The sequence below is a fragment of the Mycobacterium sp. 48b genome (genome assembly GCF_048282725.1).
Classification (GTDB): domain Bacteria; phylum Actinomycetota; class Actinomycetes; order Mycobacteriales; family Mycobacteriaceae; genus Mycobacterium.
In genome coordinates this window covers 1-56,498 of record NZ_JBLVUL010000001.1, presented here as the reverse complement: position 1 = coordinate 56,498, position 56,498 = coordinate 1, and the positions used below count along the sequence as shown (strand labels likewise).

The 56,498-nt window shown below is 64.0% G+C and carries 53 protein-coding genes and 7 pseudogenes (1 of these 60 running past the window's edge); 27 read left to right on the top strand and 33 right to left on the bottom strand.

The genetic code is table 11. From position 1 onward, the window contains the following. The 6 genes from ACNQR1_RS00300 to ACNQR1_RS00275 all read left to right on the top strand — a co-directional run. On the top strand, window positions 1-128 hold the 3' end of the coding sequence (locus ACNQR1_RS00300; RefSeq protein ID WP_418043180.1) for a hypothetical protein. 334 nt of this gene lie to the left of the window's left edge; only the last 128 of its 462 coding nucleotides appear in the window; the start codon falls outside the window, past its left edge; the stop codon is at window positions 126-128. Window positions 129-248: 120 nt separating this feature from the next. Continuing rightward, entirely contained in the window at window positions 249-1,592 is a 1,344-nt protein-coding gene (locus ACNQR1_RS00295; RefSeq protein WP_418043179.1) for a hypothetical protein, read from the top strand. Continuing rightward, window positions 1,589-3,019: an acyl-CoA reductase gene (locus tag ACNQR1_RS00290; RefSeq protein WP_418043178.1), complete on the top strand. Its 1,431-nt coding sequence runs from the start codon at window positions 1,589-1,591 to the stop codon at window positions 3,017-3,019. Before ACNQR1_RS00295 ends, ACNQR1_RS00290 begins: the two co-directional genes overlap by 4 nt. A 36-nt stretch (window positions 3,020-3,055) precedes the next feature. After that, the gene (locus ACNQR1_RS00285; RefSeq protein WP_418043177.1) at window positions 3,056-3,895 is read left to right on the top strand and encodes an SDR family oxidoreductase; all 840 of its coding nucleotides are present in this window, start codon (window positions 3,056-3,058) and stop codon (window positions 3,893-3,895) included. Between the two features lie 120 nt (window positions 3,896-4,015). Next, window positions 4,016-5,419: an IS1380 family transposase gene (locus ACNQR1_RS00280; RefSeq protein ID WP_025997282.1), complete on the top strand. Its 1,404-nt coding sequence runs from the start codon at window positions 4,016-4,018 to the stop codon at window positions 5,417-5,419. 212 nt (window positions 5,420-5,631) lie between these two features. Further along, entirely contained in the window at window positions 5,632-6,252 is a 621-nt protein-coding gene (locus tag ACNQR1_RS00275) for a TetR/AcrR family transcriptional regulator (RefSeq protein ID WP_418043176.1), read from the top strand. Window positions 6,253-6,277: 25 nt separating this feature from the next. On the opposite strand, the gene ACNQR1_RS00270 is transcribed toward ACNQR1_RS00275, so the two are convergent. The 4 genes from ACNQR1_RS00270 to ACNQR1_RS00255 form a co-directional block, all read right to left on the bottom strand. Further along, a complete protein-coding gene (locus tag ACNQR1_RS00270) occupies window positions 6,278-6,874 on the bottom strand; it encodes a carboxymuconolactone decarboxylase family protein (RefSeq protein ID WP_418043175.1) in 597 nt (198 codons plus the stop codon). A gap of 43 nt (window positions 6,875-6,917) precedes the next feature. Further along, on the bottom strand, window positions 6,918-8,375 hold the full coding sequence (locus ACNQR1_RS00265) for an aldehyde dehydrogenase (protein WP_418043174.1): 1,458 nt from the start codon (window positions 8,373-8,375) through the stop codon (window positions 6,918-6,920). Between the two features lie 123 nt (window positions 8,376-8,498). After that, window positions 8,499-8,846: a hypothetical protein gene (locus ACNQR1_RS00260; protein WP_418043173.1), complete on the bottom strand. Its 348-nt coding sequence runs from the start codon at window positions 8,844-8,846 to the stop codon at window positions 8,499-8,501. Further along, a complete protein-coding gene (locus ACNQR1_RS00255; protein ID WP_418043172.1) occupies window positions 8,821-10,107 on the bottom strand; it encodes an aromatic ring-hydroxylating oxygenase subunit alpha in 1,287 nt (428 codons plus the stop codon). The genes ACNQR1_RS00260 and ACNQR1_RS00255 overlap by 26 nt, the downstream gene beginning before the upstream one ends. Before the next feature lie 168 nt (window positions 10,108-10,275). Between ACNQR1_RS00255 and ACNQR1_RS00250 the strand changes: the two genes are divergently transcribed. Further along, window positions 10,276-10,866 carry a hypothetical protein gene (locus ACNQR1_RS00250; RefSeq protein WP_418043171.1) on the top strand — a complete coding sequence of 197 codons (591 nt, stop codon included), beginning with the start codon at window positions 10,276-10,278 and terminating at the stop codon, window positions 10,864-10,866. Between the two features lie 131 nt (window positions 10,867-10,997). Here the strand turns inward: ACNQR1_RS00250 and ACNQR1_RS00245 are convergent, their stop codons facing one another. Then, the gene (locus ACNQR1_RS00245) at window positions 10,998-11,753 is read right to left on the bottom strand and encodes an alpha/beta fold hydrolase (RefSeq protein WP_418043170.1); all 756 of its coding nucleotides are present in this window, start codon (window positions 11,751-11,753) and stop codon (window positions 10,998-11,000) included. 70 nt (window positions 11,754-11,823) lie between these two features. Here ACNQR1_RS00245 and ACNQR1_RS00240 point away from each other — a divergent pair, with 70 nt between their 5' ends. Together ACNQR1_RS00240 and ACNQR1_RS00235 are read left to right on the top strand one after the other, a co-directional pair. Beyond that, window positions 11,824-12,738, top strand: a complete 915-nt coding sequence (locus tag ACNQR1_RS00240) for an SDR family NAD(P)-dependent oxidoreductase (protein WP_418043169.1) — start codon at window positions 11,824-11,826, stop codon at window positions 12,736-12,738. A 53-nt stretch (window positions 12,739-12,791) separates the two neighbouring features. Beyond that, window positions 12,792-13,418 (top strand): TetR/AcrR family transcriptional regulator, encoded by a 627-nt coding sequence (locus ACNQR1_RS00235; RefSeq protein ID WP_418043168.1) that lies wholly within the window; start codon window positions 12,792-12,794, stop codon window positions 13,416-13,418. A gap of 2 nt (window positions 13,419-13,420) precedes the next feature. Here ACNQR1_RS00235 and ACNQR1_RS00230 read toward each other — a convergent pair whose 3' ends face one another. The 6 genes from ACNQR1_RS00230 to ACNQR1_RS00205 all read right to left on the bottom strand — a co-directional run bounded on the left by ACNQR1_RS00230 (window position 13,421) and on the right by ACNQR1_RS00205 (window position 18,692). Further along, on the bottom strand, window positions 13,421-14,317 hold the full coding sequence (locus tag ACNQR1_RS00230; protein WP_418050217.1) for an NAD(P)-dependent oxidoreductase: 897 nt from the start codon (window positions 14,315-14,317) through the stop codon (window positions 13,421-13,423). Between the two features lie 13 nt (window positions 14,318-14,330). Further along, window positions 14,331-14,711, bottom strand: coding sequence for a carboxymuconolactone decarboxylase family protein (locus ACNQR1_RS00225; RefSeq protein WP_418043167.1), 381 nt, complete (start codon window positions 14,709-14,711; stop codon window positions 14,331-14,333). 23 nt (window positions 14,712-14,734) lie between these two features. Then, window positions 14,735-15,439 carry an SDR family NAD(P)-dependent oxidoreductase gene (locus ACNQR1_RS00220; protein ID WP_418043166.1) on the bottom strand — a complete coding sequence of 235 codons (705 nt, stop codon included), beginning with the start codon at window positions 15,437-15,439 and terminating at the stop codon, window positions 14,735-14,737. Further along, window positions 15,436-16,242 carry a TauD/TfdA dioxygenase family protein gene (locus ACNQR1_RS00215; protein WP_418043165.1) on the bottom strand — a complete coding sequence of 269 codons (807 nt, stop codon included), beginning with the start codon at window positions 16,240-16,242 and terminating at the stop codon, window positions 15,436-15,438. The genes ACNQR1_RS00220 and ACNQR1_RS00215 overlap by 4 nt, the downstream gene beginning before the upstream one ends. An 87-nt stretch (window positions 16,243-16,329) precedes the next feature. Beyond that, window positions 16,330-17,754, bottom strand: a complete 1,425-nt coding sequence (locus tag ACNQR1_RS00210; RefSeq protein WP_418043164.1) for an aldehyde dehydrogenase family protein — start codon at window positions 17,752-17,754, stop codon at window positions 16,330-16,332. Window positions 17,755-17,945: 191 nt separating this feature from the next. Then, the gene (locus tag ACNQR1_RS00205) at window positions 17,946-18,692 is read right to left on the bottom strand and encodes a TetR/AcrR family transcriptional regulator (protein WP_418043163.1); all 747 of its coding nucleotides are present in this window, start codon (window positions 18,690-18,692) and stop codon (window positions 17,946-17,948) included. Between the two features lie 222 nt (window positions 18,693-18,914). Here ACNQR1_RS00205 and ACNQR1_RS00200 point away from each other — a divergent pair, with 222 nt between their 5' ends. The 4 genes from ACNQR1_RS00200 (at window position 18,915) to ACNQR1_RS00185 (ending at window position 23,337) form a co-directional block, all read left to right on the top strand. Next, window positions 18,915-20,270, top strand: coding sequence for a hypothetical protein (locus ACNQR1_RS00200; protein ID WP_418043162.1), 1,356 nt, complete (start codon window positions 18,915-18,917; stop codon window positions 20,268-20,270). 31 nt (window positions 20,271-20,301) lie between these two features. Continuing rightward, entirely contained in the window at window positions 20,302-21,771 is a 1,470-nt protein-coding gene (locus tag ACNQR1_RS00195) for an acyl-CoA reductase (RefSeq protein WP_418043161.1), read from the top strand. Window positions 21,772-21,839: 68 nt separating this feature from the next. After that, window positions 21,840-22,796, top strand: coding sequence for an aldo/keto reductase (locus ACNQR1_RS00190; RefSeq protein ID WP_418043160.1), 957 nt, complete (start codon window positions 21,840-21,842; stop codon window positions 22,794-22,796). Next, window positions 22,789-23,337: an SDR family NAD(P)-dependent oxidoreductase gene (locus ACNQR1_RS00185; RefSeq protein ID WP_418043159.1), complete on the top strand. Its 549-nt coding sequence runs from the start codon at window positions 22,789-22,791 to the stop codon at window positions 23,335-23,337. The genes ACNQR1_RS00190 and ACNQR1_RS00185 overlap by 8 nt, the downstream gene beginning before the upstream one ends. Before the next feature lie 115 nt (window positions 23,338-23,452). Here ACNQR1_RS00185 and ACNQR1_RS00180 read toward each other — a convergent pair whose 3' ends face one another. The 12 genes and pseudogenes from ACNQR1_RS00180 to ACNQR1_RS00125 all read right to left on the bottom strand — a co-directional run bounded on the left by ACNQR1_RS00180 (window position 23,453) and on the right by ACNQR1_RS00125 (window position 34,140). Then, on the bottom strand, window positions 23,453-24,856 hold the full coding sequence (locus tag ACNQR1_RS00180) for an IS1380 family transposase (protein WP_011768002.1): 1,404 nt from the start codon (window positions 24,854-24,856) through the stop codon (window positions 23,453-23,455). 103 nt (window positions 24,857-24,959) lie between these two features. Then, window positions 24,960-25,310 carry a hypothetical protein gene (locus ACNQR1_RS00175; protein WP_330221145.1) on the bottom strand — a complete coding sequence of 117 codons (351 nt, stop codon included), beginning with the start codon at window positions 25,308-25,310 and terminating at the stop codon, window positions 24,960-24,962. 20 nt (window positions 25,311-25,330) lie between these two features. Next, entirely contained in the window at window positions 25,331-25,708 is a 378-nt protein-coding gene (locus ACNQR1_RS00170) for a hypothetical protein (protein ID WP_074328210.1), read from the bottom strand. A 625-nt stretch (window positions 25,709-26,333) separates the two neighbouring features. After that, window positions 26,334-27,059 (bottom strand): hypothetical protein, encoded by a 726-nt coding sequence (locus ACNQR1_RS00165; RefSeq protein ID WP_047041163.1) that lies wholly within the window; start codon window positions 27,057-27,059, stop codon window positions 26,334-26,336. Window positions 27,060-27,077: 18 nt separating this feature from the next. Continuing rightward, window positions 27,078-27,950, bottom strand: coding sequence for a ParA family protein (locus ACNQR1_RS00160; protein WP_224863914.1), 873 nt, complete (start codon window positions 27,948-27,950; stop codon window positions 27,078-27,080). Between the two features lie 818 nt (window positions 27,951-28,768). Continuing rightward, window positions 28,769-29,071, bottom strand: coding sequence for a hypothetical protein (locus tag ACNQR1_RS00155; protein WP_224865614.1), 303 nt, complete (start codon window positions 29,069-29,071; stop codon window positions 28,769-28,771). Window positions 29,072-29,182: 111 nt separating this feature from the next. Further along, on the bottom strand, window positions 29,183-29,461 hold the full coding sequence (locus tag ACNQR1_RS00150) for an immunity 63 family protein (protein ID WP_224863913.1): 279 nt from the start codon (window positions 29,459-29,461) through the stop codon (window positions 29,183-29,185). A 404-nt stretch (window positions 29,462-29,865) separates the two neighbouring features. Continuing rightward, a pseudogene (locus ACNQR1_RS00145) lies at window positions 29,866-30,645 on the bottom strand (transposase); the annotation flags it as partial. 928 nt (window positions 30,646-31,573) lie between these two features. Beyond that, window positions 31,574-31,939, bottom strand: a complete 366-nt coding sequence (locus ACNQR1_RS00140) for a hypothetical protein (protein ID WP_234713725.1) — start codon at window positions 31,937-31,939, stop codon at window positions 31,574-31,576. A 352-nt stretch (window positions 31,940-32,291) separates the two neighbouring features. Then, window positions 32,292-32,816, bottom strand: coding sequence for a hypothetical protein (locus ACNQR1_RS00135; protein ID WP_043416444.1), 525 nt, complete (start codon window positions 32,814-32,816; stop codon window positions 32,292-32,294). 107 nt (window positions 32,817-32,923) lie between these two features. Beyond that, on the bottom strand, window positions 32,924-33,337 hold the full coding sequence (locus ACNQR1_RS00130; protein ID WP_043416443.1) for a hypothetical protein: 414 nt from the start codon (window positions 33,335-33,337) through the stop codon (window positions 32,924-32,926). Continuing rightward, on the bottom strand, window positions 33,334-34,140 hold the full coding sequence (locus tag ACNQR1_RS00125; protein ID WP_047041181.1) for a ParA family protein: 807 nt from the start codon (window positions 34,138-34,140) through the stop codon (window positions 33,334-33,336). Before ACNQR1_RS00125 ends, ACNQR1_RS00130 begins: the two co-directional genes overlap by 4 nt. 350 nt (window positions 34,141-34,490) lie before the next feature. Here ACNQR1_RS00125 and ACNQR1_RS00120 point away from each other — a divergent pair, with 350 nt between their 5' ends. Beyond that, window positions 34,491-35,894: an IS1380 family transposase gene (locus ACNQR1_RS00120; protein WP_025997282.1), complete on the top strand. Its 1,404-nt coding sequence runs from the start codon at window positions 34,491-34,493 to the stop codon at window positions 35,892-35,894. 114 nt (window positions 35,895-36,008) lie between these two features. Here the strand turns inward: ACNQR1_RS00120 and ACNQR1_RS00115 are convergent, their stop codons facing one another. Continuing rightward, entirely contained in the window at window positions 36,009-36,848 is an 840-nt protein-coding gene (locus ACNQR1_RS00115) for a DUF5677 domain-containing protein (protein WP_047041003.1), read from the bottom strand. Further along, window positions 36,845-37,417 (bottom strand): recombinase family protein, encoded by a 573-nt coding sequence (locus ACNQR1_RS00110; RefSeq protein WP_043416436.1) that lies wholly within the window; start codon window positions 37,415-37,417, stop codon window positions 36,845-36,847. Before ACNQR1_RS00110 ends, ACNQR1_RS00115 begins: the two co-directional genes overlap by 4 nt. Window positions 37,418-37,742: 325 nt before the next feature. On the opposite strand from ACNQR1_RS00110, the gene ACNQR1_RS00105 reads away from it, so the two are divergent. The 4 genes and pseudogenes from ACNQR1_RS00105 (at window position 37,743) to ACNQR1_RS00090 (ending at window position 43,299) form a co-directional block, all read left to right on the top strand. After that, the gene (locus tag ACNQR1_RS00105) at window positions 37,743-38,537 is read left to right on the top strand and encodes a cupin domain-containing protein (protein WP_157894412.1); all 795 of its coding nucleotides are present in this window, start codon (window positions 37,743-37,745) and stop codon (window positions 38,535-38,537) included. 88 nt (window positions 38,538-38,625) lie between these two features. Then, window positions 38,626-39,033: a transposase gene (locus tag ACNQR1_RS00100; protein ID WP_236737452.1), complete on the top strand. Its 408-nt coding sequence runs from the start codon at window positions 38,626-38,628 to the stop codon at window positions 39,031-39,033. A 315-nt stretch (window positions 39,034-39,348) separates the two neighbouring features. Continuing rightward, entirely contained in the window at window positions 39,349-41,961 is a 2,613-nt protein-coding gene (locus tag ACNQR1_RS00095) for an excinuclease ABC subunit UvrA (protein WP_047041000.1), read from the top strand. Window positions 41,962-42,106: 145 nt separating this feature from the next. After that, a pseudogene (locus ACNQR1_RS00090) lies at window positions 42,107-43,299 on the top strand (alcohol dehydrogenase catalytic domain-containing protein). A 147-nt stretch (window positions 43,300-43,446) separates the two neighbouring features. Here ACNQR1_RS00090 and ACNQR1_RS00085 read toward each other — a convergent pair. After that, window positions 43,447-44,079 carry an ImmA/IrrE family metallo-endopeptidase gene (locus ACNQR1_RS00085; protein WP_048896588.1) on the bottom strand — a complete coding sequence of 211 codons (633 nt, stop codon included), beginning with the start codon at window positions 44,077-44,079 and terminating at the stop codon, window positions 43,447-43,449. A 63-nt stretch (window positions 44,080-44,142) separates the two neighbouring features. Here ACNQR1_RS00085 and ACNQR1_RS00080 point away from each other — a divergent pair, with 63 nt between their 5' ends. From ACNQR1_RS00080 to ACNQR1_RS00070, 3 genes and pseudogenes are all read left to right on the top strand, one after another. Beyond that, a complete protein-coding gene (locus ACNQR1_RS00080) occupies window positions 44,143-44,544 on the top strand; it encodes a hypothetical protein (protein ID WP_131811434.1) in 402 nt (133 codons plus the stop codon). Continuing rightward, window positions 44,541-44,741 carry a hypothetical protein gene (locus ACNQR1_RS00075; RefSeq protein ID WP_047040998.1) on the top strand — a complete coding sequence of 67 codons (201 nt, stop codon included), beginning with the start codon at window positions 44,541-44,543 and terminating at the stop codon, window positions 44,739-44,741. Before ACNQR1_RS00080 ends, ACNQR1_RS00075 begins: the two co-directional genes overlap by 4 nt. A 65-nt stretch (window positions 44,742-44,806) precedes the next feature. Beyond that, window positions 44,807-45,865 (top strand): annotated as a pseudogene (locus tag ACNQR1_RS00070) (IS256 family transposase); the annotation flags it as partial. A gap of 7 nt (window positions 45,866-45,872) precedes the next feature. On the opposite strand, the gene ACNQR1_RS00065 reads toward ACNQR1_RS00070, so the two are convergent. Together ACNQR1_RS00065 and ACNQR1_RS00060 are read right to left on the bottom strand one after the other, a co-directional pair. Continuing rightward, window positions 45,873-47,828, bottom strand: a complete 1,956-nt coding sequence (locus ACNQR1_RS00065) for a tyrosine-type recombinase/integrase (RefSeq protein WP_047040994.1) — start codon at window positions 47,826-47,828, stop codon at window positions 45,873-45,875. Then, window positions 47,825-48,880, bottom strand: a complete 1,056-nt coding sequence (locus ACNQR1_RS00060; RefSeq protein WP_024637592.1) for a tyrosine-type recombinase/integrase — start codon at window positions 48,878-48,880, stop codon at window positions 47,825-47,827. Before ACNQR1_RS00060 ends, ACNQR1_RS00065 begins: the two co-directional genes overlap by 4 nt. Before the next feature lie 82 nt (window positions 48,881-48,962). Between ACNQR1_RS00060 and ACNQR1_RS00055 the strand changes: the two are divergent. The 3 genes and pseudogenes from ACNQR1_RS00055 to ACNQR1_RS00045 form a co-directional block, all read left to right on the top strand. Next, window positions 48,963-49,199 (top strand): annotated as a pseudogene (locus tag ACNQR1_RS00055) (transposase); the annotation flags it as partial. Beyond that, window positions 49,091-49,396: pseudogene (locus ACNQR1_RS00050) on the top strand (DUF6527 family protein); the annotation flags it as partial. The pseudogenes ACNQR1_RS00055 and ACNQR1_RS00050, both read left to right, overlap by 109 nt. Window positions 49,397-49,405: 9 nt before the next feature. Next, on the top strand, window positions 49,406-49,612 hold the full coding sequence (locus tag ACNQR1_RS00045) for a hypothetical protein (RefSeq protein WP_047040985.1): 207 nt from the start codon (window positions 49,406-49,408) through the stop codon (window positions 49,610-49,612). A 46-nt stretch (window positions 49,613-49,658) separates the two neighbouring features. On the opposite strand, the gene ACNQR1_RS00040 is transcribed toward ACNQR1_RS00045, so the two are convergent. Beyond that, on the bottom strand, window positions 49,659-50,375 hold the full coding sequence (locus ACNQR1_RS00040) for a hypothetical protein (RefSeq protein WP_052773283.1): 717 nt from the start codon (window positions 50,373-50,375) through the stop codon (window positions 49,659-49,661). A 360-nt stretch (window positions 50,376-50,735) separates the two neighbouring features. Between ACNQR1_RS00040 and ACNQR1_RS00035 the strand changes: the two genes are divergently transcribed. Beyond that, window positions 50,736-51,281, top strand: coding sequence for a hypothetical protein (locus ACNQR1_RS00035; RefSeq protein WP_048896585.1), 546 nt, complete (start codon window positions 50,736-50,738; stop codon window positions 51,279-51,281). A gap of 212 nt (window positions 51,282-51,493) precedes the next feature. After that, the gene (locus tag ACNQR1_RS00030) at window positions 51,494-52,720 is read left to right on the top strand and encodes an IS110 family transposase (protein WP_043416428.1); all 1,227 of its coding nucleotides are present in this window, start codon (window positions 51,494-51,496) and stop codon (window positions 52,718-52,720) included. A gap of 112 nt (window positions 52,721-52,832) precedes the next feature. On the opposite strand, the gene ACNQR1_RS00025 is transcribed toward ACNQR1_RS00030, so the two are convergent. After that, window positions 52,833-54,074: an IS256 family transposase gene (locus ACNQR1_RS00025; protein WP_394329132.1), complete on the bottom strand. Its 1,242-nt coding sequence runs from the start codon at window positions 54,072-54,074 to the stop codon at window positions 52,833-52,835. 397 nt (window positions 54,075-54,471) lie between these two features. Between ACNQR1_RS00025 and ACNQR1_RS00020 the strand changes: the two genes are divergently transcribed. Beyond that, on the top strand, window positions 54,472-54,639 hold the full coding sequence (locus ACNQR1_RS00020; RefSeq protein WP_165588945.1) for a hypothetical protein: 168 nt from the start codon (window positions 54,472-54,474) through the stop codon (window positions 54,637-54,639). A gap of 512 nt (window positions 54,640-55,151) precedes the next feature. On the opposite strand, the pseudogene ACNQR1_RS00015 reads toward ACNQR1_RS00020, so the two are convergent. The 3 genes and pseudogenes from ACNQR1_RS00015 to ACNQR1_RS00005 all read right to left on the bottom strand — a co-directional run. After that, window positions 55,152-55,784, bottom strand: a pseudogene (locus ACNQR1_RS00015) (IS1380 family transposase); the annotation flags it as partial. Window positions 55,785-55,863: 79 nt separating this feature from the next. After that, the gene (locus tag ACNQR1_RS00010; RefSeq protein WP_225330063.1) at window positions 55,864-56,250 is read right to left on the bottom strand and encodes a hypothetical protein; all 387 of its coding nucleotides are present in this window, start codon (window positions 56,248-56,250) and stop codon (window positions 55,864-55,866) included. A 45-nt stretch (window positions 56,251-56,295) separates the two neighbouring features. Further along, window positions 56,296-56,498, bottom strand: a pseudogene (locus ACNQR1_RS00005) (XRE family transcriptional regulator); the annotation flags it as partial.

Sequence of the window (56,498 nt, the reverse complement as noted above, 5' to 3'; positions counted from 1 at the left end):
TCGACGAGTGGGGCGTTCAGCCCAAGCCGATGTACCCGCGGATCGGATTCCGTGAATTGGTCCGTATCCACGACGAGCGGATCGCACGGCAAGCGGCCGAACAGGGCGCAGTACACCAACGTCCGTGAGTGCGGGGGCGGCCGCAGAGCAAGGTGACGGGCGCCCGCACTTGCGCCTAAATATACTTAGACGTTTACTTATATGAGGCTGGCGCCGAGGCGGCATCGCGCCAGCACCAAGGGAGAACAATGACATCAGCGACCGAACGTCTCATGGCTCTCATGGGCACCGACGACTGCTACCACCACGCCCCAGGAGACCTGCTCGCCGATCAACTCGCGGCGGCCAACGAACGCTTCGAAAGCCAGATCGGCTCCATAGGCCTGCTGCGCAACCGCGCCGAGTCCGGTGGAATTGCTGGGATCGGCACGCTGGCCGACCTCGTTCCATTGCTATTGGCCCACACCACCTACAAAAGCTACTCCGAAGGCTGGCTCACCGAAGGTCAATGGGACCGGATGGGTCGCTGGCTCAACACCGTGTCCGCCCGACCGGTCGAGAACGTGAGCTACGAGGGTGTCTCCACTCTCGACGAGTGGATTAATCGCATGGAGAGCATCGGACACTATCTATCCTGCTCGAGCGGGACCACCGGCAAGCCCGCCATCCTCAGCGGGACCGAAGGCGATATCGATTTCTCTGCGCGAGGTAACGCTGACGGCATCGTGTGGGCGATGGGCCTCAAACCCGATCCGACGCGCAAGTTCTTCGGCATCGGACCGCAGTTCGCCGCGCCACGCGAAAACGCGATCAAGAATGCGATGATTGCCGCGATCGCCCCCGATGTCGAGCCCTACCAGTTCGGCTCCGAACCCATCACCGTCGGCGGCATGGTCGAGATGATCGTGTTGCGCCGCAAGATCGCCGACGGTACCGCGCTGCCTTCCGAGATCGCCGAGTTCGAACAGATCGCCCACAAACGCGGCACCGAAATGACCGAATCGGCCGACAAGACTGTCGAGGCGCTCATCGAAGCGCGTGGCCATCCGATCATGGTCAGCGGCATGTACGGCCAGCTGTATCCGATCGCCGAAGCTGTCCGCGCAAAAGGCTTCAGCGGCACAGATTTTCACCCCGACAATTCGATGTTTGTCGCTGGCGGTCTCAAGGGCGCCGTGTTACCTGAGAACTTCCACGAATACATCCTGGAGACCTTCAATGTCGCCGAAAACCGGATGTATCACATGTACAGCATGCGTGAGATCAACTCGACATTCCCGTTGTGTGAGGCTAAGCGCTACCACATCGCACCCTGGGTGATCGCCCTGCCGCTGGACGTCAGTGGCGAGCAGTTGCTCGATGCTGGCGACGGCGAGATCGAGGCCCGCGCGGCGTTCATGGATCTGTCGATCGAGGGCCGCTGGGGCGGCATCATCAGCGGCGACAAGGTCGCGATCAGCTTCGGCAAGTGTGCCTGCGGGCACCAGGGCCCGACGGTGGCACGCGAGATTCTGCGCTTCGCCGATCTGCCTGACGGCGACAAGATCAGCTGCGCGGGCAGTATCGATGCCTACGTGCGGGGTGTGTCGTGAGTTCAGTCACCGGACAGGTGCTATCTGCACCTCACTTCGTCCAGGGGCGTGTCGTCGAAGGCGCCGACGTGCAGCACCGTTCCCGTGATCTTGGCGCTGACTTTTCCACACCGGCAATTGATCTCGATGCGATCGTGACGCCGCGGTCCCAGCTGCCACCGCTGCTGGACACCCCATTGTCGGAGATCATCGACTTCCTGGTTGAGGTGGGCCAACAGCTGCAGTTGGACCGCAATCCGTACCTGCAGGAATGTTTGGAGTACATCGCAGCGACCAATCCGTTGCCGCGTCGGGTGGTGGAAAACCTCTATCGGGAGGCGCCGCTGTATCTGAGCCGACCACTGCTGGAGAGCATGGTCGAATCGAACTTTGCCCAGCCCGAGGCTCTCGACGGCTGGGTAGAGAAGACCGACCCGTTTGGCAGCAAGCTGGCGCTGCGGGCCTTCCCGCCACGGATCGTGCACATGCTCGCCGGCAACGCTCCAGCCGGCTGCGTGGCCTCGATTGCTCAAGGCGCGATCGTCAAGGCGATCAGCCTGTTCAAGATGCCGTCGAGTGATCCGTTCACCACCGTCGCGGTGCTGCGCACGATGGCCGACATCGACGCAACCCATCCGGTGGTGCGCTCAATGAACGCGGTGTACTGGCAGGGCGGCGACGAAACGATCGAACGGACGTTGTACCGGCCCCAGTACTTCGACAAGATTGTCGCCTGGGGCGGAGGGCCGGCAATCAACAACGTCATCCGCTACCTCGGCCCAGGCATCCAACTGGTGTCTTTCGACCCGAAGTCCTCAATCTCGATGATCGGCCGTGAAGCATTCGAGTCCGAGGAGGCCATGGATGACGTCGCTGAGCGGCTTGCCCTTGACACCACAGTGTTCAACCAGGAGGCCTGCCTGGCAAGCCGATTCGTGTTCGCCGAAGGCGACCCGGCGCAAGTCGAAAAGTTCTGCGCCAAGCTTCTCAGCCGGCTCGGCGTGGACCGAACCTACGCCTCAGCACAAGCAATGCCGTTGCCCACCGAGGTTCGCGAAGAAGTCGAGATCATGACGGCGATGGGCGATCTGAAGACCTGGGGCGGATTCGATGGCCGCGGTTTGGTGATCCTCTCGGACGCTCCGGTGAACTTCCATCCCTCCAACAAGACATCGAACGTCGTCCTCGTCGAGGCTCTCGATGACGCTGTGAAGTATGTCAACGTTGCCACCCAGACGATCGGCGTCTATCCCTACGCGCGCAAACAACAGCTACGGGACCGACTGGCTGCCGCGGGCGCCCAACGTCTGTGCCGACTGGGAACAGCCAATGCCCACGCCCTGGGCAGCCCACACGATGCGATGTATCCGCTGCAGCGCCTGGTGCACTGGATGGCCGACGACGATGTCGACCTCGCCCACATCAGCTCGATCGGAGAATTCGAATGACAGTTCACAGGCACTGGGTCGCCCAAGGTCACTGACATGGACGTCTCTGGCATCAACAATGACGCCGTCGTGGTGATCGGCGCCGGGACTGTGGGCGCGACCATCGCGCGGCGTCAGGGGCCCGGCAAGACAATCGTGCTGGCTGACCGCGACGAGGCAACGTTGCATGCGCTGGCTGGTGCGCTGGCCGACGAGGGGCATGAGGTCGTCGCCCGGGTCGTCGACATCTCGGTGCGTGACTCGGTGTGCGATCTGGCCCGTGTGGCCGCTGCCGCCGGGCGCATCAGCCAGGTCGCCATCGCCGTCCATGTGAGCCCGACGCATGCGCCCCCGGCAGAGATCCTCGCCGTGAACTTGCAGGGAGTCGGCGTCGCGCTGGAGGTGTTGAGCACCGTCGTATCGCGCGGCACCTCAGGTGTGGTCGTGTCTAGCATGGCCGGCTATCTCGCCGAGCCGTTGACAGCCGAACAAGAGCAGACGCTCGCCGCGGTGTGGGCCGATGAATTGCTGCTACTTGACTTCACTGATCCCGCCGAATTCAGCGACTCTGCCTCGGCGTATGCACTCGCCCATCAGTGCGTGCGCACGCTGGTTCAAGCAGCCGCGGTCCGGTGGGGCTGGCGGGGGGCGCGGGTCAACTCCATCAGCCGCGGTGCCATCGGACGTATGCCCGCCCGGCGTGACCCCGACGACATTAGCTCAGCCCTGCCCGGAACTGCTGGCCTGGCACGTTCGGCGACCCCGGATGACATCGCCGCGGCAGCAGCGTTCCTGTTGGGCTCAGAGTCAAGCTTCGTCACGGGTATCGACGTGTTTGTCGACGGTGGGGTAGTGGCCGCACTGCGCACCGACCAACTGACCCTCTTGGACGTCTAAGCCTCGATCCACCGATGTATCGGCTGGTCGCAGGGTGTCGGAATGAGGAAAGTGCCCTTTGAACTGGGAAGATTGGTGTTCTCGACGCACTAATCAGTCCAGGTCAGAAAGGCACTTCCGGTGAAAGTGTCCCATAGTTTCGCTGTGTCGTCGGCGGTCTTCGATGATGACCATCTCGTGTCCTGTGCTGGATTGGTCCCGGTGATGACCCTGGCGGCCCAGACTGCCTTGCCGCAGCTATTACGTGACAAGGTGGTCATTGCCGAGCCGAGGATCAAGTCCGGGGCGGCCAACCCGGCACCGAAGCTGAGCACAGTCATCGCGGGCATGTGTGCCGGTGCGGACTGCATTGACGATCTCGACCTGGTGCGGGCAGGTGGGATGAAGACACTGTTCGGCGGCGTGTATGCACCCTCGACCATCGGAACTTTGTTGCGCGAGTTTACTTTCGGACACGCCCGCCAGCTCGAATCGGTTTTGCGCGAGCACCTGGCCGGACTCTGCGCGCGGGTCGATCTGTTGCCTGGCGCCGACGAGCGCGCGTTCCTCGACATCGACTCACTGCTGCGTCCGGTCTATGGCCACGCCAAACAAGGTGCTTCCTACGGACACACCAAAATCGCGGGCAAGCAGATCCTGCGCAAGGGCCTGTCGCCGTTGGTCACCACGATCAGCACCGCCACGAGTGCGCCGGTGATCACCGGCGCCCGGTTGCGAGCCGGGAAGGCCAACTCCGGCAAGGGTGCGGCCCGGATGATCGCCCAAGCCGTCGCCACCGCCCGCACCGCCGGGGTCACCGGCCAGATTGTGGTGCGCGGCGATTCGGCCTACGGCAACAGCACCGTGGCCACAGCCTGCCGCCGCGCCGGTGCCCAGTTCTCGTTGGTGCTGACCAAGACCCGCGCCGTCGCTGCAGCCATCGAGTCCATCGACGAGAGCGCCTGGATTGCAGTGGAATACCCCGGAGCGGTCCGTGATCCCGACACGGGAGCCTGGATCTCCGATGCCGAAGTCGCCGAGACCACCTACACCGCCTTCACCTCCACCGACAACCCGATGACCGCCCGGTTGATCGTGCGTCGGGTCAAAGATGCCCGCTTTCCTGATGCGCTGTTTCCGGTGTGGCGGTATCACCCGTTCTTCACCGACACCGACGAACCCACCGTTGCGGCCGACATCACCCACCGCCGCCACGCGATCATCGAAACCGTGTTCGCCGACCTGATCGATGGACCCCTGGCTCACATGCCTTCGGGACGTTTCGGAGCGAACTCGGCGTGGATCCTGTGCGCCGCTATTGCCCACAACCTGCTGCGCGCCGCCGGCGTCCTGGCCGGTGGAGCCCACGCAGTCGCCCGGGGCGCCACACTGCGCCGCAAGCTCATCACCGTCCCCGCACGCCTGGTCCGACCGCAACGCCGACCCCTTCTGCACCTACCGAGCCACTGGCCCTGGGCTGACCACTGGCTTACGCTGTGGCGCAACACCATCGGCCACAGCCCACCACTCACCGCCACCACCTGACCACCTGGCCGAATAGGCCCCTACCGGAGCGCACAGGGAAAAGCTGGGCAGACCAGCGGTTACGTCACGCTCACAAGCCCACCAAACGACAACCAGCCACGGCAGACACATCAATCACTCAAGTCCACGGATCGAGGCTAAGCCGGCCCAATGGCACGCCGATACCCGACCAAGTCCAGACAAAGTAGCCGATCGAGTATATTTTGTTCTTTGTGACGACCCGCCGAGGTCGGCCGACACAGGCCGAAGCCAAAGAACTCGACGTCGCCGTCCGCAAGGCAGCGGTCGCGACGTTCGTCGAGTGCGGCTATGACGGCGCCACAATGGAATCGATCGCCAAGGCCGCCGGCGTCACCAAACGGTCCCTGTATGCGCGGTATCCGGACAAGCGCGCGGTATTCGTCGACGTCATCCCCTGGGCATTGTCACGTTTCGAGGCTCGTGCTGCCGAGATCGACAGCGGCGAGAACCTGGAAGGCGCACTGTTCGCCGTCGGCCGGGTCGCGCTGGAGCGGGCCGTTGACCCGCAGAACGTGCGCCTGGCACGCATTGCGATGAACGAGATCGGTCGCTTCCCTGAGTTTTCGGTGACAGCGGAGTCGATGATGTGGTCTGGTCGCCAGCGGGTGGTGACCGAACTGCTGCGCCGGTATCAGGCCGAAGGGGTGCTCAAAGTCGATGACATCGAACTGGCCGCCGAGCATTTCTTGGCCATGGTCGAAGCACTTCCGGGACGGTTTGCCGACTTCGGGATATTCCGGACCGCTGAGCAGAATGAGCGGCACCTGCAACAAGCGGTGAGCTTGTTTCTGAATGGGATACTCATCCATTGAGCCGCAACGGGATCTGCCATATTTGTCACGATGGCGACTCACGAACTCCGATCGCCTTACGGATGTCTTCGTCGAGTTCGACTTCAAAGCTCTGCAGCATCCAACCCAGAGTCTCGTAGGCCCCGACAGTGAAGATGACATCCAGGATCTGCCGAACGTCTAGGTGCTGTGACAGCGTCGAGAGGGTGTCGCTGTCTATCGCCCCGGCGCTGATCAGTTCATCGGTTGCTCTCAGCAGGGCGGCGTCGGACTCGGTCCAGATCGAGGCATCTGGACCCCAAGCGATCCAAGGGATTTCTTCGGCGCTAACACCGGCGTCCTGCCCGAGAACCAAGTGCTGAGCGAACTCGTATTCGGCACCGCGAACTGCCGCAGCGCGCAGGATCAACAGCTCACGTTGGCGCTCGCTCAACGTTGTGGCGCGCAGCAGGTGACCATTGAACGTGAAGAATGCCTTGGCCAGCGCAGGGTGGTGGGCGAGCATCCCCAGAATGTTTAGCGCTTTGGGTCCGTCTGGCCTGCGCGAGACGACGTAGCGTGGATTGGGTGGGGTCATCGCTGACATGGCGTCGCGCATTTCGACCGGCCATTGGTCGAGGGGCAACGGAGAGAAATGTGTCATCGCTGGCAATATCCGTTTCAGGTGCGCGCAGGGTAAATGGGGATCACTGGCTGGGCCGGGCGACCGAAGTCGACTGACTGTAGAGGTATCCGGCCAAGCCTTCGGGCCCAAGTTCGCGTCCGTAGCCGCTGGCTTTGACACCACCGAACGGCGCCAGCGGGTCCATGATGTAGCCCTGATTGATGCCGAAAGATCCGCTGCGCACGCGTGAGGCGACGCTGCGGGCATGGTCGATATCGGTGGTGAAGACCGCGCCGGCAAGCCCGTAGTCGGAGTCGTTGGCGATATCGACGCCCTCATCCTCGTCGCGATAGCCAATGACAGTCAGCACGGGACCGAAGATCTCTTCGCGGGCAATACGCATCTGATTGTGGGCCTGACTGAACAAGGTGGGCCGCACATACCAGCCGTGTGTCAGGTTGGCGGGCATATCCGGGCCGCCGGTCACCAGCCGCGCACCTTCGCGGGTCCCTTCGTCGATGTAGTGGCGGACACGGGCTTGCTGGCGGGCACTCACCAGCGGCCCGATCTGCGTCGCCGCATCGGCGGGATCGCCCACAACCAGCGAATCCATTTCGGTGACAAACGCTTCCACGTACTCGGCTTCGCGCTCGGCGGGCACGAGAATCCGAGTGAGTGCATTGCAGACCTGTCCGCTGTTGGCCAGGCTGGCTTGCACGATGGCTTTGGCCGTAGTCGTGGGATCGGCGTCATCTAGGATCAGCGCCGCCGATTTACCCCCCAGCTCAAGGCTGGCAGGGGTCAGATGCGATGCGCAGGCCTGGGCGACGTGGCGGCCGGCATCAGTGGAGCCAGTGAACGACACTTTGTCGACACCAGGGTGACCCACAAGTCGGGCGCCTACTTCGCTGTCACCGGGCAGGAAGCTGACGACGCCTGCAGGCAGGTCGGCAGCCTCGATGATCTCGGCCAGAAGTCGTGCGTCCAGCGGTGATTCCGGGGCCGGCTTGACGATCACGGTGCAGCCCGCCAGCAATGCCGGAATAATCTTGCCCACGGTGAGGAACTGCGGCATGTTCCAGGGGACGACCGCGGCCACGACACCGACCGGGTGGCGGGTGATCGAGATGTCACCGCCGTAAAAGCCGGGACGCGACTCGTGCCACGGGTAGGTGGAGGCAACGTTGTTGAACGCCGCCATCAGCATCAACGGCAGCTGGACTTGTGCTCGTTTGGAGAAAGTGATCGGGGCGCCGATCTCGGCAGTGATCTGTTCGGCCATCTCGGCTCGGCGGTCTTTGTAGAGCCCGGCGACTCGCTGGATGGCTTCGATGCGTTCCTGGGGGGTCAGCCGCGGCCACGGCCCATTGTCAAACGCGGCGCGTGCAGCATTGACCGCGCTGTCCACATCGGCGGGCCCGGCGGCGGCCACCGATGCGATCGGGGCTCCTGTGTGCGGAGAGATGACTGAGATGCTGTTCGGCGTGCTCGGGGCGGTCCACTTTCCCGCGATGAACAGCTTGTCTTGAAGAGTCTGCACGCAATGTCCTTTGGTCTGATGTCCCCACAGTGGAGTTGTTCCGCAACACAGGTTTTCGACTATCGCCCAGCGAATCGGCCGGCTGGGCGCCGTTGACCGGCGGCCGATTCGATAGGTGCGCTGCTAGATCACCGGTTCCTGCAGGCAAGTCAGTGATGCCGCCCCGCTGTCGGGCACACGGGGTTGCTTCCATACTTCCACCGGAAAGGACACCGTGATCAATGACTGCATCAGATGCATGACGGTGCGGGCGGGATCGGGAAGCGCGGCAAGGTCGTAGCGGTCGATGAAGTCGAGTGCCTCACGCAGCCGGGGGAAGGCGGCTTCATAAAAGGCCTCCATTTCTGGCATCGACGATGCCAGACGTTTGGCGTACCGTTCCCCCTCGGTGGCCAGGTCCCAGTGCAGGAATGGTTCGAGCTCGGCGAATTGCTCGGGTAGGCGGCTAGTGAGTGTTTGTGGCGCAGCCATTTTCGTACTCCTTGACGTAGTCGTGTGCTGACTTGTGAAGCGCCCGTAGCAAGATTTCCTGGTCGCACAGGGGGAACTCGGCGATCACGCGGGATTGCAGCATTTTTTGGGTCGCCTCTAAGGTGTTGGCGTCCTGCAGTGCGAACTCCTTGAATGTCGCTACCGCCAGTTCCTGGGCAAGGCGCTGTTGGGCATTCTTCGGAGGGGCGAAGTAGAGGGTTCCTTCGAAGACGTGGCGATTCACTGCGGTGGGCCAGAAGTGATACGTCATGTACCAACCGGGTTCCCAAAACAGCAGCATGAAGTTGGGGAAGAAGTGGAACGAGTCGGTACCCCAGTGCTTGTAGCGGCCCGGGTTCAAACCGGGCGGCAATGGGTCCAGGCCGTCTACATCGGGCTTGTCCCAGGGGCCGAACAGCCCACTTCGCAAGATCTGGTCGATCGGCTTGACCATGTCCAGGTTCTTGGGTGGCGACTGGCCACCACCGGAGGACACCATGCCGTGCGGATGCGCCAGGTCGTAGTGGACCGCTTCGTACCCGTGCGCCATGATCTTGGCGGCTTCGTCCTTCGTGTATTGCTTGTTGTGCAGAACGGGCGCGTGATAAAACTCGGCGAATGCGTCGATGAAAAGCTTCCAGTTGCTACCGATTTCGGCGCTGTAACGGTAAACCTCGGTCATCTCGTGGTAGGGATAGCCCTCGATGCCCTTGGCTAAGGGCCCCAGGTAGTCAGCCAGCGGCGCGGCGTCCTGGTCGAGATTGATGAAGATGAACCCCTCCCACACTTCGCAGCGCACTGCCCGGAGGCCGAACTTCTCCTTGTCGAGGTCGAAGAACTCGCCTTCCTGCTGAACGAAGGCGAGGTCACCGTCGAGGCTGTAGCGCCAGGCGTGGTACTTGCAGGTGAACTGGCGGCAGGATCCCTTGACCTCTTCGTTGGGGAAGTCCTGCCACACCAACTTGTTTCCGCGATGCCGGCAGATGTTGTGAAACGCGCGGATGCCGCCCTCTCCGCTGTTGACGATCACCAGTGAGGTTTCCAGAACTGCGATCTCGCGAGTGAAGTAGCTGCCCTTCTTGGCGACCTGCTCTAGGCGGCCGACGTTGAGCCACGTTCGCTTGAAGATCGCCTCGCGTTCCTTCTCGAAATGTGCAGGGTCGATGGAGTCGGTGTAGTCGACCGGTGCGGTACCCAGTTCTGGATAGTTCTGGGTCCAGCTACCCGCGCCTGGTTTTGCAAAGTACTGCGCCGTTTTCATGGATAGGCACCTCTCATACCGATGGGGCCGGGTTGCTGCGGCTCCCAATGGCCGATGGGACTGACAGCAGACGCTTGTCAAATATACGAATACGTGTACTTAGGGGTACGTTACGGGTACATTTTTGTCAAGACAGCGAGCGCTTGGTGTCAATTGGATTGGAGTGTCATGTCAGTTCACGTTCTCGGTCTCGACCGCCCGGTGGGTCTGGCGCCTGTGGCCGATGCGCGAGTCCATGCCAGACATCGAGACCTCCGGTTCCGCTTAGCGGTGCTGGCGCATTCGGTGCAGGAGGCGGTGGAGTCTGCCGGTGGATTGATCTGCGATCGGGCGATGAACGGCTGGCATGTGACTGTTGTGGCCACCGATCTGCGTCACGCCAATTCGATGCAGATCCTGGGTGCCGACGTCGTCGACTTCAATGAAGCACTGAGCGTCCGCGGACGCGGCCCGCAGCCACACGCGCTGGCCTTATCGGTCGGGTTGTTGCGAGAGCAACCGCAGGTGCGCAACGAATTGATGGACACCATCAAGCAGGGTCGCACTGAAGTGGCCATGTGGGGCAGCGAATGGCCCTCTGAGATGGAGGGCCTCGTCACTTCCGTCGAACATCGCCTCACAGCCGCCGCACTCGCATTCAAAGCCCAGGCCTTGCTGGCTGGAGCAAACTCGACCGTGGCATCCCGAAATGAAGTGTTTCGCATGGGCCGAGTGTGTAGCAGCTCGCCCTGGCCGCAAGATTTGGCGCCCGCTATCTGATCATCGATGTCACCCCTACGTTCGGTCATCCCGTTCGGTCGTCCGCATCGCCATGGATGACCTCGACGAGCGAAAGCCGCCAGAACCGAAAAGTCCACCGGCTGACTTGGACGTTCTGAGGCCAATGCTGGCTAATCGCTGGCCTCGATGCTGAGCCGCCATCGGTGCAGCAGGATCGCCGCCAATTCGCCGGGCCGGCTGATCATTGCGTCGTGACAAGTGTCGATCTCCACGACGTTGTCGACGCCGCCGAGTGCGGTCATGGCTCTCTGCTGTCGCCGCACCGACAACGCGCGGTCACGTCGCGTGAGTATCCAGGTGATCGGGACACCTTTGGGAACATCGATATCGGCGGCCGGTTCGACCAGGACTCGCAATGCTTCCAAGTGCAGCCGGGATTGTGCGAATCGCCTTTGCGTCCTGGTCATTCCGTTCCAGAACGCGATACGCGCGAACGGGTAGGGCAGCGGAAAAGGACGTCCCAGGGCCACTGCGACCCGGGCCAGCCAGCCCAGCGGGCCGCCCATCGTTTCGGCAACCGAGGACCCCGGTGCCGGGACAAACGCGGCAATGCAGATCAGCTCGCGTACAAACGGATAGCCAAGTCGTGCGGTGACCCGGGGCGCCGTGAGGCCACCCATCGAATGCGCGACGATCACGACACTGACGAATCCCATCTCGCCTACGTCAGCCACGACGGAGTCGACGAAGTCCTCGACTCCCAGTTGCGTCAGTTCGCCGGGTTTGGCGCCTCGCCCGGGAAGGTCAACGGCCAGTACCGGCAATTCCGGCGCCTGACGACGCAACTCGGCAATCGTCAGATCCCAGCAGTCCGCAGCGTGGGCACCGCCATGAATGAGCACCAGCGCGGGTAGGGAGCGGTTCACAGATCAAAAAATACACCCATAGGTATATTTATCTCGTTGGATCAACCACTCACAGGGAGTCTTGAGTCTCATGAGCAGATGGGCGGCAGCCGATATCCCCAGCCAGCACGGCAGGGTCGCGATCGTCACCGGCGCCAATACCGGCATTGGCTTCGAGACGGCGGCGATTCTTGCCTCCCACGGCGCCCGTGTCGCACTTGCGGTACGCAACAGTGACAAAGGAACCGATGCACGGCGAAGGATCCAGCAGCGTCATCCGCAGGCCGACATCGCCGTCATCGCACTGGACCTGACATCTTTGGCCTCGGTCCGCGGAGCAGCCGACGACATCAACTGCCGGTATCCGAAGATTGATCTGCTGATCAACAATGCGGGCGTCATGTTGACTCCCGCGGCGAGGACCGCCGACGGTTTCGAACTGCAATTCGGCACCAACCATCTCGGGCACTTTGCCCTGACCGGACTGCTACTGGGCCGCATGACTACGGTGCCGGGCTCTCGGGTTGTCACCGTGAGCAGTCTGGGCCACCGAGTCAAGGCCGATATCGACTTTTCCGATTTGCACAGCCAACGTTCCTACGACCGGATGACCGCCTACGGTCGCTCCAAACTCGCCAATCTGCTGTTCACCTACGAACTGCAGCGAAGGTTGCATCGAGCCGAGGCATCGACGGTCGCAACGGCAGCGCACCCGGGTAGCGCGCGCACCGAACTGGTCCGCCATTCGCCGCGCTGGATCAAGCTCGGTCTAAAGGCCGTAGAACCAGTGATGTACCAATCGGCAGCGATGGGGGCATTACCCACCCTGCGAGCGGCAACCGACCCGACCGCCGACGGCGGTGAGCTGTTCGGACCCCGCGGGTGGGCCCAGCAACGTGGCTACCCGAAGGCCGTCACCTCCTCCGCGCAGTCCTACGACTTGGATACCGCGCGGCGGCTATGGGAGGCGTCCGAAGAATTGACCGGGGTGCACTACGCACTCTGAATCGAAGTCCCAACAAACATGGGCGAAAGTACACCGGGCAGTACATTAAAAATATGGCGACAACACGGCGGGGCCGGCCCACACAGGCCGAAGCCAAAAAACTCGACCAGACAGTCCGCGAGGCGGCCGTCGCGAGCTTCCTGGAGTCCGGCTACGACGGGACGACAATGGAGGCCATCGCCAAAGCTGCGGGTATCACCAAGCGCTCGCTGTACGCGCGCTACGCCGACAAACGCGCCGTGTTCGCTGATGTGATTCCCTGGGCGCTCTCGCGCTACGAGGCAAGCGGTGACGATACGGTTCCCGACGACGAGGACCTGGAAACCGCGTTGGTCAAAATCGGGCGCATTGCACTGAAGCGGGCAATCGATCCGCAGAACGTCCGACTGACGCGCATCGCAATGAACGAATCTGCACGCTTTCCCGAGTTCGAGATCACTGCTGATTCGATGAGCTGGTCAGGTCGTCATCGCGCTGTCGTGGAGATCCTGCGTCGCGCCGAAGCAAAAGGCGCGGCCAAAACCGACGATATCGAACTCGCGGCGGAGCACTTCCTGGCGATGGTCGAACTTGTTCCTGGCCGATTGGCGGACTTCGGCTTCTATCGATCTAAACGTCAGGAGGAGCGCCACCTCAAAGCGGCGGTGAAGCTGTTCCTGCGCGGCATCGAACCTCGGTAGGTCTACGGTTGCCCTCGCCCGTCAACGATCACACCGGCAGCGGCTTCGATCGGCTTCACGATCGCGGTGAAGTCGGACGCGGCACCCTCTTGATCGAGGGTGTTTTCCCATTGTCGCGCAACCACATCGGCGAGTTCAGCCGGCGCCCCCAGCGCGGCGGCTTCGGCCAGGTATAAGCGCACGTCTTTGACCATCAAGCCGGTGGCGAACCCGAAATCGAATGTGCGGGGAAGCACCGCTTTGGGGAACTTGTCCCTGCTGGCATGAGTCGCTCCCGATCCTGCGTTGAGGACTTCGATCATCACGTTGGGATCAAGTCCGGCTTTGACTCCCATAACCATGACTTCGGCGGTTGCGGCCAGCGTCGCAGCGGCCATCAGGTTGTTGACCAGCTTCATTGTCTGCCCAGCGCCAGGCTGCAAGCCAACGAATATGGGCCGCCCCAGTGTCTGCAGAATCATTGCGACAGTGTCGAACTCGGAGCGGGGACCTGCTGCCATGATGGCCAACGTGCCCTTTTGTGCGCCGGAGATACCGCCGCTGACCGGGCAATCCAGCATGGCGATGTTGTGATTGGCCAGGACGGCCGAGACCTGTTGAGCCATCTGGGCCCCGATGGTCGACAAGTCGATGAAGCGACGGACTCGGCTGCCGTGCATGACACCATCGGTGCCGGTTGCGACGTCGCATGAGGCCTGCAGTGACGGCAGGCTTGCCAGCACGGTTTCGGCATGATCGGCGACTTGTCGGGGGGAGGTGCAGGCGCGAGCACCCAGCGCTACGGCCTGACGTATCGATTCGGGTTGTGTGTCAAAGACAGCGACGTCGTTGCCGGCCTCCAAGAGGCGGGTGACCATGGGAAAGCCCATGTGGCCCAGACCGATAAAACCGATGCTCACTACAGCCCGCCTTTCATGTGCTTTCGATCTCGGCGAAGGCCTCGCGCGCGATCCGGAAGCTGTCGACTGCCGCCGGAACACCGGCATAGATCGCTACTTGCAGGAATACCTCGCGGATTTCCTCGCGCGTCACTCCATTGTTGAGCGCCCCTTTGATGTGGGTGCGCAGCTCGTGTGGCCGGTTGAGTACCGAAATCATGGCCAGATTGAGCATGCTGCGGGTCTTCAATGACAGACCGTCGCGGCCCCACACCGCACCCCAGCAGTACTCGGTTACCAAATCCTGCAAAGGCTTGTTGAACTCGTCGCCGCCAGCGGCTGCAGTGCGCACGTAGCTCTCCCCAAGAACCTGGGTGCGAATTTGGTGGCCTTTGTCGTAGGTGTCCTGATCCATCGGGCTTCCTTCGTTAGGTGCTGTCAGGTATTCCGGCCGCCGTTGACACCCAGAATCTGGCCTGTGATGTAGCCAGCATCTTCGGATACAAGGAATGCGCACGCGGCGGCAATGTCGTCCGGTTGGCCGACCCGACGCACCGGGGTGCGCTCGATGATCTCCTCGACCGTGCCGCCGAGCAGACCCTTGCCCTCGGCCTTGCGCAGCATGGGGGTATCCACGAAGCCAGGAGGCACCGCGTTGACGGTGATGCCGCGGGGGCCATATTCGAGCGCCAGGCTCTTGGTGAGCCCGTTGACGGCCGACTTGGCTGCCACGTAATGCGCCATGTGGGCCACCCCAGAATGGGTACTCGACGACGAGATGTTGACGATACGTCCCCAGCCGGTCTCGACCATGTCCGGTAGCGCCGCCTGGACGCAGTGGAAGACGCCGTTGAGGTTGACGTCGATCACCTTTGACCAGAGCTCGAAGGTGAGGTTCGAAAAACGTTTGTAGCCTTCCAGTCCCGCTGCGTTCACCAAGATGCCGATCGGGCCTAGATCCGCACGGATTTTGGTGAAAACGGCGGCGACTTGTGTGGGATCGGTGACATCGGCCTGGTAGCTGAACTCGGCCTCGGTGGGATTGAGGTCCAGGATCGCCACGTTATGACCATCAGCTTGCAGGCGACGCGCAATTGCCGCACCGATGCCGGACGCGCCGCCGGTCACCGCGGCGTTTTTCACTGCCAAGGTTCGTCGCCGGCGATAGTGGTCCGATGCATGGTGCGTTCCGAGGACGGGTCGTACGGCAGAGCGCGATGCAGCATGCCGGTGTTGTCCCAGATGACCACGTCGCCCACGGACCACTCGTGGCGGTAGCAGAACCTGTCCTGGGTGGTCCAGGCGAGCAGCTCGTCGAGTAGCTCGCGGCTCTGCGCGGCGTCCATGCCCACAATGTGGTCGGCGGTGGCACCGATTACCAGTGAGCGCCGGCCGTCCTTGCGGTCCCACACCAGTGTGCTCTCGTGGGATGGGACTGTGCGCCATCCCGCCAGTTCCTTGTCTGTGGGATTGGGTTTCACGAGGCGCTGGGCTGCCTCGAAGCTGTGCACCACCCGCAGCCCTTCGTAGCGTTTGCGTTCGTGCTCGGGCAGGTTCTCATATGCCGCATAGGTATTGGCGAATTCTGTTCCGCCGCCAACCATCGCGACGTGGCGGGCAGTGAGCATAGTGGCTTTGGCAGGCACGGCGTTGGTGGTGTCGTCGATGTGCCAGCAGAATGTGCCCTTGAGGTACTCGGCTGCCGCGTTCTTCGTCGGATCCAGCGAGACGGTGAAGATTTCCTTGCCCCCGGGCGCCAAGACCTCGCCGAGTCTGCGACTCAACTTCAGTTGTTCTTCATCACCGAGATCGGCGCCGCGGATGAGCACCACGCCGCGCCATTTGAGTGCTTCGCGGATCTGAGCAACGGTGGCGTCGTCGAGGAGGTCACCGAACTCAACGAGCTCGGCGCCCAGTTCGGCGCTCAGTGCAGTCGTCTGGGCCATGCGATCGTTCCTTCCAATTGCGTACGTTGCGGTGAGACGATGAGCGGCGGTGAAGCAGAGACGTACCGGGGTGCGGCGACAAGCGCGTCACAGTTTGACCACCACAGTCTTGGTGGCCGTGACCGCATCGAGGGCTTCGATCCCTTTTTCTCGTCCGTATCCGGATTTCCGGAATCCACCGAAAGGCAGTTCGACGCCTCCGCCTGCACCGTAGGTGTTGACGTAGACCTGTCCGGCGACGAGCTCAGCTGCCAGACGATGCGCTCGGGAAAGATCACGGGTCCACACAGCGGCCAGCAGCCCATACTGCGTCCCGTTGGCCAGCGAAATCGCCTCATCTTCGTCAGTGAAGGTGTTCACTGTCACCACAGGTCCGAAGATCTCCTCCTGAGCAATGGCAGACTGCGGGTCGACACCGTCGATCAATGTCGGCGCAAAGAAAGCGCCGGTGCCAAGCATGGTGTCGTCGGGTGGTGTTCCACCACAAAGGATTTCGCCCTTAGTGAGATCGGAAACCATACCGATGACGCGAGCCTGCTGCTTGCGTGAGATCAACGGGCCCAGGTCAGGGTCCTCGACGCCACGACCAAGGCGGACACGGGTGAAGCGCTCCAAGACCTTCTCGACCACCTGGTCGTGAACGGAAGACTCGACCAGCAGACGGGAGCCCGCCGAACAGGTCTGGCCGGCATTTTGCAGGATCGCCTTGGCGATGAAGTCTGCTGCAAGGTCCAAGTCGGCATCGGCGAACACGATCTGTGGTGACTTGCCGCCCAGTTCGAGCACGGCAGGAATGACCCGGTCGGCGGCGGCATGAGCGATCTGCGAGCCGACACGTGTGGAGCCGACGAACCCGATCGAGTCAACGTCTGGATGCGCAGCCAATGCGGCGCCTGCCTCCGCGCCGATGCCGGTGACCACATTGAAGACTCCGTCCGGCAGCCCCACCTGTGTCGCCAAGCGTGCGAATTCAACTGCCGTCCGGGGAGTTTCGTCAGCCGGCTTGGCGACCACCGCGTTGCCCGCGGCGATCGCCGGCGCCACCGCGCGGGCCATCAACTGCATCGGATAGTTCCAAGCCACGATGTGGCCTGTCACGCCAAGCGGTTCGCGGCGCGTGTAGACGTGCAGATCCTCTGTCAAAGGGATGGTTTGTCCGTAGTAGCTATCGATGGCGTGGGCGTAGAAGCGAAAGTAGCGTGAGGCCACCGTGGCGTCTGACTTTGCCTGGCTCAGTGGCTTGCCAGTGTCTTCACTCTCGGCGCGAGCAAGGGCCGCGCGATTTGCGTCGATCGCATCCGCGAGGCGAACAAGCAGATCAGCGCGCTGCGCGGGGGCCGTCTTCCTCCAGCTCCACGCTGCGGCCCGCGCGGCTCGGACTGCCTGGTCGACTTCGTCGGCGCCACCTCGGGCCACAGCGCCCAGTGAGAGCGAGGTAGATGGATCGACATTGTCGTAGACCTCGGCAGAGGGCACAGAGCCGCCATTGATGAACGATTCTGTAACTGCCATCGATACCTCACGAATCCTTCGTCGTGGTCGGGATGTTTCCCTCGCCGCATTGACATCTGGTGCGAGGAGCCTTCTTCATAAGTACACAGAACCGTATACTTTGTCAATGGAAGCTCGACTTGTCGAGCCGTGGGCCGAGCTCCCGATGCACTCCTTGGCTCAGGCGACGGATGTTCGTGACTTCGATCCGACTACACACCGTCATGCTGTCGCGCGGTCGGGCGCGGCTTGGGCGCGGTCGAGCCGACCTTTTTGACACGGCGCGCCGGTGGGTGCTGATGCGCGGCCGGGGCGCTGGTGGATTGGGGTGTGACTGCTCGGAGAAACAGCTTGACGGCGTACTGCAAGTGTCGCTCGGCCTGAGCGTCGCTGCGGAATATGCCGAACTCGGCCAATCTGGAGGGAAGGGCTTCAACGAGGGCGAGGAAATGTTCGGCGGCGAGTTCGAGTTCCTCGGGGTCGATCTCGATCTCGCCGATCTCGACGTGCCGCCGCAATAGGTCCATGACCGCACGTAGGCGCGGCGACCACCGCATAGTTTCGCCGCTGACTGCAAACTCGGGGAAGCGGGCGGATTCATTCATGGCGATGCGCTGCAGACGCACAATCTGCGGATTGGTGCTCCATTCCAGTGCTTTGTGGGCGATATCGGTCAGCGATTCGCGTAGATCTCCACTGTCGATCCAGGCCATCGTGTCATGGTGATCGTGACGTGACATCGCCCATGGAATGACATCGGCGAACACCGCGCGTTTGTCGGAGAAGCGCGAGTAGAGCGTCTGCTTCGTGATGCCTGCCGCGCGTGCGATCGCTTCCATGGATGTGCCGTCGTAGCCGTATTCGAGGAACGTTTGGAGTGCGGCTTCGCGCAGTTGCTGATCGAGACGTTTGACCTCGGCCTGTGTGGGCCGGCCTGGGCGGCGATTCGTCGGGGCCATGATCTGGCGATTCTATCTAACTAGACGAAGTAGTATGCTTACCTAGCATCTAGACGGTTGCGTATGATTTCTCGACTTGCCACCCTGCATCCGCAGGCGGCGCCTCCGGTGCAGGTTGACACAATCATACGGGTGCGTTTAGTTTAAAACTATACGAATCCGTACGTTTTCGGATTAGGTGACGATCGGAGATAAGTAATGCCAACGCTGGATCCTCGCAATGTGGCCGCTTGGACCGAACAGCCCTACGAGGATCTTCTGGCGTTATCCGGTAGCGACGTGGAAGGTGTTCAGCGCCAGGCGCTTGCGCATCGGTTCGACACGCTCCGGCCGTCGGTGGAAGCTCTGGACAAGCTGGCTTCCCGTCAGGGGGTCGACACGGTCGCGCAGATCGACGATGTCGTGCCGGTGCTGTTCGACCATCGTGTCTACAAGAGCTATCCGCTCAGCCTCGTCGAGAAGCGGCAGTTTCCCCGCCTGAGCGCCTGGTTGGACCGGCTGACGTCCCACGACCTGAGATCGATCCCACTCGATGGTGTGGATTCAGTGGATGGCTGGCTCGCCCGACTGGACGAGCACGGAATGATCATGGGGCACTCCACCGGAACCACCGGCAAGCTCAGCTTCATTCCGCGCTCCCGGCAAGAGTGGCCGGCCTGGTGCAACGCCTACTTCGAATGCATGCGCGCCACGGTCGGTGTGGACTTGCGCAAAGTGCAGATCCCGTCGATCGCGACCGGTTACCGCTCAGGACATCAGATGATGACTAAGATGGGCGCGCTTTTTGCAGCCGAATCCGCCGGTGGGGATGCAAACCGTCACATGCTCTACGACTACCCGTTGTCCTCGGATCTCTTGTCGCTGGCGGGTCGTTTGCACGCCGCCGAGGAACGCGGTGAACTCGACCAGCTCGAGATTGACCCGCGCATTCTGCAGGAGCGCCAGCACCTCATCGAGGCCGCTCGTCACCGTGACGAGGACATGCAGAACTGGTTCGCCAAACTCGCCGTCGAGTTCCGTGGGCAGCGGGTGATGGTGGGCGGCACCGCCGCCGATCTGGTGCGCCTGGCCATGAAGGGCAAAGGGGAAGGGGTGGTCGCCGACTTCGGGCCCGATTCGATCCTGGTCTCCGGTGGCGGCATGAAGGGCTTCAAGGACGCCCCGGACAACTGGCGCGAATTGCTGATGGACTTCTTCAACGCCAACCGGATTCGCAGCATGTATGGCATGAGCGAGACCATGGTCAACGCCCCGCAGTGCGAGGCCGGCTTCTTCCACGTGCTGCCCTACGTCATCCCGATCATCCTTGACGAGGAAGCCAATCCGCTGCCGCGGCACGGCGTTCAGACCGGGCGGATGGCGCTGTACGATCTGCTGGCCGAAACCTATTGGGGCGGCTTTATTTCCGGCGACAAGGTCACCGTGCACTGGGATTCCTGCGAGTGTGGGTGGAACAGTCCCCGCGTCGCCCCGGACATCGTGCGGTTCTCCGACATCGTCGGTGGTGAGGACAAGATCACCTGCGCGGGAACGGCCAAGGCCTACAACGACTTCATGGACTACGTCTCTGGCGCCTGACCACCCGCCCTTGTTAGCGAAGGATCATCTCGTGACCAACACGGCAGCACCCGAGACCCAGGTACTCGACATCCCGATCATCATCCGCGGCCGCATCATCGAACCCGGCGACGATGCCATCGAATTCGGCGGCCGCGTCGGTGCGCGGTTCCGCCAGCCCGACCCGCAACACCACGTCAAAGACCTCGTTCTTGCCGACGCCGGCGCCCTGCGCGACCTGCACGACACCCCAGTCGACGAGATCATCGACTTCCTGGCCGAACTGGGCAAACGGCTGACCCCGGACGCCCCGCTGATGCAGACCGCGTTCCGGTTGGCCGCCGAAGCCGGCGACATGACTGAACCGGTACTGGCACCGATCTATGAAGACCTGCCCTACCTGTTTCATCCGGATCGACTGTCCGGAATGATCGAAGCCACTATCGGCAAGCGGTACCTGGACGGCTGGGTAGAACGCGGTCAACCGGGGACCTCGGTGCTGCGGGTGCGCGCGATCGGAACCCGCCAGCTGCACATCATCGCCGGAAACGTGCCGATCACCGCGGCACTCACGGTCATTCGCGGTGCGCTGACCAAATCGGACTGTCTGATCAAGACACCGTCCAACGACCCGTTCACCGCCTCGGCCATCGTGCGGACCATGGTCGAGTTGAATCCGGACCATCCGGTCACCAAACACTTCGCGGTCGCCTACTGGAAAGGCGGCGACGAGGCGGTCGAGTCCAAGGTCATCCGGCCCTCGCGGATCGAGAAACTCACCGCCTGGGGCGGGATGGCATCGATGACCCACATCCAGAAATATCTGGTGCCCGGCATCGAGTTGATCGCGATGAATCCCAAGCTGTCGATCTCGGTGGTCGGCCACGAGGCCCTCGACGATCCCGACGCGATGGCCACCGCCGCCAAGGGTGTCGCGCTCAATGCCGGACGAATGAACCAAACCGCCTGCGCCAGCACACGTGTCGTATATGTCGAATGCGACGAGACCGAAGAGGACCTGGCCCGCTTGGAACAATTCGGTGAGGCCATCCACGGTGCTTTCCTGGCGCTACCGCCACACGAATCCACTGCCCCCAAGCGTCCCGACCCCGACCTGGAAGACGAGATGAGCGCTCTGGCCCTCGACGAGGAGTTCTATCGCGTCATCGGCGACAGTGCCAGCGCAGGCGTCGTGGTGTCCCGAACCGCCGAAGAACCTGTGGAGTTCGCCGACCGGCTCAACAACCGAGTGGTCAACCTTGTACCGGTGCCCGACATCACCAAAGTGCCCCGCTGGGTCAGTGAAGAGACCCAGACCGTCGGCATCTACCCTGAACGGTTACGCCTGCAACTGCGCGATGAACTGGCGCTGCATGGCGTACAGCGACTCATGCCGTTGGGCGAATCGATGACTCTGGCCGTGGCCGATCCGACCCAGACCTTCGGTCTGCCCCACGACGGCGGGGAACCGGACCGACGTTCGGTGCGCTGGGTGATCGACCAGTCCGTCGATCCGGTTTAAGGGCCGTCATGCACTACCGACGTCTGGGTGCCAGCGGACTATTTGTATCCGAATACTCATTAGGCGCAATGATTTTCGGCGCCGAAGGGTACGGCTGCGACGAGGATACCGCCACCAAACTCATCCGCCGCTACCTCGATGCAGGCGGCAATGTGATCGATACCGCCGACACTTACCGAGGATCCGAGCGGATCTGCGGCCGAGCCTTGCAGGGCCTGCGTGATCAGGTGGTGGTATCGACCAAGTTCGGAATGCCGGTAGGAGCGGGACCCAACGAACGCGGCGCCGGTCGGGTTCGGATCCGTGCGGCCTGCGAGTCCAGTCTTCGCCGGTTAGGTACAGATCGAATCGACCTGTACTGGCTGCACATCGACGACCTGGACACACCCTTGGAAGAAACGATCAGCGCGCTGCATGATCTCGTGCGCGCCGGCAAGGTTCTCTACCTGGGAATATCGAACCTGCGCGCCTATCGCGTCATGAAAGCACTCAACATGTGCGACCTGCTGGGGGGGCCGCGTTTCATCGCCTATCAGGGCGACTACAACCTGATGACCCGCGGTCTTGAACGCGAACACTTTCCACTATTGGCAGAAGAGAACCTCGGCTTCCTGAGCTGGAGCCCGCTGGCGGCAGGGATGCTGACTGGCAAGATCAGAGCCGATGATGACACTGAGCCGACGCGGCTAAACCAACGCTCGATTGCCGTCGACACTCTCCACAAGAACGACCACGGCTTCGCAGTAGCGGCTCTGGTCACCAAACTCGCCGGCCGAATCGGCTGTACACCAGCACAACTCGCCCTGGCTTGGCAACGAAGCCGACCAGTCGCCTCAGTAATCCTCGGCGCTAGAACCCTTGCGCAGCTCGACGACAACCTGGCATCCATTGACATCGATGTACCCCGAGATGTCCTCGAAGAACTAGACCTTGCCACCGCAGTTCCTCCCGAATACCCGGGTGCCTTCATCGCCACGGCTGACCGGTGGCTACAACGAAACATGACAGGGGCCGTCCATGCCTGAGATGTCGCCACAGAAAGTCGCCATTGTTACCGGCGGTGCATCAGGAATTGGCTTGGCGATCGCCGAACGCCTGGCCGCCGACGGCGCGCGCGTAGCCGTGTTCGACTTGGACGGTGTGGCTGCCAGGGAGGCAGCCGAGAAGATCAAGGCCACCGGCGCCATTGCCATCGGCGTCGCCGTCGACGTGTCGAACCGCGCACAAGTCCAAGCCGGAATCGATACCGTGCACCTGGCGTACGGACCGGTGACCATTCTTGTCAATAACGCTGGTATTGAAGGGTTCCAGTCTTTCCTGAAGATAGCCCCCGACACTTGGGACCGGCTCCTGGCGGTGAATCTGACCGGCACATTTCACTGCTGCCAGCTGGTGATCCCTGACATGATCGACTCCGGCTGGGGCCGCATCGTGAACATCTCGTCATCGAGCACACACGGTGGGCAACCGCTCATGGCCCACTACGTGGCCTCCAAATCCGGCGTGGTCGGTTTCACCAAATCGCTTGCGCTCGAATTCGGTCCTAAACCTCAATCCGTGGACTGACTTGAGTGGTGTGGTTCGACGGTGATTCTGACGGCGGTTTGTGGGGTGGGCAGGATGTAGCCGCTGGTCTGCCCAGCTTTTCCTGTGTGCTTCGGTGGGGCCTGTTCGGCGACGGTTAGACGGTTGCGGTAGCGGGTGGGCTGTAGCCGATGGTGTTGCGCCACAGGGTGAGCCAGTGCTCGGTCCAGGGCCAGTGGCTGGGTAGGTGCAGGATGGGTCGGCGTTGCGGTCGGGCCAGCCGTGCCGGGACGGTGATGATCGTGCGTCGCAAGGTGGCTCCCCGGGCCACTGCGTGCGCTCCACCGGCAAGCACACCGGCGGCGCGCAGCAGATTGTGGGCGATGGCCCCGCAGAGCACCCACGCGGAGTTGGCGCCGAATTGCCCGGAGGGCATGTGGGCCAAGGGGCCGGCGATCAGGTCGGCGAAGACAGTTTCGATGATCGCGTGTTGACGGTGGGTGATGTCGGCGTCGGCGGTTGGTAGGTCGGTGTTGGTGAAGAACGGGTGATACCGCCAGACCGGGAACAGGGCGTCGCGGAAGCGCGCATCTTTGACCCGACGTACCACCAGTCGGGCGGTGAAGCGGTCTGTGGTGGCCGCGAATGCGGTGTAGCTGATTTCGGCGACTTCGGCATCAGAGATCCACTCTCCGGTGTCGGGATCACGCACCGCGCCCGGGTATTTCACCGGTGTCCACGCCGCGTCGTCGATGGCGTTGATGGCCCGGTTGATCGCGCTGTTGCGGCCCATGACCACCGAGAATTGCGCACCATGGCGTCGGCAGGCGCCGACGACGGCGCGGGTGCCGTAGGACGAATCGCCGCGGACCAGGATCTGGCCGGTGACCCCGGCCGCTCGGGCCGTGGTGATGGCCTGGGCGACCATTCGACCGGCTCCTTTACCGGAGCCGGTCTTGCCGGCCCGCAGCCGCATCCCGGCGATCACCGGCGCCGCACCGGGGGTGCTGATCGTGGTCGCCAACGGCGAGAGTCCTTTGCGCAGGACCTGCTTGCCAGCGATTTTGGTGTGTCCGTAGGAGGCGCCTTGTTTGGCATGGCCGTAGACCGGTCGTAGCAGGGAGTCGATGTCGATGAACACACCGCTGTCGGATCCGGGTAGCAACTCAACGCGCCGGCAGAGGGCGGCCAAGTGTTCGCGCAGGACTGATTCGAGTTGGCGTGCGTGTCCGAAGGTGAACTCCCGCAACAGGGTTCCGATGGTTGATGGTGCGTACACATCGCCGAAGAGTGTTTTCATGCCCCCGGCCCGGACGATGTTGAGGTCATCAATGCTGTCGGCGCCGGCGCACATCCCGGCGATCACCGTGGCCAGCTTCGGTGCCGGATTCGCTGACCCGGATTTGATCTTCGGCGCGGGGATGAAGATCTTGTCAGCCAACAGATTCGGCAGGCCGGTCTGCTCAGCCAGTGTCATCACCGGCACCAGTCCGGCGCACGACACGAGATGATCCTCATCGAAGACCGCCGACGACGCAGCGAACCCGTGGGACACTTGCACTGGAAGTGCCTTTCTTAACTGGCCTGATTGATGCGTAGAGAACACCAATCCTCCCAGCTCAAGGGGCACTTTCCTTATATCGACACCCACCTACACAGGCAATTCATCGGTGGATCGAGGCTAAATGCGATGTGTCCGGGACCGCATTCCTGACGCGCGCAGGGCTGTCGGATGCGTGCTCGGTGAGGCTCTCAATGGGCTGTGGCACCGAACTGGGCGATGGCACCGAAGGCCGTGGCGGCACCTGCTGCGCCCGGTCCTCGCCCGCCGTAACCGGCTGGGCCTGCCGGGGGCCGGCCTTCACGGCCGCGGTCGTCGTCGTGGCCGACGCCGTAGCCAATTGCTCGCGGCCGTGGGCAAATGCGTTGGGCCGCTTGGGTCTAGTGAGTGACAGCAGGCACAGAGTCGCGTGCGCGATAGCGACGTCGATCACCGCCGGCCAGATCCACGACATGGACTCGCGAATACCCAGCATCACTGCGAAGGAGCGCAAAGCGTCGAACGAGAGCGCAAAGCGTCGAACGAGAGCGCAAACGAGCCCAGTGCCAATGCTGCCGTGAGCGCGAGCGCTACCCAATACACCCAGCCGACGGAACGGGCTCGCACCAGCCAAGTTGCCGAATGAGTCGCTGCCAGAAGAACTATCGGCGGTACCAAAGCTGCAAGTGCGGCCAGCCATCGTGTTTCGGACGGGGCGATGAGCAGCGCGTGTCCAACATTGCCGGCCAACGACATCGAGGCCGCAAGAATCAACCACCCCATGAAGAAGGTGCCGGCGCGGCGACGGTCGCCTTCTGCTGGGGCACCGCCAACCGGAGGCCGCTCAGGCGCGTATTGGTCCTGGAGACTCATGCATCGAGCCTATGGGCGCCGCCGATGCGCCTCGTGCACAATTTATCGCTTAGCTGGCACCACACAGCTCATCGAGCCGTGCGGACGCGGCCGTAGCTGCCACACCATCGGCCTGCGTGTACGTGCGATTGCGCAGCAACTCGATTTCAGTACGCCGCTCCGCGACATACTGCCGCGCGACGGATGCAGTAGTGGCTGGCTCGGCTGAAATCTGCGGCTCAAACAGGTCAAGGCCTTGGCGATCGCAGCGGTCCGATTCCCGATGTAGGTGTCGATATTCGGCGTCGACCAATCCCAGCCCGGAGGCAGCTGAGGGATAGCCGTCAGGGCGGCCTTAGTGGAAGGCCACGCCTCGCACGTCGAGCTGGTCTCGGTGGCGTTGCCCTGTGCTGGGGCATTCTGGGCAGCTGTCGGAGCGGGGCTAGCGGGTGCTGCGGTGTCGGAGCCGCGGCTCAGTAGGACAGCTGCGATTACCGAGGTGGCGATGATGATGGCCGCGACGATGATGGCGACCGGAAGCCAGCGCCGCGACGGCTTGGCAGTCGGATAGTAGGGTGGCCACTGGGGTGGTGTCATAGGTAATATCACTACCTCTGTCAGGGGTGATGTTGCGCGTGGGGTTGCGCTAGCGGCTGCGCGTGCTCGGATAGCTGGCGTCTAGGGCGGCAGTGACGATTTCCGAACGCGTCGACTTTGGCCGCCCGGGGTGGCCCGCCAAGATGATGCTGTTCACCCAGTCCACAATGCGGCGCAGCGCTTCAACCTCACCCGCAATGGGCCGCATGTACACCGGCACAACAGGTTCCGCCTTCTGGACAGGTGCGCGCCTGACGAAAAAGCCAGGGGGCTGCGTGGCGTTCTCTTCGGGTCGGCGGGCAAGCACGAGTTCGGGGAGATCCGCGAGGTGGCTGCTCACTGCTTCCATGATGAGCTCGGTCTGTGGTGCCGACCCTGGCTGGTCGGCGACGGCCTTGAATCGCGCTGCCACGGAGTTGGCGACGCTGACCCGCGTCGGTGAGGCGACATGCATTAGCGGGTCGGTCCAATCAATCTCCAGCGCGGGCAGATCCCGCCGGGAGGGCGAGTGATCCACGTCGGCTGTCACCTCGGTCTCGGTCTCGGTGACGGCGGGCGCAGGCGCCGGCGCAGCCCGCGGCGGCGTCGCGCTGACAGTTACTGCCGGCTCCTCGGCGGGGGCCGGAGCAGCGGTCGACGAGCTGGGGAGCCTGTCATCTGCTGGGCCCGCATCAGCACTGACCGGGGCGGCCGGCTTCGGGTGACGGGGAGGGGGCGCTTGGCGCCCTGCCCGCTCTGCTTTGCGGTTGCGCAGGGATGCGATTCCGTCGGACATGGGTGTTCCTCTCCCCCGTTACTGTTGAGCCTTGAGCGCGAGGTCAAGGACGCTGCGCGCCACCTCGTGCATTTCTTCAACGAAACCAGCTGCCCGAGCGGGTATTTCGCCGGAACGACCAGGGGCGCATACCGCCATCGTGAGCTTGCGCCGCTTGAGGAAGGTGTGGCTGGAAACCACGGGGCCAACCGGGATGTCGAAGGTGTCGCTCAGCTTCTCCAGCTGGCGAAGTTCGGCTTCTGGGGCTGCTTCCACGCGGTTGATGACAAACAGCAGTGGATAGCCTCCCTGCAATTCCTTGGCCATGCTCTCGGTCGCCTTCAGCGCCCGGGTCTCAAGGTTGACCGGGACCACGATGACGTGTGCGGCCGCGACCGCCCCCATCGTGGAGCTCACTCCGCCCGGGTGTGTGTCGACCACCAGCGGTCGGCCTAGCGACTGCGACCACTTCTCCAGTGTCGAGGCCATCTGGTCAGCCGGTGGCTGGTGGATGGCGAAGTCGGGATGCGACGGAATGAGGTCAGCGCGCACTCCCCCGCCCGAGAGAGGGCGTGGCACGCGGCCAGCCTCCAGCGCGTCAAGAAGAGGTGCGGTGGTTCTTGTCTCATGGCGGTACCCCCACGCGCGGGTGGCCCCTCCCTCGTCCCAGTCCAAGTCGACGAGGACTCCGCCGAGCAGGAACGCCAACTCCTTGGCGAGTTCGGTCTTGCCCACTCCCCCCTTCCACGCCGCAACCGTGACGATTAGGCGGGGCAGGAGTTCCATCAGCGCCGGCGACGAGGCGACACCGAGCCGCTCTAGCGCGATGCCGGGCTGCTGCGCCTCAGCGCCGCCTGCCCGCCGCTTGCCGCTGACATTGCGTGTCGCAACACCTGCAGTGCTGTCTGGCATATCGCGCACCCCTTCTGTGCGTGTGTGCACCGCTGACAAGGTGCATATGTGCTGCGTTCGATATTAGTCGACCACGCTGTGTGTGCGTGCACAACTTGTATCGCGGCGCGCCGCACAGCCGATAGCACCCTGACTATTACCTGCCTGCGTGTCAGCATGTACCAGAGCCACTATCACAGCCAATAGCGCAAGACCGTGCCGCGTGCAATGTAATCCTTGATATTGGACGTGATGTTGTCGGCAGTGTTGTGCGCAATGTTGCAGGTGACATTAGCCCTGCTCGGAGGTGCAACATTACAAACTGCGGCCTGTAGTCGCTGCTGACCAACGGTAGCCGCTCGCAGCGCCAGGCATATGGCGGACGTGTCGAAAGCGCGTCAGCGGGCCCTACGCGGCGTTTTCCCAGGTGATCTTCAACCCCCACCGCCCGAGGCCGGGGGGCTCCGAAGGGGCCGGCGAACCACGTGATGCAGACCCAAGCATGCGCACATATGTTCGAGCACGCACCTAGAATGTGGAGCTGTGACGAGGCTACGGCGGACCCGGCGCGGGTATGCGGAACCCGGCCCGCCGCAGCATTGTCCTGGGGGGCATCCGCTCCGTGGGCCGCAGCTGGTGCTTGTAGGGACGCAGCAGTGCTCAACGTGCGCCAACCGGGGGATGGGCCCGCACCGCTCGTATACGTGTAGGAACTTGCGACAGGACGGTCTACGACCCGCCGGCCACCTCGGAGTGTGCCTTCATCGCTATGGATGGCCGCGAAGTTCCGAAGCGCTGAACAGGACCGGGCGCCGCCACAACGAGTCAGCGTGCACGGCTCACCGGCGCGAGCGGTGCACGGTGTAGTTCGTCCACGCAGGGAACTCGCACATGATGATCGGGTCGCGGCCGGCGCGCGTGCAGAGCACTTGGAGAACCCCGTCGCGGACGACCGCGGCGACGTCGGCGTCGGCGGGCAGGTAGCGGGTCGCTGAGACGATGGTGGTGTCATCGTCGGCCACGTCGACCTCGACACTGCCGGCTCCCGCGATCTGGCACTCGCGGTAGTAGTCGACGCTCATCTCCATCAAGCGGCTGGGGGCGACATCAAAAACGAGAATCTTCGGGCTGCGAATCTTCATGGTCACGTCGGGTTTCCTTCCCTCTGATGCACGACTTTCGTGCTGAGGGAACCCTAGAAAACGACAGTGCAGCGATTGAGTCGTCGCGGCCCTCACCTGCGCATTTAGTGGTTAGCTCGCGCGTCGGGTGGGTTTGGAGTTGTGCAGGAGAGCGTCAATCGTGGCCTGCGTCTTCGAGCCCCATCGCGGGTCGAGCGCACTGACGAAGGCGGCCCACAATGGCAGGGCCACGGTCGCTTTGAGCGTGTCGGCGCCGGTGCCGCGCGCGGCGGGGGAGCGGTAGGCAAAACTCCAGGCGACCGCGCGAGCCGCGTCGTCGACGATCCAGTACACCAGCTCGTCGGCGTCGACAGTTTGACGCGTGCCTGGCTGACCGGTCAGTACATCCATGCACCGATAGTGGAGAGAGTTCTCCGCGTCGAGGGTATAGGCGGCGCCGGGGGCATCGACTGCGGGAAATGCTTGGAACTGTGGCCGGGGGAGGGTCCGCCTTGCCGCAATCCTGGCGACCGCGCTCAGTTGCGCCAAGGCGTGCTCAATGCGGTGTTCTAGGCCCTCGTGGGGTGGCGGGCCGCCGACAGTGCGGATGCCTGGTTCGAGGTCCTCCAGGTCGGGCCATGAAGGTAGGGGTGTGGGGGAGTGCTGTGCGGAGTGGTTTAGCCTCGATCCACTGATGAATTGGGGTAGGTGTGCCTCGCTGGGCTGTTGAGGGCTGGTCCTGGTCGCGGGCAGGGGGTATCTGCTGGTCTGTCCAGCTGTTCCTGTGCGCTCCGGTCGGGCCTTTCGGCATATGGTCAGGTGGTGGCGATTTCTGGTGGGCTGTAGCCGATGGTGTTGCGCCACAACGTGAGCCAGTGCTCTGTCCAGGGCCAGTGCGCTGGTAGGTGCAGGATAGGTTGGCGTTGCGGACGGGCCAGGCGGGCCGGGATAGTGATTATCTTGCGGCGCAGTGTCGCCCCGCGGGCGACCGCGTGGGCACCTCCGGCCAGGACGCCGACGGCGCGCAGCAGGTTGTGGGCGATCGCGGCGCACAGGATCCAGGCCGAGTTCGCGCCGAACCGCCCCGAGGGCATGTGCGCCAAAGGTCCGTCGATGAGGTCGGCGAACACGGTTTCGATGATGGCGTGGCGGCGATGAGTGATGTCAGCGGCGTCGACGGGTTCGTCGGAATTGGTGAAGAACGGGTGGTACCGCCACACCGGAAACAGCGCATCGAGGAACCGCGCGTCTTTGACCCGGCGCACGACCAACCGGGCGGTCACCGGAGTCTTGGTGGAACCGAAGGCTGTGTAGGTGGTTTCGGCGACTTCGGCATCGGAGATCCAGGCGCCGGTGTCGGGGTCACGCACAGCACCGGGATAGTTCACCGGGGTCCACGCGGTCTCGGGAATTGCGTCAATGGCGGCGGCAACTGCGGCGGTCTTGGTCAGCACCAGCGAGAACCGGACACCTGCTCGGTGGCAGGCGGTGACCACGGTGCTATTGCCGTAGGCCGAATCGCCACGCACCAGGATCTGCCCGGTGACCCCGGCAGCACGGGCGGTAGCGGCCGCTTGAGCGATCATGCCACGGCCGGGCTTGCCGGTGTGTGTTGTCGGAAATTCTGTGGGCGGGTGCGCTTGCGCGCCCGCTTGGTGAGTAACTCCCTACGGGAGAAAAAGAACCAACGCCGCCTGACGGCGGTAGGTGGAAATCATGCACAACTGGGCGCGTGACAGGACGGGGATCGCGGCGCGGCACCAGGTGGTACACCGAGGGTCGCCGGCCGATGCTGGGGGTGCCTGGTGAGCCGTGGCCACGTTGCGCCTCCACGGCCCACTGGGACACCCGTAGGACGCGCCAGGCAGCAGTCACCGTGCGTACGTCACAACCCACCCGGGACGCGATCGTCGCCCGTGTGACGGCGACGTGGCGGCCAGTAGCGTGATCGGCGTGCTCGGCCATCACCGCAGCGATCGACAACAGCGTGGCCGCGGTGATCGACACCCGTTCCTCGGCGCACAGCTGGCCCAAGGCCGCTGAGTGCGCCCAGTTGCGCAGACCGTCAAGCCAACCGGCGCGACTAGTCCACATCGGTGCACGCGGTGCGCACGCCCCGGCGCGCTGCACCCATTCGCGGCGTCGCTCGTTGGCCAGTGCGCGCACTACGTGCGGGCTGGGAGCGGTAGGAGCTACAGATGCGCCGAGCGACGTGGGCCACGCACGGCTCGCCCGACGTGATCGGGCAATGGAGAGGTCACGGTTTGCGCACCGATCGCGCGGCGAATCTGGTGCAGCTTCGAGGCGTGCGCTACCGTGAGAGCTGTCCGGCAAAGACAGTCCCTTCGGGGAGATGGGTGCGGACCCAGAACCGAGCTGCTAACTCGCTTCAAAACCTCGACAGGGCCTCGCTACGGCGAGGCCTTCGTCATGTCAGCGGGGTAGTCCGCACACCGGCTATTCAGATGTCACATTTGCCAAGGCCTTGTCGTCGCCAAAATTTGAGGCCTGGCGCTGGTGTCGTCACATCGCCAGCGGCAAGACCTCCTCGCCGTGGTCGAGGGTGCGGGCGTATTCGGGCAGCCCGACGTGTACGGAGAGGATGTCGGCAATGTGCGGCGGCACTTTGTGACCGGGTGCTTGTGCTGTGAGGCGTTCAGAAACCTCGCGATGCGGGCGGACCATGATTCGCCCGTAGACATCGCCACGAAGCGCCTGGAGCGCGCGCGGGACGGTTAGCGCTGAGGAGCTGGTGAGTTCGCGGACATGCTGAGGCAGCCCGGCATACAGGGCGAGTACGTCCGCGACATACTGCGTCGCCGAAGAGGAGCCCGCGGCGGCGGCTTTCTCGACGAGGCGCTGGGTGACGGCCGGATGGGTTTTGACCATGTGAGCTGCACGGTCACCTTTGCTTGGGCGAGCCATACTGCACACCCTCGCATCGAAACCCGTTTTGGAAACGCGCGACACGCCTAGGGTGCCCGGCCTGTTTCTAGAACAGCGTTGAACGGCACCGACTCGGGCCGGTTTGTTCGTTTCGGGTGGGCCAAAATGGCTGTTTTTGTGGCGACTGGTTCAAATTGCGCTTTGGGACGCGACTGCTTCAAAAGCGCTGATTGTTGTCAGACGGACGTTTGTGCCCGTATTATTCGTGGTGCCTGTTGCGTTGAGCTTCAGGAAGTAAGCCCGAGACCCGGCCGGACGACCGTGGCGCTCGGGCTTTGCGCTTTCTCGGGCCTGGTCAGACGTCGCGGATGGCCGTGACCGCTGGAGCGATCAGAGTGCGCCAGGGCCCGCCTTTCGCCCAGCACCAGGCGATCGCGTCAGGGACGGCGAGCAGGGCCTCGACGTGGGAGCGTTGGTGCTCGTAGCGCAAGGTGTCTCGACAGCCGGCGGCACGGGTGTATTCGATGAGTTTCTGGTTGTCGAACTTCACCATCGTTTCGTCCTCGTCGAGGATGATGTGCGCCTCGCCCAGCCCGGCGTGGTCGTCAACGAGGGCTTGTAGACATGCTGACCGTCGTTGGCGTTCGTTACGGTGTTGAGGACCGGCGCGGTAGACAGTGGCTTGCACGCCGGCATCGACGAAGGCCTGAGCGATGGTGCGTTTGCGGCCGTCTTTCTCATCCTTCATGTGCAGGTAGCGCTGCCCAGGCAGGAGTAGCCCACGCACCATCTGGCGCAGTCCAGTGAGATCCGTCGAGACGTGGACGCTGGCCACGAGCAGGTAGTCGCGCTGCTTGGTCTCATCGACGTAGATGTGCATGGGCAGAAACGGTAGTTACCTACCGTGCAGTCCCTAGGGGTGAACAGCTGCTACCAGCACGTTCACCGCAATTACGGGCTGATGAAGGGTCCTGACACCTCACCTGATCACGGCATGCGGTCGTTGTGGTCTGGCCTGGGGATGCCCGCACCGTCCAGGTAGGTGTTGATCGCATCGTCCACGGTGTCGGTGATGACGTATCCGCGCGCTTTGATCCATTCCAGTCGCGCCAACGTCCCTGAGTGCAGCTGCGTCGCGAACGGGTTCTTCGCCTTGCGTTGCCGGGGCTTCAACCGCACTGCCAGCTCTGCCGACTCCTGGTCCTGGTTCGGTGTCGGTGCCGCCGACGCGGGTCGGGGAGGCGGATTTTCATCGTCCGGTTGCGGCGATGTGGCCTCTGCTGCCGGTGCCGCAGGGGTTTGTTCGGGTTGGACCCGGGCGGCCTGTGCCCGGCGCTCTGCGCGAGACAAGGGCCTGGTGGAGCCCACCTCCAAGCCACTGGGTTTCGATGCGGCGTTCATGCTGCTTGCCGCCTCGCCACGATCCGTTCGGCGATTTCTCGGTATGCCACTGCTGCCGTACAGGTGGGGGCATGCACCTGGACCGGGATGCGCTTCCCCTTGGCCTCCACCACCCGCACGGTATGCGGGATTTCACCCAGGTACGCCCCGCCTGCGGACCACTCCCCCCAATCGGTGCGTAACTGCCTGCGCACGTCCTTGCTGGCCTTCGGGTTGCCGTCGAAGTCAGCTAGCAGCACGTAACGGATTTCCACGTCAGGGTTGAGCGTCTCTTGGACATCGAGAACGGCGTTGCCCAACTCGACCAGGCCGTCGATTTCGTCGGGGCCGGCCTTGAGGACCGCCAAGACGTAATCGGCAGCCGCCAGTGCCGCCGTCGTCAACTCCCCTAAGGCCGGCGGGCAGTCCATCAGCACGAAGTCATAGCCCTCGAGGTCGTCGAGCTGGCGGGCTAGCCGCAGCTGACCGCCTGAACCGAGCCCTGTGCGCTCCAGCTCCTTGAGCGCGAGATGGCCGGGCGCGACGTCGATGCCGAACTCGCTCGGCCTGATGACAGTTGGCAGCGGAACCCGCATTGCCCTGTCCGGGTGCAGCACCTCGTACATCGAGGCATCGTCGGCGCCGAGGTCGACGCCGAGGCCTTTGGTGCTGTGGGCCTGCTGATCCATGTCGATCAGGAGAACGCGGAACCCCATCGCGGCGAGGCTGGCACCCAGGTTGATCGTGGTTGTGGTCTTTCCCACGCCTCCCTTTTGCAGCGCCACTGCCACGATTTCACACTGCCCAGCGGCGGAAACATTCATGGCTGCGATCTTACTACTTACATGTCTACATGTGCACTTACATGTAAGGAAACATGTATGTAAGTTAACATGTATGTATTTACCCGGAGGTCCGCTCAAGGCGGCGTCAACTTAATCCGGCGTGCGCCAGGGCTACCCGCGGGCATGAAGACCGCCACGTAATCAGGTTGGAGGTGCGGGTGGAGATCACTGGCGCGCAGGTCGACGGGCAACCCGGCTTCTTCGCCTAAGCCTCGATCCACCGATGTATCGGCTGGTCGCAGGGTGTCGGAATGAGGAAAGTGCCCTTTGAACTGGGAAGATTGGTGTTCTCGACGCACTAATCAGTCCAGGTCAGAAAGGCACTTCCGGTGAAAGTGTCCCATAGTTTCGCTGTGTCGTCGGCGGTCTTCGATGATGACCATCTCGTGTCCTGTGCTGGATTGGTCCCGGTGATGACCCTGGCGGCCCAGACTGCCTTGCCGCAGCTATTACGTGACAAGGTGGTCATTGCCGAGCCGAGGATCAAGTCCGGGGCGGCCAACCCGGCACCGAAGCTGAGCACAGTCATCGCGGGCATGTGTGCCGGTGCGGACTGCATTGACGATCTCGACCTGGTGCGGGCAGGTGGGATGAAGACACTGTTCGGCGGCGTGTATGCACCCTCGACCATCGGAACTTTGTTGCGCGAGTTTACTTTCGGACACGCCCGCCAGCTCGAATCGGTTTTGCGCGAGCACCTGGCCGGACTCTGCGCGCGGGTCGATCTGTTGCCTGGCGCCGACGAGCGCGCGTTCCTCGACATCGACTCACTGCTGCGTCCGGTCTATGGCCACGCCAAACAAGGTGCTTCCTACGGACACACCAAAATCGCGGGCAAGCAGATCCTGCGCAAGGGCCTGTCGCCGTTGGTCACCACGATCAGCACCGCCACGAGTGCGCCGGTGATCACCGGCGCCCGGTTGCGAGCCGGGAAGGCCAACTCCGGCAAGGGTGCGGCCCGGATGATCGCCCAAGCCGTCGCCACCGCCCGCACCGCCGGGGTCACCGGCCAGATTGTGGTGCGCGGCGATTCGGCCTACGGCAACAGCACCGTGGCCACAGCCTGCCGCCGCGCCGGTGCCCAGTTCTCGTTGGTGCTGACCAAGACCCGCGCCGTCGCTGCAGCCATCGAGTCCATCGACGAGAGCGCCTGGATTGCAGTGGAATACCCCGGAGCGGTCCGTGATCCCGACACGGGAGCCTGGATCTCCGATGCCGAAGTCGCCGAGACCACCTACACCGCCTTCACCTCCACCGACAACCCGATGACCGCCCGGTTGATCGTGCGTCGGGTCAAAGATGCCCGCTTTCCTGATGCGCTGTTTCCGGTGTGGCGGTATCACCCGTTCTTCACCGACACCGACGAACCCACCGTTGCGGCCGACATCACCCACCGCCGCCACGCGATCATCGAAACCGTGTTCGCCGACCTGATCGATGGACCCCTGGCTCACATGCCTTCGGGACGTTTCGGAGCGAACTCGGCGTGGATCCTGTGCGCCGCTATTGCCCACAACCTGCTGCGCGCCGCCGGCGTCCTGGCCGGTGGAGCCCACGCAGTCGCCCGGGGCGCCACACTGCGCCGCAAGCTCATCACCGTCCCCGCACGCCTGGTCCGACCGCAACGCCGACCCCTTCTGCACCTACCGAGCCACTGGCCCTGGGCTGACCACTGGCTTACGCTGTGGCGCAACACCATCGGCCACAGCCCACCACTCACCGCCACCACCTGACCACCTGGCCGAATAGGCCCCTACCGGAGCGCACAGGGAAAAGCTGGGCAGACCAGCGGTTACGTCACGCTCACAAGCCCACCAAACGACAACCAGCCACGGCAGACACATCAATCACTCAAGTCCACGGATCGAGGCTAAGCGGAGCACCTCGGCTGCGTCCGGGTGCCCAGCTCTCGATACTTCGAGGACGTAGAGCGCCCACAAACTTGAAACAGCCATACCGCGAATCAGTTCCGGCGAATCCAATTCGGCCCCGAACGGTCTTATAGGGCCCACAACAACTTCCGGGGGAGGCGTGATGTCGAAGTGCGCCCGGACGAGTCCATACGTCGGATGGACTGCCTGCGATAGATCGCGGTAAATTCCATAGAGCAAGCGAGTGGATGAGAACCTCTCGCAAAGGTTGAAGACCGACCAGACCGAGACTGGTTTCTCGCCGAGGAACTCACTCAACTCTTCGGCCAGAGCGGCGGACTCGGCCAGGTTGGGTGTATCGGCGGCGGCCCGTACGACTGCGTCAATGAACTCACTCGACCGTCGGTGATCCTGTAGTGACATCTGTTGTGCGAGCAAGTCTTCCCCGTCCTTGGTCCATAAGACCCACTGCGCAGTCAGAGCGTGCTCGAACGCGATCCGAACACAAGACATGGCCACCCAGGGAGATGATGAATGCAGAGTTACCGCGGCCTCGACGTGGTTCAACGCATGAGCGGCCAGCGGAAAACAGACTCGAAACTTCCTGCTCAGCTCAGGGTTTAGTTCCGGTGTCGACGTCTGCTCCTGCCACGACGTGCGCCACCGATCAAGTGCCACGTTGACCACCGTCATCCAGCCGGTCTCCGTCTCGTCCACTCGATCGGCGTACTGAGATTCGAGCCTTGCCACCTTGTGCATCAGCTCGATGCGAGGATCGTCACCACCTGGTGCTGGGATACGCGGGATCTCGTTCACGTGGCCCGACTCCGGCTCAAATATCGGTACGCGGTCGCACGCCCGATGCCGAATGCAGCGGCGAGCTCGTCGACCGGTTCACCGGTGGCTGCCAGCCGGCATAGCTGTTCCTGGCGTGCGGCGCTGAGCTTCGGCGGTTTAGTGGCTGGCAGGCTGCGCGATCGGCGGGCTTCACGTGAGGCGGCGCGTCGTTCACGGCCGAGTTCAAGTTCCAGTTCAGCCAGGGTCGCCATGATGGCAGCGACGGCACGGCCGGTGGGAGTTGCGGTATCGATGCCCTCGCGGAGGGCGCGCAGCACGATTTCTCGCTTGTCGAGGTCGGCGATAGTGCGAGTGACTTCGGCAGCGGAGCGCCCGAGACGGTCAATAGCGGCCACCACAACGGTGTCTCCGCTTCGGGCGTAGTCGAGCAGCGCAGCGAGACCAGGACGGGCGGTGCCAACCGCTCCAGAGAGTTCGTCGGTGAAAACCCGTTCCGGGTCGACGCCGGCTGCTGCGAGGGCGTTGCGTTGAGCGGTGAGGTCCTGGCCGGTGGTGCTGATTCGGGCGTAGCCGAGAATGGCTGTCATTCGTTCACTGTCTCACCTGGCGGCGACAGGGAAGATGCGAGACACGCTGTGTGAGACGAGATATGAGACGGTTCCACCTGGGGCGATGCGACGGGGGAGTGGGCGCCTCAACCGTGTCTCGTTTCTTTAGAAGCGAGACGCGCTGGAACTGCACCCGGGGAAACCTCGATCTTCTTCGTGGTGGGGGCGCAGCAGCTACGGCCCCGCACCTTTGAACAGAGGTTTTGCGCACATCCGGCGGGGCACTCCCACACAATGTGGGCGCAATCCTGAACGCGTCTGGCGGCGCTATCGCATAGATTCAGCGATGGAGGGAGGCGACAAAGTGCCTGAGCGCGATGCGGCCACGTCTCCAGAAACTGCGACGTGGTCCACCCACGCGGTCGACGCTGACGCCGCCGTCGACTATTGGCGCTCGGTGCGACGCCAGGCTTACGTCGATGTTGCGCCGAGCCCCTATGATCGGAGTTTCTCCGGCGAGATTAGCTATGCCGACTACGGTGACTTTGCGCTGTCCGTCAAGCGGGCCAGCGGCGAGAAGGTCAGTCGAAGCAGCACTCTGATATCCCGGGGGGCCGAAGCGGAGTACCTATACGCGTTGTTTCAGAGCCGTGGCACGGGAGTCGTCACGCAGGCTGGCCACAGCGCGGAAGTCCGACCTGGCCGGGTGGTGATCTATGCCAGCGCGCGGCCGTTTTCGTTGGACTACCGCGATCCGTACGAGCAGGTCGTGGTTCATCTACCGGCCGAGCGTGCATTCGCTGACGCCGGCTTGCGGCCTAGTACTGATCTGCTCGCGGTGGAGATCCCCGTGGACGGGGCGCTCTCGTCAGTGTCCGCGTTCTTCCAAAGTTTGGCTGCTACGCAAACCACCGACCCGGAGGGAGCCGGCCTGCTGGCCCCGTACGGGGCGAACCTGGCCAGTTCCTTGCTCGCCTACGCAGCGAGAACTCGAGGTGTACAAGACCTTTCGCTCCTGCTGCAGCGCGAGCGGGCCCTTGCTTACCTGCGCCACCACCTCGGCTACCCAGACCTCGATGTGGACCGGATCGCCGTCGGCTGCCACGTGTGTCCCGCCGCACTCTGCACCGATTGTTCGAGGGCACCGGACAAACCGTGACCGCGCATCTGCGCACCATGCCGCCCAGACTCGCTCGCGGCCGTACCAGAAGAACGACCAGGCGCATGTGGAGTCGAAGAACCACCATGTGGTGCGCAAACACGCGTTCTACTGGCGCTACGACACCCCCGACGAGCTAGAGCTGCTCAACCGGCTGTGGAAGCTGGTGTCGCTGCGCCTGAACTTCTTCACCCCGACCAAAAAACCCGTTGGCTACACCACCACCGCAAACGGTCGCCGCAAGCGCATCTACGACAAGCCGGCCACCCCGTGGCAACGCCTGCAAGCATCAGGACTCCTTGAAGCACAACAACTCTCGAACGTTGCCGACCGAATCGAGGGCATCAACCCGGCCGATCTGACCCGGCAGATCAACACCATCCAAATGCAACTCCTGGATCTGGCCCAGGCCAAGACCGAGGCCCTCACCGCCGCCCGCCACCTCGACCTGGAAGCATTGCAACCGTCAATCAACCGATTGGCCACGGCGAAGTAACGCAAGCCCCCACGCGCTCATTATGCGTGAGGCACCAGCTCACCCTTCGCGCTCACAATTAGGTGAGGCACCTCGTAGCGCGACGTGCAGGACCGGCTCGATCCGTCGCCGTAACTTCGTCAGATCAGCACCACCGAGCGCAGCACCTCGCCGGGCGTGCATCTTGTGGAGGGGCCCGCAGCATCCTTCAAAAGGAATGCGCAGCCCGGCCATCCTCTGCGGGCCAAACTGGCACGGGACGTCAGGGTTGTGGCACGCATCGACAGTGGGATGTCCCGCCGCCATTGCTAGCCTCGTCGGACGAGGAGATGAGTAGTGGAGCCAGATAATAGAGTTCGGGTGCGCGGTGCCCGCGAGCACAATCTGCGCGGCGTCGACGTGGAGGTGCCGCGTGATGCCCTCGTCGCGTTCACCGGGGTGTCGGGTTCGGGCAAGTCATCGCTGGCCTTCGGCACGCTCTTCGCCGAGTCCCAGCGGCGGTACTTGGAATCGGTGGCGCCGTACGCGCGGCGTCTGATTGATCAGGTGGGTGTCCCGGATGTCGATTCGATTGAAGGGATGCCACCTGCGGTCGCGTTGCGGCAGCAGCGCGGTGGTACCAGTACCCGTTCGTCGGTGGGCAGCGTCACCACGCTGTCGAGTCTGGTCCGGATGCTGTATTCGCGTGCGGGCACCTACCCTGCGGACCAGCCGATGCTCTACGCGGAGGATTTCTCGCCCAACACCCCGCAGGGTGCCTGCCCGACGTGCCACGGTATGGGCTGGGTGTATGAGGTGACCGAAGCACTGATGGTGCCCGACCCGTCGTTGTCGATCCGTGAGCGTGCCATCGCCTCATGGCCGCCGGCCTGGTACGGGCAGAATCTGCGCGACATCCTTACCACGCTCGGCTACGACGTCGACGCTCCGTGGAAGACGCTGTCGCGCAAGGACCGCGAGTGGATTCTGTTCACCGAGGAGCGTCCGACGGTGCCGGTGTACGCGGGCTTCACCCCGGCGGAAACTCGACGCGCCGTGAAAGCCGATATGGAGCCCAGCTATCAGGGCACCTTTATCGGTGCCCGCCGCTACGTCCTCGACACGTTCGCCAACACCAAGAGCGCTGCGGTCAAGAAACGGGTCTCTCAATTCGTCGGAAGCGGCCCATGCCCGGCGTGCCACGGAAAGCGGCTCAAACCCGAAGCGCTGTCGGTGACATTCGAAGGTCTGGACATCGCCGAGCTGTCGCGGCTCACCCTCGACCAGCTCGCCGCGCTGTGCGCCAGGGTGCTCAGCCCGCGGTGGAAGCCGGCCACCTCCGGTGCGGCCCTGAACCAGAAGACACGAAAGTCGGCGGTCAACGCGCGGGTCGTGGCCGGGGGTTCCGCGCATGCCGCGGCACCAGATGTCCGGCAAACACCCAACATGTCAGACGAAAAGCGCGCCGCTGCACAGCGATTGGTCGCAGAGCTGCAGGAGCGGCTGCAACCGCTCATCGATCTGGGACTGGGATACCTCTCCCTGGCCCGCAGCACGCCGACGCTATCGGGCGGGGAACTGCAGCGCGTGCGGCTCGCGACGCAACTCTCGTCACAACTGTTCGGCGTCGTCTACGTCCTCGACGAGCCGTCGGCCGGTCTGCACCCCCGCGACCGGGACGCCTTGCTGGACATCTTGGCCGGCCTCAAACGCAGCGGCAACAGCGTCTTCGTCGTCGAGCACTCGCTGGATGTCATCGCCGCGGCGGACTGGCTGGTTGATATCGGGCCCGGCGCCGGGCTGGACGGCGGCCAGATCCTCTACAGCGGTCCCCCGGCCGGGCTGGCCGATGTCACCGACTCGGTCACCCGCCGCTATCTGTTCGGCGACGAGACCCGCGTCGCCTCGCGCACACCGCGGGAGCGCAGTGACTGGCTGCAACTCGCTGGTGTGCAACGCAACAATTTGCATGATCTGTCGGTATCGGTGCCGTTGCGCTGCCTCACCGCGGTCACCGGGGTGTCCGGGTCGGGCAAGTCGAGCCTCGTCGCCCAGGCCCTACCCGAGATCGTCGGTGAGCACCTCGGCCGTCCGGTGCGGTTCGACGACGCCCGCGACGACGACCTGCTCACTGAGGCCACGCAGGTCACCGCCTCGGGCGAGGTGCTCGGCGACCCCCACGGTGTGCGGCGGGTGGTGTGCATCGATCAGAAGCCGATCGGCCGCACACCGCGATCCAACATCGCCACCTACACCGGGCTGTTCGACCACGTTCGCCGGCTCTTCGCTGACACCCCCGGGGCCAAGAAGCGCGGCTACAAACCCGGACGGTTCTCGTTCAACGTCAGCGGCGGACGATGCCCGACCTGCGAAGGGGAGGGTTGGGTGATGGTGGAGTTGCTGTTCCTGCCCAGCGTCTATAGCCCGTGCCCCGACTGCCACGGAACCCGTTACAACCCCGCGACTCTCGCGATCCGCTGGCGGCACAAGAACATCGCTGAGGTACTCGAACTCAGTGTGTCGGCGGCCCGGGAGTTTTTTGACGGCGAACCCGCCGTGCTGCAAGCTCTGGAGGCGCTGTGCGATGTCGGGCTAAGCTACCTGCGGCTCGGGCAGCCGGCCACTGAACTGTCCGGCGGCGAGGCGCAGCGCGTCAAGCTCGCCGGTGAACTGCAGCGTGCCCACCGCGGTGACACGCTCTACCTGCTCGACGAGCCCACCGCCGGACTGCATCCCGCCGACACCGACCGGCTGCTGGCACACCTGCACCGGCTCGTCGACGCCGGCAACACCGTGGTCGCCGCCGAACTGGATATGCGGGTGGTCGCCCAGGCTGATCACGTCATCGACATGGGACCCGGCGCAGGGGGCGCCGGTGGCCGCATCGTCGTCGCCGGTACCCCGCGGGAGGTCGCGGCATACCGGGACAGCGCCACCGCCGCGTATCTTGCCGCTGAACTCGCCGACTGACGCCTTGGCACGGATTGTCATAACGGTGGCGCGCGCGGTCACCGACACGATGCATGGTCCTGCATACGCTGACAGGACAGTTCGCCACCAGGCCGACTGACCGTCACATCAGCACATCAATTGTGCTGCAAGGAGGTTCACAACCATGGCTGAAGGTAATCGCGCAGTCGTCTTCCACAATCCGGGGGACATGCGGGTCGATTCGCTGGAGTATCCGAAACTGGTCATGCCCAACGGCAAGAAGGCTCCCCATGGCGCGATCCTGAAAATGGTCGCCACCAACATCTGCGGCAGCGACCTGCACATCTTCCGAGGCTCTTTTCCTGTGCCCGAGGGGATGGTCATGGGCCACGAGATGACCGGTGAGGTCGTCGAAGTGGGCTCCGACGTCGAGTTCCTCACCGAGGGTGATCTCGTCTCGGTCCCGTTCAACGTTGCCTGCGGGCGGTGTCGCAACTGTAAGGCGCGCCGTACCGATGTCTGCGAGACCACGAATGCCGACGTCGCGTGCGGCGCGTACGGGTTCAACCTCGGCGACTGGCAGGGTGGTCAGGCCGAGTACCTGTTCGTCCCGTACGCCGACTTCCAATTGTTGCGGTTCCCGGACAAAGACCAGGCGATGGAGAAGATCCTTGATCTCGCCCTGCTTTCGGACATTTTGCCCACGGCCTTTCATGGCCTGATGGAGGCGGGCGCCAAGCCTGGCTCGACGGTGTATATCGCCGGTGCCGGTCCGGTCGGCCGCTGTGGTGCGGCGGCGGCGCGGCTGCTGGGTGCGTCCTGCATCATCGTCGGCGACTACTACCAGGACAGGCTTGATCTGGTGAAGAACAACGGGTGCGAGACGATCGATCTGAATAAGGACGTTCCGTTGCCCGACCAGATCGAGGCCATCCTGGGCGAGCGTGAAGTCGATTGTGCCGTGGACTATGTCGGTTCCGAAGCGCACGGCATCGGTAAGGAGGCGGAGGACCTTCAGCCGCAGGCTGCCATCAACCAGGTGCTGGAGGCCACTCGCGCCGGCGGCGCCACGGGCGTCATCGGCGTCTACGGACCTGACCCCCTGGCGCCGACAGAGGCCGGCAAGAAGGCACTTTCCCGCTCGACTTCGGCAAGGCGTGGATCAAGTCGCCGCGCGTGTCGGCGGGGCAGGCGCCGATCATGCACTATCACCGCGAACTGATGATGGCGATCCTGTGGGACCGCATGCCCTACCTGAGCCCCATGCTCAACAACAAGGTCATCAGCCTCGACGAGGCGCCGGACGTCTACGCGATCTTCGACCAGGGCTCATCCAACAAGTTCATCATCGACCCGCACGGAATGATCTCGGCGTAGGCGAGCATGCCGGGTGCCACCGCTTCCTCAGGGTTGAGGTGGCACCCGGTAAGCACTCCGCCCACCGGTAGGAGGCACGCATGATCGACTCGTCGTCGGTTGACGTCCGCTACCAGGGATTCTTCGACTGCGAGCTCGCTGCGTGTCTTAGGTGGGTGTCAAGTCGAAGCGGCGTTTGAGCCCGTTGCCTTTTCGCCATTCCCATAGGCCGCGGTGTTGGAGCTGTCCGACGACGATCCCTTCGCTGACATCGATGCGTGTGGCGAAGGCCTCCACCTCGGTGGTCGTGGTCAGTGCGGCGAGGTGGTGTTGCTCCCGCGGGGGGATGAGGGTGTTGGCCGCGAATCGGTTGGCCGCATCTTCGATGTCGTCGCTCTCGGAGCCGTCGTCGATGAAGGTCTCCTTCTTCGAGTGCAAGAGAACGTGTCCGGCCTCGTGAAAGAACGAGAACCAGAACTGATCCTCGGTCTTGTAGCGATCGCTGAGAGCGATGACCGCTCTAGTGGGGCTGGACCACCAGGTGGCTCCGCTGATGCGGCATTTGTCGATCTCTGCGACATAGACGACGAGAACACCCTGGGCAGCGCATAAGCCTTGCAGTTCGTGCAGGAAGTCGTCGGTTCTGGTGAGTGTGCGGGCGTGATGGAGTGCGGTGCGGAATCCGTCCTTGTCGAAGGGTTCGGCGTGAAGATGCTGGGCGGTGAGCTCCCCGATCCGAATCCACGACGCCACCGACTCGGCGTGGCTGGTGAATGTGTTCGCCCGCTTGAACGAGGCCACTGGGCGACTCCATATGCGGCGCCACGCGGCCAGGTTGGCGACGCCGAAAAAGGCCAAGGCGGCGTGGTAAAGCTCCCGCCGGTCATTGGTGGTGGGCAGGTAACCGCGGAGTTGGAGAGCAGTGATCGGAAGATCTCGCAGCCAGGTGAGGTGCTCGCCTTCCAGCTCGACGTCGGGATGGGCCTGTACCTGGCCGAGCGCGGCATCGGCGGACAGGTCCGCATCACCAGCAGCCTTCCCGGCCACCGAGATCACCTCTGGGACGACCGCAAGCGGCTCCCCACCTCCGTCGCCGCCGCCGATCTCTACGGCCAGAACGTGCAAATCGTCGACATGAACGCACTCAACGCTGCCCTGGCGGTCAACCGGTGGAAGCGTCACGTCGGCATCTACGCCGACCTCGAAGGTGAGCACTTCAGCCTCTACGCCAGCGACGGCAACGACATCACCAACGAGGACCAGTGACGGTGCTACCCACGGATCGCTTCACCCATGAGTTCGTCGACTTCATCCCCGCCGACCTCGACGCCGGTGTCCTCTACGTGTCGCTGCCGTACGCCACCGTGATGCATCTCTGCGCCTGCGGATGCGCAGGTTGCGTCCAGCAGAGTGGTGTACGAGTCGGACCTGATCAGCGGTACCGGCGTGTCGTAGCCGACTGATTGAAGGTCATCGCGTGATTCTTCGAGGGACCGTCCAAAGTCACTCGAGCAAAGGAACCGACGCGATGACCACTGCCCACAATATCGACCTGCCCGCGGTGCTCGCCGAACGACTCACCACCGCCCATCCCGATGTGCTGCGCGAGCTGCTGGCCACGTTCATCCACACCCTGATGGGCGCGGAAGCCGACGCCCTGTGCGGCGCCGGATACGGCGAACGCAGTACCGAGCGCACCAACTCCCGCAACGGCTACCGCCATCGCCGATTCGACACCCGTGCCGGCAGTCTGGATCTTGCGATCCCGAAGCTGCGCCAGGGCTCCTACTTCCCGGACTGGCTGCTGGAACGGCGCAAACGCGCCGAACGGGCCCTGACCACCGTGGTGGCCACCTGCTATCTGCTCGGAGTCTCGACGCGGCGGATGGACAAACTGGTCGAGACCCTGGGGATCACGTCGCTGTCGAAGTCCCAAGTCAGCGTGATGGCCAAGGAACTCGACGCCGCCGTGGAGGCCTTCCGCACCCGCCCACTCGATGCCGGCCCCTACACGTTCATGGCCGCCGACGCGCTGGTCCTCAAGGTCCGCGAGGGCGGGCGGGTGGTCAACGTGCACGCCCTGATCGCCACCGGTGTCAACAACGACGGCTATCGGGAGATCCTCGGCATCGAAGTCACCACCGCCGAAGACGGGGCCGGCTGGCTGACGTTCCTGCGGTCGCTGACCGCCCGCGGCCTGTCGGGGGTCAAGCTGGTGACCTCCGATGCGCACGCCGGGCTGGTCGCCGCGATCGGCGCCACCTTGCCCGGGGCGGCCTGGCAGCGCTGCCGCACCCACTACACGACCAACCTCATGGCCGTCACCCCGAAGGCCTCGTGGCCGTGGGTCAAGACGCTGTTGCATTCGGTGTTCGACCAGCCCGACGCAGAATCCGTTGAGGCTCAATATGATCGGATCATCGACGCCCTGGCCGACAAGCTGCCCAAGACCGCCGAGCACCTGGAAGCCGCACGGGCGGATCTGCTGGCGTTCACCGCGTTCCCCAAACAGATCTGGCGCCAGATCTGGTCCAACAACCCCCAGGAACTTATCCGGCCCTCGGGGGCGCATCAACCCCAGGTGGTCGATTCGGTCAGCGGTCGAGGCGGTGCAGGTGGTCGGTCAACGCGTCGGCGACACGGTGGTGGCGGGCGGCTTCGTCGAGCCAGCCACGGGCGCGGGCATCTGCTTCGAGGGTTTGGATGTCGCTGCGTTGTGCCTTGAGTGCGCCTTGGAACTCGGGGCCGGTGACGAAGTTGTCGCAGGTTTCGCAGATGTTGGCATAGGGACAGGCGCCGGCACTCTGGTGGCGGGCGCAGTAGCCGTGGGCGACACGTGTTTTGAGCATCTCACTACCGAGCCAGCTGACCGCATCGGGGACGATGGGTTTGCCGACCGGAGTGAGAGTGAACTGTCGTCGCATCTTTCCCATGGCCTGGTCGTAGGCATCGCGCAGCGTCGGGGAGGCCAGGGTGGCGTAACGCAGCGTCATCTGCGGGGTGACATGTCCGAGCAGTGCCATCAAAGCCTGCAGGCTCATGCCCGCGTTCGCGAGTTCGGTGGCCCACGTGTGGCGTAGCTGATGCGGGGTTACCACCAACGGTGCGCCGCCAGTTCCGTGCAGCCCGCAGGACTCGACGGCGGCGAGCAGGCCTTTGCGTAACCGCGTCTGCCCGAGGCGGCGGCCGTGCGCGACGAACAGGAAATCGGTAGGCGCTCCGGTACGGGGATGCGGCAGTGGGCGGCAAACACCACGTCTGCTGGTCCACTGGTCCAACGCGGCAATGGTGTTGGCCGAGAGTGGAACCATGCGTTCGGTGGCGAGCTTGCCCAACGGAACTTTCAACCAGGTGCCGGCGGGTCCGTAGTCGATGACGCTGTCGAGTTCGAGGTCGAGCAGTTCCCCTATTCGCAGCCCGGCCCCGCGCAGCACCGTCAACCCGACGCGGGTAAACGTATCCTCCAGCTGGGCAACCGCGTTCATCACCGCGGCGTCGATATCAGGTGGCAGGGCGCGTGGCAGGGGTTGATCGAGTTTCGGGATATCGACGGCGAAGACCAGACGACGCGGCGGTGCCTGCTCCCAACCCCATTCGGTGATGTCATCGAGGAGGTTGCGCACGCTCAGCACCGTCGATTGGATCACGGCCTTGGAGATGGTGCGTCCTGCGCCGGCGGCGGCGCGTTGCCCACGCCAGGTGCGGGTGCGATTCCAGACCAGGAAACCCTCGATGTGACGGCGATCCAGATTCTCGAATGAGGTGAGTTCGGGATGAGTGGTGCTGAGATAGTCCGCGAACGGCAGCAGATCGTTGATCAACGATTCGACGGATTTCGGCCGCAGCACCGATGCCCTGACGGTGACGTAACGCAGCAGCGTCTGCCGGATCGGGCCGGTCATCGCCACGTCGGCGAAGCGTTGGGCGTAGCTGCGGGCCCACCGCCGACGCTGTGGTGGTGTGTCGACGATGCGGGCGTGAAAAAGCATCTGCCGCAGCCCGGCGATCCGGTTGCGGTAGGCGCGCCTCGACGATGCCGGGATCGACTGTGTGGCAGCCAGTGCGGCATCGAACTTGTCGACCGTGCCGTTGGTGACATCGTGGACGAGTCCGCCGTGCCAGGCGAGCAGCACCGCCAGGCATTCACCCAGGACCGTCTCGATCCATTGCGGTGTCCAGCCCAAGGCCAGCCCGGCCGTGCGCACGGCGGCGAATCCGTCCGGGTCGCGGTCCTCGACGGCCCGGCCGAGGCCAGTGAGGTTCTTGACGGCCGCGAGTTCGAGGTCGAGCCGTAACGCGCCCCGGCCAACGACATGACACAGCAATGGCCACGCCCCGCTGTGGCGCAGCTCGGCCAACCGCTCGGCCGCCGGTCGAGTCATCCAGTCCTGCAGATCCGGGTGCTCGGTCAGGAAGGTGCTCGCGCTGCGGGTGCGACCACGCACCGACCTGCCACTGAGACCTAGGCCGGAAACGTACTCGAGATAGTCGTCCAGCACCGCATCCGAGTCGGCCAGTAGGTCGATCGATGCGAGCGTCCGGTTGGTCATCGTCGTGTCCCAGCGAGGCTGGCGCGAGCCGCACCGTATTCGGCGGCGAGTTGTTCGACCGACAGGTGCACGTAGCCGGCGGTGGTTTCCGGGGACACGTGGCCCATCAACTCCCGCAGCACCATCAGATCGATGCCAGCAGAGGCGAGTTCAGTGCCGTAGGTATGACGGAGCCGATGCGGACGTACCCTCGTCGCACCGGAGTGGTCTCGGTGCCGCCGAAACAGCGACCGCAGTCCGGCCTCGCTGACCGGGGCCCCCGCGGAGGGTCCGCGCAGCACCACGAAACACTCCTCGGTCGCCAACCCTGGTGGGCGTTCCAGGCGCAGATAGGCCGACAGTTCGGTGAAGAATGCTGCATCGACCGGCACCACCCGTTCCTTTGAGCCTTTGCCGAGCACCCGCACTCGTCGCCGGCCGAAGTCGATGTCGGCCAACCGCAAGGATCGCACCTCGGCGCTGCGTAAGCCCCCGAATAGCATCGCCCACACCATCGCCCGATCCCGATGGGTTCGCAACGACGCCACGAACCGCTCGACTGCATCCGCGTCGAGGGACTCGGGCAGCAATCGCGGTTGCCGCACCAGTCGGCCTCCGGCCCGAGGCCGACCCGGGCCCAGATGCCCGAGCGGCCCCCGCGCCACCGGTCGCAGTCCCTGCCCGCGCCGCGGTGAGGGCACCGGGTTGTCGGTACGTATCCCAGTCATCACCAGGTACTCGAACAATGCCCGCACCGCCGCGACCCGCCGGTTAATCGTCGATGCCGCCGCGCTCCCGCCATTCCTTCTCGCCGGGTTGCACCGGGGGTCACGGCGCACGTCCTGCCAGTCGATCCACTCGAACACCTCCACCGGCGTCACCGCCGCCACCGCGAGATCACGGTCGAGCAGGAACCGAGCCAAATTGAGCACATCGAAGGCATACGCCCGCACCGTCGCCGCACTGAACCCGCGTCCGACCAGATGCACCAGGAATGCGTTCGCCGCTGCGCACCCCTCCCACGGGCCGTCGATCGCATAGCCCTCGCTGCTGGTACGCACCCGAACAGTCATCGCCTACCCCTCTCGGCCCTGTCAGCATGCGCCCCGCATGACCGGCGGCCTCGAACCTCACGCCGCATCCACGGTCGTGTCGTGGGAGGGCCGGTTAACCGATAGGCTCAACAAGGAGATCCGACGCCGCACCGACGTCGTCGGCATCTTCCCCGACCGCGACGCCCTCATTCGCCTGGTCGGCGCCGTGCTGGCCGAACAACACGACGAATGGGCCGAATCCCGCCGCTACCTCGGCCTAGACGTGCTGAGCAAATCACGCACCGTCAACGACGCCCCGACAGAACAGGAGGACACCCCCGCGGCACTGACCGCCTGAACCATCACCACGAAGAATCACACGACGACGTCGTACACCACGTCCGTGGACTTGACCGATGCGCAACGAAGGTCGCGTCCGCACTCGACCCGACTGACTACGCCATCACTTTCGACGGGGAGACCATCAGCCTGTCCCCCTCGATCGGCAACTGGAACTTTCACTGCCGATCCCACTACGTCATTCGACGCGGCCAGGTGCGCTGGATGCCCGCCATGAGCGACGCGGACATCGCCGCCGGACGCCACCGCGATCGACGGGCCAAGACAGCCCGCGACGAACTCTTCGACGCCCCAACCCCACCCCGCGTCACCCCGGAGAACGACACCACGCCCGTCGGCGGACACGGCCACATTCGGCAGCGGGTCACCGTGGCGATCAAAGGTCTCATCGCCACGATCAGGGGCCGCTGAGCATCTCGTAACGGGCATGCCCGAGGCCGCGCGGATCGCGTTGTCGCTACTCGTTCTTGTGTGCAGCGCGGGCGGCGGCGCGGCGTTGTTGGCGACTCATCCGCACGCCCGGATCACCACCCCAAGGGGCGTCGCGGGTGCCGCCGTCGCTGGTCTCCAGCATGGGGATGGTGGGGTGCGCCAATTCCGCCCGCAACTCGGCAATGAGGGTTGTTTGGGCCAACGACTCAGCGCGCAGGGTGGCCACCTCGCGGCGGCGCTCCTCGGCCCTGTCGGCGTCGGCCTGAAGGTGGCGGCGTAGCCGCTGGACGTCACCGCGGGCAGCCCGGTATTCGGGTTCCTGGTCCAGGGCGTGCTGGCGGGCAATCGAGACGGCGAAGTCCTCCATGTCGGCGCGCAGTTCGGTGTGCAAAGTGTCGTGGGTGTACCTGTAGATCAGGGTGTCCAAGAGCTGGCGGCAGTGCACCGGGGAGCTCAAGAACAACCGCGCCAGGGTGCCCATTGACGGGATCGCCAGCCGGGCATCGGAGTCGGGGCGATGGGATCGCGGCACCTCCACCACCGTCACTGCCGACCCGGCGTTGCGGGCGGCGACCCGCTCTGCGGAGGCCAGCCGGCGGCACGCCCCCGAGCACCACACCGGGCGCCGACCCCGCCCGCGGTCGGGCATGTCGAAGACCGTTCCGCACCGCGGACAGGTCCGGGTGGTGTCGACTCTGGCGGCCAGAGCCGCCGGGTCCGCGTCGGTGTTCGTGCCGTCCACGCCGCCCCCTTCCGTTCCCAGTTGTGACCGTCATTCTATTTCGTCTGGGACGCTATGTGATGGTTTCGCGACCTGAATGCAAAAGGTGTGTGGTTCGGCGGTGAGCTCGGGAAGGCCCGTGGCGTGGACGGGGATGGGCGGCAGCAGACGGTCAGGCCGGGGACGGGGTGGCAAGGACACGGTGGACCGGTTCGAACGGACACGAATGGGCTTGTGAGCAGCGGTGGAGGGTGGCGGAGCGAGGGCGCGGGTGACCGGCCGGTGTTGGGCTCCCGGACGCGACCGCGACCGGCGTGCACGTTGTGCCAATGTGCCAGACGTCTTCGGGGGTGTGTCGGTGGTGGGTGTGAGCATTGACGGGTGGACGACGGTGGGGACCTGGTGGTGCCGGCGGAGTGTGTGGCGTGGTGTCGTGGCCAGGACGTCGGGGTGAGTGTGTGCGATGACATGGCCGAGGTGGATCTGGAGTGGTGGAATGCCCGTCTGGCTCGGCACGCGATCCCCACCCGGATCGTCGGCCGCGATGTCGACGGCCTGCCCACCGATCATGGCGTCGGCTATCTGCGCCGTGCGGATCTCATCGGGAACGTCGATGGCGGCGTGGACGCCGACACGTCACGTAATGGTGGGTCGGTGGATCTGGGCGTGCTGTATCGCGCTGCGGCGTGGCTGTCGGGGCACCCCGGCCGTGACCGGCGGCGGTGCTTTCCCGACGTCCGCACCTTCGCATCGTCTGGTGGCGAGCGGGATGCGGTCACCGCCGTGCTGTTGGCATGCCGACAGACTCCTTGGCAGGCGATACCGGACGCCGCGTCTGCACGGCGGTGGTCCGGGTGGCCCTGCGTGTCCGGTGTCGGGCCTAATGGGAGTCGATCAGCGAGTTTTCACCCGATAGCGATCTGTTGAGGGGACGCTGGTCACCGAGCCGCTGGTCGGTGAGCACTGTGTCGGCCTGGAATGCAGTTCGATTCCTAGCGCTAGATCGTGCCCCGGCCGGTTGGTGAGGTCGCCTATAGCGCTGATGGGGTGTCGTGCCGATGCGAGCACTGATCCATTAGGTTGCCGCCGGGTGGCCTTCGGCTCGAACAGGTTTCACCCCCATCGAGCAGGGAGGCGAGTTGACGATCTTCGTTGGAGACGATTGGGCCGAGGACCACCACGACATCCATTTGATGAGCGCCGACGGGACCACACTGGCCTCGCGTCGGCTCCCGGAGGGACTTGCCGGGGTCGGTGGGTTCCACGAACTGGTGGCCACCCACGCCGAGGAACCCACCCAGGTGGTGATCGGCATCGAAACCGACCGCGGCCTGTGGGTACAAGCGCTGGCCGCAGCCGGCTACCAGGTGTTCTCGGTCAACCCGCTCGCGGTGGCCCGCTACCGCGACCGCCACCAGGTCTCAGGCGCGAAGTCCGATGCCGCCGACGCCAAACTGTTGGCCGATCTGGTGCGCACCGACCGCCACAACCACCGCCCGATCGCCGGGGACAGCCCCGACGTGGAGGCGGTCAAGGTGCTGGCCCGGGCGCATCAGAACCTGATCTGGGCGCGCAACCGCAACACCAACACGCTGCGCAGTGCGTTGCGGGAGTACTACCCGGGCGCGTTGGAGGCCTTCGACTCGCTGTCTGACCGCGATGCCCTGGCCATCCTGGGTCGCGCTCCCACCCCGGCCGAGGCCGCCCGTTTGAGCATCTCCAAGATCCGATCGGCACTCAAAGCCGCGGGGCGACAACGCAACCTCGATGCCAGGGCCCTAGAGATTCAGACCGCGCTGCGCGTCGAGCAGCTCGCCGCCGCGCCCGCGGTCACCGCCGCATTCGGGGCGAGCACCCGCGCTGCGGTCGCCATCATCGCCGAGCTCAACCATCAGATCGCCGATCTCGAGGCCCAGTTGGCAACACATTTTGAGGCACACCCGGACGCCGACATCTACCTCTCCCTGCCAGGACTCGGTGTCACCCTCGGCGCCCGGGTGCTCGGTGAGTTCGGGGACGACCCGAACCGCTACACCACCGCCAAGTCTCGCAAAAACTACGCCGGAACATCGCCATTGACCGTCGCGTCGGGCAAGAAACGCGCCGTGCTGGCCCGCCACGTCCGCAACCGCCGCCTCTACGACGTGATCGACCAATGGGCCTTCTGCGCCCTGACCAACAGTCCCGGTGCCCGCGCGTTCTATGACCAGCACCGCGCCGCCGGCGATACCCACCACCAAGCCCTACGTGCCCTCGGTAACCGCCTCGTCGGCATCCTGCACGGCTGCCTGCGCCACCACACCGCCTACGACGAGCACAAAGCCTGGGCACACCGCCAAACCACCCCCGACGCCAAGGCCGCTTGACAACTTACGGTCCTGGGATGTCTAGCGTGGTCTCGCTGTACCTGTGGGCCACCCATCACACGTCCTTGACGACGGGACTGTCAGATAAACGGTGGATCTGGCTTGGCATTGGTTAGTTGCCGGTCGGAGTGATCCGGCCGTTGAAGGTGATCGCGAACGCGTTGAGCGCGGGCTTCCACCTCATTGCCCATCGTGCCTTACCTCGGCCGGTGGGGTCCAAGGATCGGGTCACCAGGTAGAGGCACTTCATCGCGGCCTGTTCGGTCGGGAAGTGCCCGCGGGCCCGAATTGCCCTCCGGTAGCGGGCATTGAGCGATTCCACCGCGTTCGTCGAACAGATGACGCGGCGGATCTCGATGTCGTAGTCCAGGAACGGCACGAACTCGCTCCAGGCGTTCTGCCAGAGCTGGGTGATCGCCGGGTACTGGGCACCCCATTTGGCGGTGAACTCACTGAAGCGTTCCTTGGCCGCAGCCTCGGTCGCCGCGGTGTATACAGGCCGGATATCCTTGGCGATCTGATCCCAGTACTTGCGCGACGCATAGCGAAACGTGTTGCGCAACAGATGGATCACACACGTCTGAACCACTGCTCGCGGCCACACGGTGTTGATCGCATCCGGCAAGCCTTTGAGGCCGTCGCAGACCACGATGCATACATCGCCGGTGCCGCGGTTCTTGATCTCGGTGAGCACCGACAGCCAGAACTTCGCACCCTCGCCGCCGTCGCCGGCCCACAGCCCGAGGATGTCACGTTCCCCGGCGCAGGTGACCCCGATGGCCACGTAGACAGGTCGGTTGCTGACCTGGCCGTCGCGGACCTTGACGAAGATCGCGTCGATGAACACCACCGGATACACCGATTCCAGCGGCCGGTTGCACCACTCGGTCATCTCCTCGATCACCTTGTCGGTGATCTTGGAGATGGTGTCCTTGGAGACAGTAGCGCCGTAGACGTCGTCGAAATGGGCCGCGATCTCCCCGGTAGTGAGTCCTTTGGCGGTCAGCGACAACACAATCTCATCGACGCCGGTCAACCGGCGCTGACGCTTTTTCACGATCACCGGGTCGAAGGTGCTGTTGGTATCTCGCGGTACCTCGATTTCGACCGGGCCGATCTCGGTGAACACCGTCTTCGATCTGCTGCCGTTGCGGGAGTTGCCGCTGCCGCGTCCAGCCGGGTCGTGCTTGTCATAGCCCAGGTGCTCGGCCATTTCCGCGTCCAGCGCGGTCTCGAGGACATTCTTGGTCAACTGGTTGAGCAGGCCATTCGGGCCGACCAGCTCGATTCCCCGTTCCTTCGCTTGCGCCAGCAGCTGCTCTGCGAGCTGGCGTTGATCCACATCGATCGCCATGGATTCGAGTGTTTCGGACATCATCAGTCCTTCCCGCCAAGCTCACGCCCGGCGTGTCAGACCAAGCCCAGATCCACCGTTATTCCGACAGTCCCCTTGACGACCGGCGGTGTGCCCGCCTCGACTGCTCCGAGCGCCGTGGTGGGGCCGCAGCTGCTCGACCAACAAGCTGTCGCGTCGTTGGTTCATCTGGGGTGGGTCGGTGAGCCGGTCGCAGCCCGGTTCACCTGGGCTCACTATTTGCGGTACTGCGAGCTGTTGGGTGACTGGGCAACGCAGGGCGACGTGGCGGTGGAGCTAGTCGAGATGTGGTTGGTGAGACGGTGGCGGGAGCGCATCACTGCACGCCGTTCACGACACGTCCAGGGGCGTCGGTGATGTTCGCGGTGAGGCACTGATGGGCGTGAGCGCGGTGGAGTCGGCGGTGACGCGTGTGTTGTCCGATCACGGCGGGTCAGGTGCAATCGCGGTGGTGCGTTGGCTGGTCACCGGTGAGCACGTCGTCGGTGACGGCGGGTTCACCATTGATCGTGGGTGGCCGTTACCCGGGCTGCCGGACGCGTGAACGTACCCGCTGGAGGTCGTCTCCAGCTTGGCTGGCGCCCAGCCAGGGTGTTGGTGCTGGTGATTGCCCGTCGGACGTGCTGTTGACGCGCGTCCTTGTGAGAGTGCGCTGAGCGCGGTCGTGGAGCACTTGTCGGATTTCTTGTTGGGCGGCCGCAATCCGGGCTCGCGAGGCGTCGGTCAGCACGACAGGTGTCGGCGTCGGGTCGATGCTGGCGGCGGCGCAGCCGCCGGCATTTCTCGCAGGCTCCGGTGGTGTCCAAGACAATCGTCGTAACCGGCTGTGCAGGAACGCACCAGGGTTGGCGATGTGATCGGGCCAGGTTCCTCCGCGGACGCGCATGTCGGTGTTGAGCTTGTCGTTCACCGCGTGGGCGGACCACACCGCGGGATCAATGCCGGCGGCGGTCAGTGCGTCGCAGATGGCGCCGATGTGGGCGCGGTCGAGGCCATGGGTGATGGCCACCAGCCCGGCGGCGAGCCGTTGGATGGCCAGCGGCCGTGCTGCGGTGTGCGGGCTGCGCCCTTGCCGGAGTTGGCCTTGCCCGCCCGCAACCTCGCCCCGGCGATCACCGGCGCACCGTGGTCGGTGCTGATCGTGGTGATCAACGGTGAGAGGCCTTTGCGCAGGATCTGCCTGCCGGCGATCTTGGTGTGTCCGTAGCTGGCGCCCTGCTTGGCGTGCCCGTAGACCGGGCGTAGTAGTGAGTCGATGTCGATGAACGCCCGTCCGTCGGCGCCGGGCAACAGATCGACACGCCCGCACAGCGCGGCCAGGTGTTCGCGCAGGACAGATTCGAGCTGGCGGGCATGCCCGAAGGTGAACTCCCGCAATAAGGTTCCGATCGTCGACGGGGCGTACACACCACCGAAGAGGGTCTTCATCCCACCCGAGCGCACAACGTCTAGGTCATCAATGCTGTCCGCGCCGGCGCACATCCCGGCGATCAGCGTGGTCAGCTTCGGTGACGGATGGGCCGCGGCCGAACGGATCCGCTCACAGGTGAACCGGATCTTGTCGGCCAATAGCTGCGACAGACCGGTCTGGTCGGCCAGGGTCATCACCGGCACCAGCCCGGCGCACGACACGAGATGTGCATCATCGAAGACCGCCGACGACACGGCGAACCTATGGGACACTTGCACCGGAAGCGCCTTTCTGAACGTGGGCTGATCGAAGTGTGGTAACTCCAATCATCCCAGCTCAAAGGGCACTTTCCTTACATCAACACCCTCCGAACAGGCGATTCATCGGTGGATCGAGGGTTAGGAACGCGGTGGCGACCCACACCATCTTCGTGGCGTCGAGAACGTCAGCCTGGCCGATGCTGGGGTCGAGGATGTAGGAGACGTCGATGGGGAGATCGAGGGCAGGCTTGGCAAGGTCGGTCCCAGGCACGCGGGGATGCAAAGCCGCGTAGTAGATCCACAGGAATGGCCCGTGTGCGTCTCGGCCGAGTTGGCCCGGCGGGTAGTCGGCGTCCGACGCGGTCGCAGGGAGGCGGTGCTTAACGGGTGTCGCCAGCTGAACGCATAGCTGGGCGGCGCCGTCAGGGCCGGGCAGGCTGGCCAGCACTGTGGCCGATGTCGGGGCGCTGTTGAGCAGTTGCACCGGGCACGCACTCGACGTGGTGAAGAAGAACCTCGCTCATTGTTGTTACTGACCTTTCCGACTTGCTTCGAGCCGTTCGAGGGGACTGCCGGGAAGGGCTGCGGGGGTGGGGGTCGCCATGACGGCGCTTTCGATGGCGCCCTCGATGGCGCTACTGGAGTACGTCGACGGTGCGTGCTTGTCGAAGTCCTCGTGAGCCCAGTTCCCGGGGGCAAGGGTGACGGTGATCGACAGCGGTACCGTCAGCT

Bases quoted from the DNA above. Each gene is read 5' to 3' on its own strand.
- ACNQR1_RS00175 (WP_330221145.1), bottom strand. From the start codon at position 25,310: ATGTCGTGGATCTGGCCGGCGGTGATCGACGTCGCTATCGCGCACGCG.
- ACNQR1_RS00260 (WP_418043173.1), bottom strand. From the start codon at position 8,846: ATGGCTGCGCCACAAACACTCACTAGCCGCCTACCCGAGCAATTCGCC.
- ACNQR1_RS00255 (WP_418043172.1), bottom strand. From the start codon at position 10,107: ATGAAAACGGCGCAGTACTTTGCAAAACCAGGCGCGGGTAGCTGGACC.
- ACNQR1_RS00165 (WP_047041163.1), bottom strand. From the start codon at position 27,059: ATGTCCGACGGAATCGCATCCCTGCGCAACCGCAAAGCAGAGCGGGCA.
- ACNQR1_RS00150 (WP_224863913.1), bottom strand. From the start codon at position 29,461: ATGGATGTACTGACCGGTCAGCCAGGCACGCGTCAAACTGTCGACGCC.
- ACNQR1_RS00155 (WP_224865614.1), bottom strand. From the start codon at position 29,071: ATGAAGATTCGCAGCCCGAAGATTCTCGTTTTTGATGTCGCCCCCAGC.
- ACNQR1_RS00185 (WP_418043159.1), top strand. From the start codon at position 22,789: ATGCCTGAGATGTCGCCACAGAAAGTCGCCATTGTTACCGGCGGTGCA.
- ACNQR1_RS00060 (WP_024637592.1), bottom strand. From the start codon at position 48,880: ATGACTGTTCGGGTGCGTACCAGCAGCGAGGGCTATGCGATCGACGGC.
- ACNQR1_RS00205 (WP_418043163.1), bottom strand. From the start codon at position 18,692: ATGGCCCCGACGAATCGCCGCCCAGGCCGGCCCACACAGGCCGAGGTC.
- ACNQR1_RS00170 (WP_074328210.1), bottom strand. From the start codon at position 25,708: ATGAGTCTCCAGGACCAATACGCGCCTGAGCGGCCTCCGGTTGGCGGT.
- ACNQR1_RS00135 (WP_043416444.1), bottom strand. From the start codon at position 32,816: ATGCACATCTACGTCGATGAGACCAAGCAGCGCGACTACCTGCTCGTG.
- ACNQR1_RS00110 (WP_043416436.1), bottom strand. From the start codon at position 37,417: ATGACAGCCATTCTCGGCTACGCCCGAATCAGCACCACCGGCCAGGAC.
- ACNQR1_RS00210 (WP_418043164.1), bottom strand. From the start codon at position 17,754: ATGGCAGTTACAGAATCGTTCATCAATGGCGGCTCTGTGCCCTCTGCC.
- ACNQR1_RS00190 (WP_418043160.1), top strand. From the start codon at position 21,840: ATGATTTTCGGCGCCGAAGGGTACGGCTGCGACGAGGATACCGCCACC.
- ACNQR1_RS00225 (WP_418043167.1), bottom strand. From the start codon at position 14,711: ATGGATCAGGACACCTACGACAAAGGCCACCAAATTCGCACCCAGGTT.
- ACNQR1_RS00270 (WP_418043175.1), bottom strand. From the start codon at position 6,874: ATGACACATTTCTCTCCGTTGCCCCTCGACCAATGGCCGGTCGAAATG.
- ACNQR1_RS00285 (WP_418043177.1), top strand. From the start codon at position 3,056: ATGGACGTCTCTGGCATCAACAATGACGCCGTCGTGGTGATCGGCGCC.
- ACNQR1_RS00235 (WP_418043168.1), top strand. From the start codon at position 12,792: ATGGCGACAACACGGCGGGGCCGGCCCACACAGGCCGAAGCCAAAAAA.
- ACNQR1_RS00160 (WP_224863914.1), bottom strand. From the start codon at position 27,950: ATGCCAGACAGCACTGCAGGTGTTGCGACACGCAATGTCAGCGGCAAG.
- ACNQR1_RS00020 (WP_165588945.1), top strand. From the start codon at position 54,472: ATGGGCGTGAGCGCGGTGGAGTCGGCGGTGACGCGTGTGTTGTCCGAT.
- ACNQR1_RS00025 (WP_394329132.1), bottom strand. From the start codon at position 54,074: ATGGCGATCGATGTGGATCAACGCCAGCTCGCAGAGCAGCTGCTGGCG.
- ACNQR1_RS00215 (WP_418043165.1), bottom strand. From the start codon at position 16,242: ATGGCCCAGACGACTGCACTGAGCGCCGAACTGGGCGCCGAGCTCGTT.
- ACNQR1_RS00250 (WP_418043171.1), top strand. From the start codon at position 10,276: ATGTCAGTTCACGTTCTCGGTCTCGACCGCCCGGTGGGTCTGGCGCCT.
- ACNQR1_RS00130 (WP_043416443.1), bottom strand. From the start codon at position 33,337: ATGAACGCCGCATCGAAACCCAGTGGCTTGGAGGTGGGCTCCACCAGG.
- ACNQR1_RS00065 (WP_047040994.1), bottom strand. From the start codon at position 47,828: ATGACCAACCGGACGCTCGCATCGATCGACCTACTGGCCGACTCGGAT.
- ACNQR1_RS00045 (WP_047040985.1), top strand. From the start codon at position 49,406: ATGCCCGCCATGAGCGACGCGGACATCGCCGCCGGACGCCACCGCGAT.
- ACNQR1_RS00140 (WP_234713725.1), bottom strand. From the start codon at position 31,939: ATGGTCAAAACCCATCCGGCCGTCACCCAGCGCCTCGTCGAGAAAGCC.
- ACNQR1_RS00240 (WP_418043169.1), top strand. From the start codon at position 11,824: ATGAGCAGATGGGCGGCAGCCGATATCCCCAGCCAGCACGGCAGGGTC.
- ACNQR1_RS00295 (WP_418043179.1), top strand. From the start codon at position 249: ATGACATCAGCGACCGAACGTCTCATGGCTCTCATGGGCACCGACGAC.
- ACNQR1_RS00125 (WP_047041181.1), bottom strand. From the start codon at position 34,140: ATGAATGTTTCCGCCGCTGGGCAGTGTGAAATCGTGGCAGTGGCGCTG.